At 47.0% G+C, this 57,671-nt stretch carries 57 protein-coding genes and 2 tRNA genes (2 of these 59 only partly in view); 50 read left to right on the top strand and 9 right to left on the bottom strand.

What is annotated here, in order from left to right; all coding sequences use genetic code 11:
• The 18 genes from CEQ75_RS19670 to CEQ75_RS15610 form a co-directional block, all read left to right on the top strand.
• Positions 1 to 5,576, top strand: the 3' portion of a protein-coding gene (locus CEQ75_RS19670; RefSeq protein ID WP_157677504.1) for a helicase-related protein. 1,930 nt of this gene lie to the left of the window's left edge; 5,576 of the gene's 7,506 nt are visible here — the last part of the coding sequence; the start codon falls outside the window, past its left edge; the stop codon is at positions 5,574 to 5,576.
• Positions 5,577 to 5,657: 81 nt separating this feature from the next.
• Positions 5,658 to 5,987 (top strand): DUF6664 family protein, encoded by a 330-nt coding sequence (locus CEQ75_RS15690; RefSeq protein WP_089612031.1) that lies wholly within the window; start codon positions 5,658 to 5,660, stop codon positions 5,985 to 5,987.
• A gap of 74 nt (positions 5,988 to 6,061) precedes the next feature.
• Positions 6,062 to 7,018 carry a DUF3991 and TOPRIM domain-containing protein gene (locus CEQ75_RS15685; protein ID WP_089612030.1) on the top strand — a complete coding sequence of 319 codons (957 nt, stop codon included), beginning with the start codon at positions 6,062 to 6,064 and terminating at the stop codon, positions 7,016 to 7,018.
• An 83-nt stretch (positions 7,019 to 7,101) separates the two neighbouring features.
• A complete protein-coding gene (locus tag CEQ75_RS15680) occupies positions 7,102 to 7,392 on the top strand; it encodes a type II toxin-antitoxin system Phd/YefM family antitoxin (RefSeq protein WP_089612029.1) in 291 nt (96 codons plus the stop codon).
• Positions 7,370 to 7,687 (top strand): type II toxin-antitoxin system RelE/ParE family toxin, encoded by a 318-nt coding sequence (locus CEQ75_RS15675; RefSeq protein ID WP_089612028.1) that lies wholly within the window; start codon positions 7,370 to 7,372, stop codon positions 7,685 to 7,687. The genes CEQ75_RS15680 and CEQ75_RS15675 overlap by 23 nt, the downstream gene beginning before the upstream one ends.
• A 220-nt stretch (positions 7,688 to 7,907) precedes the next feature.
• A complete protein-coding gene (locus CEQ75_RS15670; RefSeq protein WP_089612027.1) occupies positions 7,908 to 10,430 on the top strand; it encodes a toll/interleukin-1 receptor domain-containing protein in 2,523 nt (840 codons plus the stop codon).
• 626 nt (positions 10,431 to 11,056) lie between these two features.
• Positions 11,057 to 11,386, top strand: a complete 330-nt coding sequence (locus CEQ75_RS15665; protein WP_089612026.1) for a plasmid mobilization protein — start codon at positions 11,057 to 11,059, stop codon at positions 11,384 to 11,386.
• Entirely contained in the window at positions 11,386 to 11,730 is a 345-nt protein-coding gene (locus CEQ75_RS15660) for a DUF3848 domain-containing protein (protein WP_089612025.1), read from the top strand. The genes CEQ75_RS15665 and CEQ75_RS15660 overlap by 1 nt, the downstream gene beginning before the upstream one ends.
• Before the next feature lie 3 nt (positions 11,731 to 11,733).
• Positions 11,734 to 13,125 carry a relaxase/mobilization nuclease domain-containing protein gene (locus tag CEQ75_RS15655; protein WP_089612024.1) on the top strand — a complete coding sequence of 464 codons (1,392 nt, stop codon included), beginning with the start codon at positions 11,734 to 11,736 and terminating at the stop codon, positions 13,123 to 13,125.
• Positions 13,076 to 13,888, top strand: coding sequence for a PcfB family protein (locus CEQ75_RS15650; protein ID WP_089612023.1), 813 nt, complete (start codon positions 13,076 to 13,078; stop codon positions 13,886 to 13,888). Before CEQ75_RS15655 ends, CEQ75_RS15650 begins: the two co-directional genes overlap by 50 nt.
• Before the next feature lie 6 nt (positions 13,889 to 13,894).
• A complete protein-coding gene (locus CEQ75_RS15645; protein WP_089612022.1) occupies positions 13,895 to 14,797 on the top strand; it encodes an ArdC-like ssDNA-binding domain-containing protein in 903 nt (300 codons plus the stop codon).
• 12 nt (positions 14,798 to 14,809) lie between these two features.
• Positions 14,810 to 15,001 (top strand): hypothetical protein, encoded by a 192-nt coding sequence (locus CEQ75_RS15640; protein ID WP_089612021.1) that lies wholly within the window; start codon positions 14,810 to 14,812, stop codon positions 14,999 to 15,001.
• On the top strand, positions 14,988 to 16,751 hold the full coding sequence (locus CEQ75_RS15635) for a VirD4-like conjugal transfer protein, CD1115 family (RefSeq protein WP_089612020.1): 1,764 nt from the start codon (positions 14,988 to 14,990) through the stop codon (positions 16,749 to 16,751). Before CEQ75_RS15640 ends, CEQ75_RS15635 begins: the two co-directional genes overlap by 14 nt.
• A gap of 21 nt (positions 16,752 to 16,772) precedes the next feature.
• Positions 16,773 to 17,081 carry a TrbC/VirB2 family protein gene (locus CEQ75_RS15630; protein ID WP_198306565.1) on the top strand — a complete coding sequence of 103 codons (309 nt, stop codon included), beginning with the start codon at positions 16,773 to 16,775 and terminating at the stop codon, positions 17,079 to 17,081.
• Between the two features lie 8 nt (positions 17,082 to 17,089).
• Positions 17,090 to 17,317, top strand: a complete 228-nt coding sequence (locus CEQ75_RS15625) for a hypothetical protein (RefSeq protein ID WP_089612018.1) — start codon at positions 17,090 to 17,092, stop codon at positions 17,315 to 17,317.
• A 64-nt stretch (positions 17,318 to 17,381) separates the two neighbouring features.
• Positions 17,382 to 18,221 carry a VirB6/TrbL-like conjugal transfer protein, CD1112 family gene (locus CEQ75_RS15620; protein ID WP_089612017.1) on the top strand — a complete coding sequence of 280 codons (840 nt, stop codon included), beginning with the start codon at positions 17,382 to 17,384 and terminating at the stop codon, positions 18,219 to 18,221.
• 20 nt (positions 18,222 to 18,241) lie between these two features.
• Entirely contained in the window at positions 18,242 to 18,661 is a 420-nt protein-coding gene (locus tag CEQ75_RS15615; protein ID WP_089612016.1) for a DUF4313 domain-containing protein, read from the top strand.
• A 40-nt stretch (positions 18,662 to 18,701) separates the two neighbouring features.
• Entirely contained in the window at positions 18,702 to 19,277 is a 576-nt protein-coding gene (locus tag CEQ75_RS15610; protein ID WP_089612015.1) for a hypothetical protein, read from the top strand.
• A 48-nt stretch (positions 19,278 to 19,325) separates the two neighbouring features.
• On the opposite strand, the gene CEQ75_RS15605 is transcribed toward CEQ75_RS15610, so the two are convergent.
• Both CEQ75_RS15605 and CEQ75_RS15600 read right to left on the bottom strand, forming a co-directional pair.
• Entirely contained in the window at positions 19,326 to 19,736 is a 411-nt protein-coding gene (locus CEQ75_RS15605) for a hypothetical protein (protein ID WP_198306564.1), read from the bottom strand.
• Positions 19,737 to 19,895: 159 nt separating this feature from the next.
• The gene (locus CEQ75_RS15600) at positions 19,896 to 20,150 is read right to left on the bottom strand and encodes a helix-turn-helix domain-containing protein (RefSeq protein WP_089612014.1); all 255 of its coding nucleotides are present in this window, start codon (positions 20,148 to 20,150) and stop codon (positions 19,896 to 19,898) included.
• 212 nt (positions 20,151 to 20,362) lie between these two features.
• Between CEQ75_RS15600 and CEQ75_RS15595 the strand changes: the two genes are divergently transcribed.
• The 14 genes from CEQ75_RS15595 (at position 20,363) to CEQ75_RS15530 (ending at position 33,252) form a co-directional block, all read left to right on the top strand.
• Positions 20,363 to 20,560 (top strand): hypothetical protein, encoded by a 198-nt coding sequence (locus CEQ75_RS15595; protein WP_089612013.1) that lies wholly within the window; start codon positions 20,363 to 20,365, stop codon positions 20,558 to 20,560.
• Positions 20,561 to 20,621: 61 nt separating this feature from the next.
• The gene (locus CEQ75_RS15590; protein WP_089612012.1) at positions 20,622 to 20,987 is read left to right on the top strand and encodes a PrgI family protein; all 366 of its coding nucleotides are present in this window, start codon (positions 20,622 to 20,624) and stop codon (positions 20,985 to 20,987) included.
• Positions 20,980 to 23,316 carry a VirB4-like conjugal transfer ATPase, CD1110 family gene (locus tag CEQ75_RS15585; protein ID WP_089612011.1) on the top strand — a complete coding sequence of 779 codons (2,337 nt, stop codon included), beginning with the start codon at positions 20,980 to 20,982 and terminating at the stop codon, positions 23,314 to 23,316. Before CEQ75_RS15590 ends, CEQ75_RS15585 begins: the two co-directional genes overlap by 8 nt.
• A gap of 78 nt (positions 23,317 to 23,394) precedes the next feature.
• Complete coding sequence (locus CEQ75_RS15580; protein WP_089612010.1) at positions 23,395 to 23,802, top strand: DUF6075 family protein; 408 nt, start codon at positions 23,395 to 23,397, stop codon at positions 23,800 to 23,802.
• Between the two features lie 30 nt (positions 23,803 to 23,832).
• Positions 23,833 to 25,836 carry a M23 family metallopeptidase gene (locus CEQ75_RS15575; RefSeq protein WP_089612009.1) on the top strand — a complete coding sequence of 668 codons (2,004 nt, stop codon included), beginning with the start codon at positions 23,833 to 23,835 and terminating at the stop codon, positions 25,834 to 25,836.
• 125 nt (positions 25,837 to 25,961) lie between these two features.
• Positions 25,962 to 26,198 (top strand): hypothetical protein, encoded by a 237-nt coding sequence (locus tag CEQ75_RS15570; RefSeq protein ID WP_089612008.1) that lies wholly within the window; start codon positions 25,962 to 25,964, stop codon positions 26,196 to 26,198.
• Position 26,199: 1 nt separating this feature from the next.
• Positions 26,200 to 26,898, top strand: coding sequence for a JAB domain-containing protein (locus CEQ75_RS15565; RefSeq protein WP_089612007.1), 699 nt, complete (start codon positions 26,200 to 26,202; stop codon positions 26,896 to 26,898).
• 239 nt (positions 26,899 to 27,137) lie between these two features.
• Positions 27,138 to 27,719: a TetR/AcrR family transcriptional regulator gene (locus tag CEQ75_RS15560; RefSeq protein WP_089612006.1), complete on the top strand. Its 582-nt coding sequence runs from the start codon at positions 27,138 to 27,140 to the stop codon at positions 27,717 to 27,719.
• Between the two features lie 15 nt (positions 27,720 to 27,734).
• Positions 27,735 to 28,073, top strand: coding sequence for a phasin-related domain-containing protein (locus CEQ75_RS15555; protein ID WP_089612005.1), 339 nt, complete (start codon positions 27,735 to 27,737; stop codon positions 28,071 to 28,073).
• A gap of 150 nt (positions 28,074 to 28,223) precedes the next feature.
• Complete coding sequence (locus tag CEQ75_RS15550; protein ID WP_089612004.1) at positions 28,224 to 29,912, top strand: ABC1 kinase family protein; 1,689 nt, start codon at positions 28,224 to 28,226, stop codon at positions 29,910 to 29,912.
• A gap of 28 nt (positions 29,913 to 29,940) precedes the next feature.
• A complete protein-coding gene (locus CEQ75_RS15545) occupies positions 29,941 to 30,462 on the top strand; it encodes an HD domain-containing protein (protein ID WP_089612003.1) in 522 nt (173 codons plus the stop codon).
• A gap of 29 nt (positions 30,463 to 30,491) precedes the next feature.
• Positions 30,492 to 31,415, top strand: a complete 924-nt coding sequence (locus CEQ75_RS15540; protein ID WP_089612002.1) for a YidC/Oxa1 family membrane protein insertase — start codon at positions 30,492 to 30,494, stop codon at positions 31,413 to 31,415.
• Positions 31,416 to 31,455: 40 nt separating this feature from the next.
• Positions 31,456 to 32,046 carry a dihydroxyacetone kinase transcriptional activator DhaS gene (dhaS, locus tag CEQ75_RS15535; RefSeq protein WP_089612001.1) on the top strand — a complete coding sequence of 197 codons (591 nt, stop codon included), beginning with the start codon at positions 31,456 to 31,458 and terminating at the stop codon, positions 32,044 to 32,046.
• Between the two features lie 105 nt (positions 32,047 to 32,151).
• The gene (locus tag CEQ75_RS15530) at positions 32,152 to 33,252 is read left to right on the top strand and encodes an Mbeg1-like protein (protein WP_089612000.1); all 1,101 of its coding nucleotides are present in this window, start codon (positions 32,152 to 32,154) and stop codon (positions 33,250 to 33,252) included.
• Between the two features lie 40 nt (positions 33,253 to 33,292).
• Here the strand turns inward: CEQ75_RS15530 and CEQ75_RS15525 are convergent, their stop codons facing one another.
• From CEQ75_RS15525 to CEQ75_RS15515, 3 genes are all read right to left on the bottom strand, one after another.
• Complete coding sequence (locus CEQ75_RS15525) at positions 33,293 to 34,048, bottom strand: prolipoprotein diacylglyceryl transferase (protein WP_089611999.1); 756 nt, start codon at positions 34,046 to 34,048, stop codon at positions 33,293 to 33,295.
• Between the two features lie 96 nt (positions 34,049 to 34,144).
• Entirely contained in the window at positions 34,145 to 35,212 is a 1,068-nt protein-coding gene (gene ytvI / locus CEQ75_RS15520) for a sporulation integral membrane protein YtvI (RefSeq protein WP_089612671.1), read from the bottom strand.
• A gap of 23 nt (positions 35,213 to 35,235) precedes the next feature.
• Entirely contained in the window at positions 35,236 to 36,213 is a 978-nt protein-coding gene (locus CEQ75_RS15515; protein ID WP_157677503.1) for a hypothetical protein, read from the bottom strand.
• A 241-nt stretch (positions 36,214 to 36,454) separates the two neighbouring features.
• Here CEQ75_RS15515 and CEQ75_RS15510 point away from each other — a divergent pair, with 241 nt between their 5' ends.
• The 9 genes from CEQ75_RS15510 to CEQ75_RS15470 all read left to right on the top strand — a co-directional run bounded on the left by CEQ75_RS15510 (position 36,455) and on the right by CEQ75_RS15470 (position 45,067).
• A complete protein-coding gene (locus tag CEQ75_RS15510; protein ID WP_089611997.1) occupies positions 36,455 to 37,837 on the top strand; it encodes a radical SAM protein in 1,383 nt (460 codons plus the stop codon).
• Between the two features lie 88 nt (positions 37,838 to 37,925).
• The gene (locus CEQ75_RS15505; RefSeq protein WP_089611996.1) at positions 37,926 to 38,801 is read left to right on the top strand and encodes a DegV family protein; all 876 of its coding nucleotides are present in this window, start codon (positions 37,926 to 37,928) and stop codon (positions 38,799 to 38,801) included.
• 15 nt (positions 38,802 to 38,816) lie between these two features.
• Positions 38,817 to 39,596, top strand: coding sequence for a putative ABC transporter permease (locus tag CEQ75_RS15500; RefSeq protein ID WP_242965260.1), 780 nt, complete (start codon positions 38,817 to 38,819; stop codon positions 39,594 to 39,596).
• Positions 39,597 to 39,813: 217 nt separating this feature from the next.
• Entirely contained in the window at positions 39,814 to 40,455 is a 642-nt protein-coding gene (gene pgsA / locus CEQ75_RS15495; protein WP_338031973.1) for a CDP-diacylglycerol--glycerol-3-phosphate 3-phosphatidyltransferase, read from the top strand.
• Positions 40,456 to 40,627: 172 nt separating this feature from the next.
• Positions 40,628 to 41,620 (top strand): NAD(P)H-dependent glycerol-3-phosphate dehydrogenase, encoded by a 993-nt coding sequence (locus CEQ75_RS15490; RefSeq protein WP_338031971.1) that lies wholly within the window; start codon positions 40,628 to 40,630, stop codon positions 41,618 to 41,620.
• Positions 41,621 to 41,993: 373 nt separating this feature from the next.
• Positions 41,994 to 42,401: a sigma-70 RNA polymerase sigma factor region 4 domain-containing protein gene (locus CEQ75_RS15485; RefSeq protein WP_089611994.1), complete on the top strand. Its 408-nt coding sequence runs from the start codon at positions 41,994 to 41,996 to the stop codon at positions 42,399 to 42,401.
• Positions 42,402 to 42,478: 77 nt separating this feature from the next.
• The gene (locus CEQ75_RS15480; RefSeq protein WP_089611993.1) at positions 42,479 to 42,676 is read left to right on the top strand and encodes a helix-turn-helix domain-containing protein; all 198 of its coding nucleotides are present in this window, start codon (positions 42,479 to 42,481) and stop codon (positions 42,674 to 42,676) included.
• Between the two features lie 590 nt (positions 42,677 to 43,266).
• A complete protein-coding gene (locus tag CEQ75_RS15475; RefSeq protein ID WP_420838518.1) occupies positions 43,267 to 43,488 on the top strand; it encodes a helix-turn-helix domain-containing protein in 222 nt (73 codons plus the stop codon).
• Positions 43,489 to 43,591: 103 nt separating this feature from the next.
• Positions 43,592 to 45,067, top strand: a complete 1,476-nt coding sequence (locus tag CEQ75_RS15470) for a tyrosine-type recombinase/integrase (RefSeq protein WP_089611992.1) — start codon at positions 43,592 to 43,594, stop codon at positions 45,065 to 45,067.
• Positions 45,068 to 45,237: 170 nt separating this feature from the next.
• On the opposite strand, the gene CEQ75_RS15465 is transcribed toward CEQ75_RS15470, so the two are convergent.
• From CEQ75_RS15465 to CEQ75_RS15450, 3 genes are all read right to left on the bottom strand, one after another.
• Positions 45,238 to 45,323, bottom strand: a tRNA-Leu gene (locus CEQ75_RS15465).
• A 546-nt stretch (positions 45,324 to 45,869) separates the two neighbouring features.
• Positions 45,870 to 46,082 (bottom strand): DUF5652 family protein, encoded by a 213-nt coding sequence (locus CEQ75_RS15455; protein WP_089611990.1) that lies wholly within the window; start codon positions 46,080 to 46,082, stop codon positions 45,870 to 45,872.
• A 73-nt stretch (positions 46,083 to 46,155) separates the two neighbouring features.
• Entirely contained in the window at positions 46,156 to 46,632 is a 477-nt protein-coding gene (locus CEQ75_RS15450) for a DUF456 domain-containing protein (RefSeq protein WP_089611989.1), read from the bottom strand.
• 322 nt (positions 46,633 to 46,954) lie between these two features.
• Between CEQ75_RS15450 and CEQ75_RS15445 the strand changes: the two genes are divergently transcribed.
• A complete protein-coding gene (locus CEQ75_RS15445; protein WP_089611988.1) occupies positions 46,955 to 47,449 on the top strand; it encodes a rubrerythrin family protein in 495 nt (164 codons plus the stop codon).
• 107 nt (positions 47,450 to 47,556) lie between these two features.
• The gene (radC, locus tag CEQ75_RS15440) at positions 47,557 to 48,252 is read left to right on the top strand and encodes a RadC family protein (protein ID WP_089611987.1); all 696 of its coding nucleotides are present in this window, start codon (positions 47,557 to 47,559) and stop codon (positions 48,250 to 48,252) included.
• Between the two features lie 795 nt (positions 48,253 to 49,047).
• Here radC and asd read toward each other — a convergent pair.
• Positions 49,048 to 50,136 (bottom strand): aspartate-semialdehyde dehydrogenase, encoded by a 1,089-nt coding sequence (gene asd, locus CEQ75_RS15435; RefSeq protein WP_242965258.1) that lies wholly within the window; start codon positions 50,134 to 50,136, stop codon positions 49,048 to 49,050.
• 583 nt (positions 50,137 to 50,719) lie between these two features.
• Between asd and CEQ75_RS15430 the strand changes: the two genes are divergently transcribed.
• The 7 genes from CEQ75_RS15430 to CEQ75_RS15400 form a co-directional block, all read left to right on the top strand.
• Complete coding sequence (locus CEQ75_RS15430; RefSeq protein ID WP_089611985.1) at positions 50,720 to 52,369, top strand: N-acetylmuramoyl-L-alanine amidase; 1,650 nt, start codon at positions 50,720 to 50,722, stop codon at positions 52,367 to 52,369.
• A 158-nt stretch (positions 52,370 to 52,527) separates the two neighbouring features.
• The gene (locus CEQ75_RS15425; protein ID WP_089611984.1) at positions 52,528 to 53,457 is read left to right on the top strand and encodes a GerMN domain-containing protein; all 930 of its coding nucleotides are present in this window, start codon (positions 52,528 to 52,530) and stop codon (positions 53,455 to 53,457) included.
• 11 nt (positions 53,458 to 53,468) lie between these two features.
• Positions 53,469 to 54,047: a 5'-deoxynucleotidase gene (yfbR, locus tag CEQ75_RS15420; RefSeq protein WP_089611983.1), complete on the top strand. Its 579-nt coding sequence runs from the start codon at positions 53,469 to 53,471 to the stop codon at positions 54,045 to 54,047.
• A gap of 166 nt (positions 54,048 to 54,213) precedes the next feature.
• Positions 54,214 to 54,903 (top strand): methionine synthase family protein, encoded by a 690-nt coding sequence (locus CEQ75_RS15415; RefSeq protein ID WP_089611982.1) that lies wholly within the window; start codon positions 54,214 to 54,216, stop codon positions 54,901 to 54,903.
• Between the two features lie 129 nt (positions 54,904 to 55,032).
• A tRNA-Val gene (locus CEQ75_RS15410) sits at positions 55,033 to 55,109 on the top strand.
• An 80-nt stretch (positions 55,110 to 55,189) separates the two neighbouring features.
• The gene (gene galE, locus CEQ75_RS15405; protein WP_089611981.1) at positions 55,190 to 56,194 is read left to right on the top strand and encodes a UDP-glucose 4-epimerase GalE; all 1,005 of its coding nucleotides are present in this window, start codon (positions 55,190 to 55,192) and stop codon (positions 56,192 to 56,194) included.
• A 392-nt stretch (positions 56,195 to 56,586) separates the two neighbouring features.
• Positions 56,587 to 57,671, top strand: the 5' portion of a protein-coding gene (locus CEQ75_RS15400) for a nucleoside-diphosphate sugar epimerase/dehydratase (protein ID WP_089611980.1). Its footprint extends 787 nt past the window's final position; the window shows 1,085 of its 1,872 coding nt (coding positions 1-1,085); its start codon is at positions 56,587 to 56,589; its stop codon lies beyond the right edge, outside the window.

Raw genomic sequence — 57,671 nt, 5'->3', positions numbered from 1 at the left:
AAAAACCGTTAGCCCGCACGCTGTACCTGGAATATCTGCCCCAGGTTATCGACAGGGTGCGAAAAGATGAGATATATCCCTACCTGCGGGACAGGGACACCGACCCGGACAGCGCCAAACAGGAATTAGATAGAGCCCTTGACAGCATCATTCTTTCCATGCGGGAGGAACACCCGGACTTTTACGAAGCCTACGCCACCCTGCCGCAGTTTCGGGAATGGCTCCAGGAGGACGTGTTCCAGCGGACCTACCAGGATTACCTGACGGAACCCCGCGACCTGGTGACCATCCACGCCGACGACCCCGACGCGCCGGAGTGGGCGCGGCAAACCGACGATATTACCGTCACCCACCAGGGGCATACCGTCACTATCGACAGCAGCCGCGAGGGCGAAAAATCCGATGTGGAATTGGACCCGGAGCTGCCGAAGGCTCAAGCCGGGGAAACGGAAAAGCAACCAGCCGAAAAAGAAATAGCCGTGGGCCTAGAATTGTCCATCGACGGCCGCCGCTTTTCCATTGACACGATTGACGAGGAAGCCGGAACGGTCAGCCTGCGGGACATCACCTTCCAAAACGGCGTGGGCTTCCCCATCTTCCGCCGGGAGAGGGTTGGCTTCGTGCGCGGCATTTTGAAGCAGCAGACGGGACCCGTCTGGCAAAAGGTACAGGGCGGCGAAGTAACCAAAGTCCGCCTTGACCTTGTGCCGGAAAAACCGAAGCAGCCCCGCGTCAATTTCCATATCACCGACGATGAATTGGGGCACGGCGGCCAAAAGACCAAATACGGCTGGAATGTTGCGGCCATCCGTCTGCTCAACCAACTGGAGAAAGAAAACCGGCTGGCCACCCCGGAAGAACAGGAGTTCTTGGCAAAGTATGTCGGATGGGGCGGCCTGCCGCAAGCCTTTGACGAAGCCAACCTCCAGTGGGCAAAGGAATACGGTGAACTGAAGGAATTGCTGGACGAGGACGAATACAATTCCGCGCGGGCTTCCACCTTAAACGCCCACTACACGTCGCCCACTGTTATTAAAGCGATTTACACCTGTTTGGAAAACATGGGCTTTCAGACCGGCAACATTCTGGAGCCTTCCTGCGGCATCGGCAACTTCTTCGGCCTGGTGCCGGAGAGCATGAAAAACTCCAAGCTCTACGGCGTGGAGCTGGACGGCATCACAGGCCGGATCGCCAGGCAGCTCTATCAAAATGCCAACATCGCCGTCCAGGGCTTTGAGGAAACTAATCTGCCCGACAGCTTCTTCGACTTGGCCGTCGGCAACGTGCCTTTCGGCAACTATGGCGTAGCTGACAAAAAATATGACAAGCATCATTTCCTCATCCATGACTATTTCTTCGCCAAGACCTTAGATAAGGTACGTCCGGGCGGCATAGTGGCATTTATTACAAGCAGCGGTACGCTGGATAAGCAAAATCCTGAAATCCGAAAGTACATCGCGCAGCGGGCGGAGTTTTTGGGCGCTGTAAGGCTCCCGAACAACGCATTTTTGAAAAACGCCGGCACAGAGGTCGTGGCGGACATCATCTTCCTGCAAAGGCGCGACCGTGTGATAGACATTGAGCCTGATTGGGTGCATCTCGACAAAACCCCCGAAGGTTTCACCGTCAACAGCTATTTCATCCAAAATCCCGATATGATTTTGGGACAACTCACTGAGGAAAATACACAATACGGACGGCAGGAATGTACGTGCCTGCCCCATGAGGACGCCGATCTTGCCGAGCTTCTCCGCGAGGCGCTGGAAAACATCCATGCGGAAATCACCGAGTATGAAATCGACGACATCAGCGAAGATGCGGATACTTCCATCCCGGCAGACCCCAGCGTCCGTAATTTCAGCTATTGCCTGGTGGACGGCCAAATCTACTTCCGGGAAAACAGCCGGATGAACCGGTTGGAAACCTCCGTCACGGCCCAGGGCCGCATCAAGGGCATGATCGGGCTGCGGGACTGCGTCCGCGGCCTGATTGAATACCAGACCGAGGATTACGGCGACGAGGCCATTTTGCAGCAGCAGCGCAAGCTGAACCGTCTATATGACGCCTTTACCGCCAAATACGGCCTGATCAACAGCCGGGGCAACAGCATGGCTTTTTCGGATGACAGCGCCTATTGCCTGCTCTGTTCTTTGGAGGTGCTGGACGAAAACGGCGAGATGGAGCGTAAGGCGGACATGTTCAGCAAGCGCACCATCCGGCAGCGCGCCACCGTTACCCATGTGGATACCGCCGCGGAAGCCCTGGCCATTTCCATCGCGGAAAAAGCCTGCGTGGACTTAGGTCTCATGCAATCATTGACTGGATTATCCGAAGAACAGCTTGCCAACGACCTGCAGGGCGTGATCTTCCGCGACTTCGGGAAGGCGGAGCCGGAAAACGCCCCCCGCGCCTTTTTCCATGTGGAATCTTTCCCCTATGTCACGGCGGACGCTTACCTGTCCGGCAATGTACGGGAAAAGCTCAAGCAGGTGCAGGAACTGGCCAAAATCCTGCCCCCCGAACAGACGGAAAAGATCGCGGTCAACATCAAGGCGCTGGAAGCGGTGCAGCCGAAAGACCTTTCCGCTTCTGAAATCGACGTGCGTTTGGGTGCGACCTGGCTGCCCCCAGATGTGGTCAAGGAATTTATGTTTGAACTATTGGAAACGCCGTATATGTACCAGCGGTATATCGACGTGCTGTATTCCAATTATACCGCCAACTGGAACGTCAAGGGCAAGAATGACGACCGCAGCGACAACATCAAGGCCAACGTCACCTACGGCACCAAACGCATCAATGCCTACAAGATCATCGAGGAAACATTGAATCTCAAAGACGTGCGCATCTTTGATACGGTCTACGAGGATAACGTTGAAAAGCGGGTTCTGAACAAAAAGGAAACCGCCATCGCCCAGCAGAAGCAGGAGGCCATTAAGGAAGCGTTCCGGGATTGGATATGGAAAGACCCCCAGCGCCGGGAACGGCTGACAAGAATCTACAACGACCGCTTCAACGCCATCCGTCCTCGCGAATACGACGGCAGCCATATCCGCTTTACCGGCATGAACCCGGAAATTACCCTGCGCCAGCATCAGGTGGACGCGGTGGCTCATATCCTTTACGGCGGGAATACCCTTTTGGCCCATTGCGTCGGTGGGGGAAAAACCTACGAGATGGCGGCGGCGGCAATGGAAGGCAAGCATTTGGGGCTGTGCAACAAAAGCATGTTCGTCGTGCCCAACCATCTGACCGAGCAATGGGCCGGAGAGTTTTTGCAGCTTTATCCTTCCGCCAATATCCTTGTGGCCACCAAAAAGGACTTTGAAACCAAGAACCGCAAGAAGTTTTGCGCCCGCATCGCCACCGGCGACTACGACGCGGTGATCATCGGGCATAGCCAGTTCGAGAAAATCCCCATTTCCGCAGAGCGTCAAAAGCGCCAATTGCAGGAGCAAATATGGGAAATCACCGATGGCATACAGGAAATCAAGACGGCTAAAGGGGAACGCTACGCCATCAAGCAGCTTGAAAAGACCAAAAAGACCCTGGAATTAAAGCTGAAAAAGCTCAACGACACCAGCCGCAAAGACGATGTTGTGACCTTCGAGGAATTGGGCGTTGACCGGTTGTTCGTGGATGAAGCGGACTTTTACAAAAACCTGTTTCTCTACACCAAGATGAGGAACGTGGCGGGCCTGGCCCAGACCGAGGCACAGAAATCCAGCGACCTGTTTGCCAAATGCCGCTACCTGGACGAACTGACGGAAGGCCGCGGCATCGTCTTTGCCACGGGGACGCCCATTTCCAACTCCATGACCGAGATGTACACCATGCAGCGGTATCTGCAATATGAAACCCTGCGGCGAAACGGCTTACAGCATTTCGACTGCTGGGCCTCCACCTTCGGGGAAACCGTGACCGCCATCGAACTTGCGCCGGAGGGCACGGGCTACCGGGCCAAAACACGTTTTGCCCGGTTTTACAATCTGCCTGAACTCATGAGCATGTTTAAAGAGGTAGCGGACATCAAAACGGCGGATATGCTGGACCTCCCCGTACCCAAAGCCAATTATCACAACGTGGCTGTCAAGCCCAGCGAGTTTCAGCAGGACATGGTGGCCGAGCTTGGCGAGCGCGCCGAAAGGGTGCGCAACCGGATGGTGGAGCCACACGAAGACAACATGCTGAAAATTACCAACGACGGCCGCAAGCTGGCCCTTGACCAGCGCCTGGCCAACCCCATGCTGCCCGATCATGAAGAAAGCAAGGTGAACGCCTGCGTGGATAATATCTTTCGCTTCTGGCGGGATCACCGCGATAAAAAGCTGACGCAGCTTGTGTTCTGCGACCTGTCCACCCCCAAGAACGACGGGAATTTCAACGTCTACGACGATGTGCGCCAAAAGCTCATAGCGCGCGGCGTTCCCGCCGACGAGGTGGCTTTCATCCATGAGGCCAACACGGAAACCCGCAAAAAGGAGTTGTTTGCCAGGGTGCGCACGGGACAGGTACGCGCCCTGTTGGGCTCCACCTTTAAGATGGGCGCGGGCACCAATGTCCAGGACCGCCTGGTTGCGCTCCACGATCTGGACTGCCCCTGGCGGCCAAGGGATTTGGAGCAGCGCAGCGGCAGGATTGTCCGGCAAGGCAACAAAAACGACGAGGTACACATCTTCCGGTATGTCACGGAAAACACTTTTGACGCTTATTTGTATCAGATATTGGAGAACAAGCAACGGTTTATCAGCCAGATTATGACCAGCAAATCCCCCGTGAGAAGCGCCGAGGACATTGACGAAACGTCGCTTTCCTACGCAGAAGTCAAGGCGCTGGCGACGGGCAACCCGCTCATCAAGGAGAAGATGGATTTAGACATCCAAGTTTCCAAGTTGAAGCTCCTAAAAGCCAACCATCTAAGCCAGCGGTATGCACTGGAGGACAGATTGCTCAAGCATTTACCAAAGCAGATCAAATCCACTGAGGAACGCATTGCGGGCTATGAGAAGGACATTGCCCTGTATGAAAAGTGCAGCACAAAGGAACCCGCCGGGGAGAAGGCCGAGGAAAGCAAATTCGCGGGCATGACGGTCAAAGACATCACCTACACCGAAAAGGCCAAGGCGGGGACGGCCATCCTGGAAGCCTGCAAAGCCATGACTTCGCCGGAGCCGCGGGAGTTGGGCAGCTACATGGGCTTTCCAATGCTGTTTTCCTTCGACAGCTTCAACAAGCAGTATCAGATCACCTTGCGGGGGGCTCTCAGCCATACGGTGTCATTGGGTACGGACGTTCACGGTAACATCACCAGACTCAACAACGTCCTGGCCGATATACCATTGGAACTGGAATATTGCCGGGAACAGCTAAAAACCCTCCGCCAACAGATGGAAACGGCCAAGAAAGAAATTGACGTCCCCTTTGAGAAGGAGCAGGAGCTGCAAAGCAAATCTGCACGGCTGCATGAACTGAACATCCTGCTGAATATGGACAAGGCGGAAAACGAAATCATGGACGACCAACCGGACGAGGACCTGGATATCCCCGAAAAAAAGGCCGTGGGCTATGAACGGTAATGGCTGAATCCGCTTTAGCAGTTTTGACTTTCTATTTTCCCAGGATTACAGTTAAACAAAAAACCAGGAAGGAGGCGCGGGATGAACGAACCTTTTATATTCCAGACCCTGCCGGAACGGATTACGGCGTTATTCCCCGAAATTGACAGCGATACCGTCATTGACCTGCTGCACAACAATGACGAGTATGGACAACTCCATCAAAGAAAAAAGGCACTCATAGAGCAGTCCCCTTTCATTCCGGCTGTCCTAGAGGGTGAAGGGCCAATTGCTCTAAGCGCGGAAGAACATAAAAGCCTTACGGACTATCTGGAGATAGCGACCCGCATGGAGGACATGGAGCGTATGCAGCTTTATTTTCGCGGGCATACGGACGGATTTTCCTATCTTAAAAAAATCGGCGCAATATAGCCGTGCCTGCAAAATTTTCATGAGAAAGCATCGGAGTACCATCCGGTGCTTTTTCACGTTCGGAGGTGATAGATATGCCCTATGTGGCCCCGGAACAGATCGAGCGCGCAAAACAGATGGATCTGCTGACTTATTTACAGCACTACGAACCGCAGGAACTGGTTCCCTTTTCCGGCAACGTCTATACCACCCGCAGCCATGACAGCCTGAAAATTTCCAACGGGAAATGGAACTGGTGGTCCCGCGGCATCGGCGGGCGCTCCGCCCTGGATTATCTTATCAAGGTGCGGGGAATGACGCTCCCCGAAGCAGTGCTTCGGATAGACGGACAGGCGGCCATCGCGCCGCCTATTCCGTCAAAGGCACGAGAACCCGCCGAGCCAAGAAAGCTGCTTTTGCCGGAGAAAAATGAAAACAATGACCGCGTGATTGCCTATCTCACCGGGCGCGGCATACACAGCACCTTGATTGATTACTGCATCCAAACCGGAAGACTGTATGAAAGCCGCTACCGGCACAACGCGGTCTTTGTCGGCTTCGACCGGCAAGGCCTTCCCCGCTACGGTACGCTCCGGGGCACATCCGGCAGCCGGTTTATGGGGGACGTAAGCGGCAGCGACAAGCACTTTTCCTTCTCCATTCCGGCAAGGAATAATTCCACAAAGCTGCATTTGTTTGAAAGCGCCATTGACCTTTTGTCCTACGGCACATTAGAGCTGCTTTCCGGCAGGGATTGGCGGCGAGAAAACTGCCTCTCCCTGGCGGGTATTTACCAGCCGAAAAAAAATATTGAGGAAAGTACCCCGCCCGCCGCTTTGATGCAGTACCTCAAGGATTACCCGCAAATAACTGAAATTGCCCTGCATCTGGACAGCGACGCACCGGGAAGGCTGGCGGCGGAGACCATCAAGGCTCTCCTTCCCTTCACCTACGCCATTACCGACGAGCCGTCCCAACGCGGGAAGGATTACAACGACTATTTGAAAATAACGTTGGGGATAAGAAGGCCGCAGGAAATTGAAAGGCTTTAACCGCTTTAACGAAATTGCTGGTTGATTCCATAGCATGAAGGAATTATAATATGGTTAGAATTTTACTATAAGGAGTTGATGCCATGCAGATTAAACCGTCCGCAAGCATCCGACAGAACTATAATGAGATAGCGGATTTGTGCAGGTCTACAGGTGAGCCGGTGTACCTTACCAAAAACGGCGAAGGTGATCTCGTGGTGATGGATATAAAGGCGTTTACCCGCCGTGAAAAAATGCTGAAGCTGCGAGAAGAACTGCTGGCCGTCGAGGAAGACCGTCTGGCTGGACGCGCCGGAACAACGCCGGATGAACTGGACAGCTATCTGGACAGCATTATTGACGAGGTAGAGCATGGAAAAGAAACCTCAATATAAGGTGCTTGTTTCCGACCGTGCCCGTCAGATGCTGGCGGGGCATGTCCGTTTTCTGGCGCAGAAAAGTCCCTCCGCCGCCCGCAAGATGAAAAACGATCTGATGGACGCCGTCCGCTCCCTTCATCAAATGCCGGAGCGTTGTCCATTTCTGACTGCCGAATTTATACCGCTCAATAAATACCATAAGATGTTCGTTGAAAAATGGTACCTAATTCTGTATCAAATCAAGGATCAGACGGTGTACATTGACTATATTATTGATTGCAGGCAGGATTATGGGTGGTTAGTGAGGTAGATTTCGATATATGGCGCAAATAATTATTGGACCTAAAAATTATGTTGAAGAAAACAGGTAGGAAATTTTTGAAATAAGAAACGGATTTGAGGGATTGATATCAGCAACGATTTTATTAGCAGCTTAGTGAAGGTAGCAATATTAAAACAATCAATGTCTCGTTTCACAGAACATGATGAAGTAGGAGATAGATGGAGTTAAATGTTTTAGGGGGGAAAATATGAAGGTATTTCTTTCACATTCCAGCGTTAATAAAGATTTAGTTAAACTGGTTCATCAAAAGTTGAGTGATAAAAATACTTGGTTTGATGCAGTTGATATATTAAATGGAGAGAAAATTCCAGACAAGATCAATGATGGCATCAATAACGCGACGCATTTTGTTCTTTTTTGGAGCAAACATGCTGCTGATTCCAATTGGGTTAAAGCGGAGTTGAATGCTGCGTTTGTCAAGATGATGTCTGATAAATGTAAGTTCATGATATTTATGTTGGATCGAACAGAATTGCCCGCATTACTGCAACCATATAAATACGATACTATTGATAGTTCTGATTTGGATGGCGCTTCCACAAAAATATGTGAAATTGTATTATCTCAAGAGTCAAACGTTTCGTCGCTTAACAGTTTTGTGAATAGAACTAAAGAGATCGGAGATATTGAAGCAACGACACGAGCAGGATATAAGCTTATCATACTTAACGGCATATTAGGAATCGGGAAATCATCATTAGCCAAAAGAGCTAATGAGTGGATATATGGACAGTATAATAGCAGCATTGTAATAGATTTCGATAGAATTCCCGGAATGGGTGAATTGGTAATTGCGTTGTCTAAACTCACAAACCAATCTATTCCTTATGAGAATATTACTCTTAAGCTTCAAAAAGATAATCTAAGATTTTTTTTGGAATTTATTTCATCAAAGAATATCTTTGTTATTATGAAAGATATTAAAGGATGGCTTACTGAAGATGGTGAACCAAATTCAGACTTATATTTTATAATTGACTTGATTGTTAATACAAAAATGTTTGCAACAATGCCAGTCATAATGACTTCGTCACGTTATGTTGATTTGTCCTATCAATTTAAAGACTCGATCAGACAGCTTCGAATAACGGGTATGGAAGATTCGTTTATTTCATCAATAATTAAAAACAATCTGTCTATCTCTTTTGATGGTTACGATGTTGAAAAAAATTTAGAGTTTGCCAAGTCGATGTGCGGCTATCCATTAGGAGCAAAGTTGGGAGCTTTTCTAGTATCTAATTTTGGCTACAATTACTATTTGAAACAACCAAATAAAGTTAACGAACTGAAAATTGGATTAGCCAAACAACTGATTGCTTATGCAAAAATTTCCGATGAATGCATAAGTTTCATGGAGATTATAGCATTAGTGCAATCAAGGCTTAGAAATGTCGAGTATGTTGAAGTATTTACGGAGTATACGGCTTCTCAAATATCAAATTTTACAAATGAGGCCTTTTTTGCTGGAATATTAAAAATTGATGATGAGGGATGTTACAAATTAGAGCATATAGTCGAAGATTATTATAATGATTTGGCATTTAACAGTAGTAAACGAAATGAACGATGCAATGAATTAGAGAGTTATATTATTGCAAAAATGAGATATTATGAGTCTGATATTAGTAATTATTTCCGCTTGTTGCCAGTAGCCATACGCATATTAGCACTGAATGGAAAAGTAAAGGATGCTGTCAGATTAAGAAGCGAAATGATTTGCACAATTATCCAAGCAATGTGGGATCAATATAATCATCGCGAATATGATGATGCTTTTCGAACAGCGAATGATATCTTAGAAATATCTGATAAATGTTTAGATGCGTTGTATATTAAAGCTTTATGTTATATAAGATTTGAAAAATATCTCGAAGCTACTAAGTTAATTAAAGATTTGATATTATGCGATTCCGAAAACCCGCGTTATTATAATTCTCTTGGTCGAATTGAAAAATATCAGGAGCGTTACGAATCTGCACTTCAATATTTTAGAACTGCATTACAAAAAAAGCAAAGATACATTTCAAGTTATCGTGAAATGGCCGAATGCTATTTATATTTAGGCGATGTGCAACAAGCACGGAACAATATCAATAAAGCCAAAGATATTGATGATACCAACATTTTCGTGATTCTTTTGGAATGTAGAATACTTCAGAAGGAGGGCCGTGGGCAAGAAGCACTTGAATTAATAAGTAGTGAAACCGTTCTTAACGAGGAACCATCGCAAATTATGTTCAGGCGAGGTCGTATACATGATGAAATAGGTGAAACTGATACGGCAATCGAGTGTTATGAGAGTGCTTTGCAATATAATAGTCGACAAATTGATGCTCAGTTATGTCTTCTAAACTACAAAATTTCACATGGAGTAGATTGCACCAAAATAATTGATAAACTTGAGAAAACGCTACGTGGAAAAAGAAAGTTCATTCTTACGAATATAAAAGCTAGATACATTGGATACTATGGCAACGACTTAGATGGTGCGCTTGACTTACTTCAAACAGTTCCCAGTAAATATATTGATAAGCAATGGTATGCTGTGAAAATACAACTTTTAGAAAAATTACATCAAAAGCATATAAGTGCAGATAGGCTGCAATTAGCAGATATGATTTATAAAGAGATGGATTCTGTAAAGAGTGAATTCAAGAAAAAATACAATGAAGATAAGGTGTCTGATGCTTCGCTACTGCCAGATGCATAGTATTTTAATAGTATAATTATCCATAATATAATCAGTTTTTAATTGTTGTTAAAGGTGCTGAAATCAGCGCCTTTTTCTTATGTCCCAAACTCAATAAAAGATGCTTTGTCAATAGATATGAACCTATCAGGGTGTGGAATCAGGGAAACAAGACTCAGCATGTCCGTTAATGTTGATGTGTTGAAGCCAAGAATACGCAACAGGCCGAAGTAATGGTATGCGAAGCAACAGCAACGCAGACTACATTCTCCACGCAGAACACTTTATCGGCGTGGATTTTACCACACAGGAAAAAGAAATGGATGCTCGAAACAAAAATAAAAAGCACCACGGGCAGGAGCGATAACCTCTTGCTTTTTCTCTTTTTCGGCTGGCTGTTTTTGAGAACAATCGTAACCCACACCCAACGAAAGACTGCCGTCTTTCGTTGCAGCAAGCACTGAATTTGGCTAGCCAAATTCGCTTGTTAGGGGCGAAGCCCCTAATACCCCCCCTTCATGTTGTACTCCCCATCAATCAAGAAAAGAGGTGTTATGAATGAACGAGCTTCAACAAAAGTGGCGGGAGGAATTTCGCGGCCTCATCGAGTGCAAGGACATCCATCCTCCGCGAAAGGAGCCGGAACGATGAGAAAACGGAATATCCAAATCATTGTACGGCTAAACGCCAAAGAACAACAGACTCTTGCCAAGCAAGTAAAAAAATCGGGGCTTTCACAGGAAGCATTTATTCGTTCTCTCATCAACGGCTATGTGCCCAAAGAGTTGCCCCCTCCCGACTATTTTTCCATGACGCGAGAGCTTCACGCCATCGGCGGCAACCTGAACCAGATTGCCGCCAAGGCCAATGCCACCGGGCATATTGACAAGACGGTATTTCAATACGAAGCCAACCGGCTCAGAAAGGCGGTCCAGGATATTATAGAGGCGATCACAGCGCCGGAAAGGAGAACCTAATGGATAAGAATACACTACTAATAAACCGTATCCACCGAAACTTTGCGGACTACAAGGCAAAGCTGCTCAAAGTGGACGGCGAAGGCATCTTTGAAAAAGCGGAGGAAATCTCCGCCTATACCCAGGTTCACCGGAATATGACAAAAAATTACAGCTATGAACCGGAGGAACTGGACTACCTCCTGCTGTTTCAAAACCCCCTGGAGGTTGTGACCGACCAATATCAGGAGGAATTCCGGTATGCGGAAAACATGCTTGCGCTTATCGTGGCGAGAATCTGTGATAAGCAAGAGGGCCTTGGGGATTACCCTTTGACGAAAAAACACGGGGAGCCGGAGCGATGACCGATGGCAACCACAGCCATATGGGATGTGACCGACCGCCTTGACCGGGTAATTGACTACGCCGCCAATCCCGAAAAAACCGAGAACCCCGATTTTACCAGTCCCGACTTTCAGGGCTTGCGCAAGGTGCTGAATTATACCCAGCAGGATGTCAAAACCGAAAAGCAGTTCTATGTGACCGGCATCAACTGCGACCCGGCCACCGCCTGCCAGCAGATGGGCCGCACAAAGCGGCAATATCAGAAGCAGGACGGCATCCTGGCCTTTCACGGCTACCAGGCCTTTGCGCCGGGAGAGGCCACCCCCGAAACCGCCCACGCCATCGGCGTGAAGCTGGCAAAAGAGCTTTGGGGCGACCGCTTTGAGGTGGTTGTCTCCACTCATTTGGACAAAAATCATTTGCATAATCATTTCGTCCTGAATTCCGTGTCCTTTAAGGACGGCAAGCGGTACTACGACAACAACGCCACCTACGCCCTCATGCGCAAAACCTCCGACCGGCTGTGCCGGGAACATGCCCTTTCTGTCATTGAAAACCCGCAGCGCGGCAAATCCAAACACTACGCCGAATGGAAGGCCGAGCAGGAAGGCAAACCCACCTGGCGGGGCCTGATCCGGGAGGACGTGGATAAAGCCATTGCCGCAGCCATGACCTTCACGCAATTTATCGCCGCCCTGCGCAAACAGGGATATGAAGTCAAAACCGGTGTGAAACACATGTCGGTGCGTCCTTTAGGCAAGGAGCGGTTTGTCCGCCTGAAAACCCTGGGCGACGATTACACCGAGGAAGCCATCAAACGGCGCATCCTGCAAAACCGCACCCCCAAGCGGCCACCCCCCTTGCCGGAGCCGAAGCGAAAGCAATGTACCTTCAAAGGCTCCCTCAAGACGGCGAAAAAAATAACCGGCCTACAAGCGTTATACTTCCACTACCTCTATAAGATGGGCATCCTGCCCAAGCCCCGCGCGTCCAGCAAACGGACGCATTTTTTATTGCGCGAGGACCTCCGCTATTTGAATGAACTCACCGCCCAGACCAAGCTGCTCTGTAAAAACCATATTTCCAGCAAGGAGCAGCTTGTCGCCTATCGGTCAACCGTAAAGCAGGAAATGATCACCATGTCTGCCGAGCGCAAGTCCCTTTACAACCGCATCCGCCGGTGCGAGGACGAGGAGCAGGCGACAGCCTATAAGGAGCAAATCGCCGGGCTTTCCCAACAAATCAGCCAGCTTCGCAAGGAGGTGAAGCTCTGCACGGGCATCCTGTCCCGTTCCGGGGAGATGCAGGAAAAGCTGTCCCGGATCAAGCAGGAAGAAATCCAGCAACGAAAGGAGGCCAAAGCCTATGAACAGCGAAGCCGCCGCCGCGGACCAAGTCGTCAACATGAGCCTTAAGGGGATCGAGGTAATAGCCAAAATCTCCGGCGAGGGGGCCAAAAACCTCGCCACCTATTTGTATGCCGTTCTCACAGACCAAAAGAAAACCAGGGGCAAAATCCGGCTGGAGGGGCTGTTGCGCAGCGGCAAGGAGCTGAAAGTCTTTGCGGTCAGGAACGAGGACTTGCAGAAATTCACCCAGGAGGCCAAACGCTACGGCATCCTCTATTGCGCCCTCCGTGACAAAAAGGACACGGATGGCATGTGCGACATCATGGTGCGGGCCGAAGACGCCTCCAAGATTAACCGCATCGTGGAACGCTTCAAACTGGCCACCGTGGACACCGCCAGCATCAAGAGCGAAATCCAGAAATCCAAGGCCGCCAGGCAGGAGGAAAAAGCGTCCGCCGAAAAGGAAACGCCCGCCGAAAAAAGCGCGGACGATTTTCTGGACGAACTCCTGGCCAAGCCCGAACAGCCGGAGCCGGACCAGGAGCGGACCGACAACCCAAACCCCACGACGGACCCTACGGCGGCGAAGGCGGAGAAATCCCCTCCGTCCGAGCCTACTTACGAGCGCAGCGGGAAAGCCGCCGGGGGTACGAGTGAGCCGGAACGGAAATCCGTCCGGCAGGAATTGAAGGAAATCCGGGAAGCCCACAGGGAGCAAGCCGAACCCAAACGCGAACGATCCAAAGAGCAATCCAGATCCACAAGCCAGCCCGCCAAATCGGGCCAACCGAAATCCAAAGCCAAAAAATCCAAACCGAAAGAGAGGTAAATCCAGATGAGCAATTTTGACGATCTTTTCCGGCAGGAACAAGGCCAAGCCGCGCCCATAAGCGACCAGCCCTTCGACAAGGAAGCCTGGGCGCAGAAAAAGCAGGAGCAGCGGGAAGTGGTGTACACCATGATCGACGAAACGGCGACAGCCATGGCACGGGACGGGGATACCTTCCAGAAGTATCTGGACGTGCAGAGCCGCTTTGACCGCTACAGCGTTTCCAACGCCCTGCTTATCCTTGTACAGCGGCCAAACGCCACAGTCATTAAAGATTTTGACACCTGGAAGGACCAGGGCGCGTACATCCGCAAAAAGGAATCCGGCTTTTACATCATTGAGCCGGGCGAGGAATATCAACGCCAGGACGGTTCCACCGGCATCAGCTACAACCCTAAAAAGATGTTCGACATTTCCCAAACCGGAAACAGCCGCAAACGGGAAACCCCCATTTATCCCGACGAGCGCACTCGCATCAAGGCGCTGCTGACCCACGCCCCCGTGCCCGTCCGCATCAGCGATACGCTGCCAAGCGGCGTGAACGCCCTGTACCAGCCGGACACGCGGGAAATCCAAATCCGGCGGGGCCTGGACGCCAATCATATTTTCCGCGCTCTCGCCCAGGAACTGGCCCAGGCGGAAATGGACAAAGGCAACGGCAGCTACAACCGCTCCGAGTATGGCTTTCACGCCTATTGTGCGTCGTATATGCTGTGCAAGCAGTACGGCGTGGAAACGAACGGTTTTTATCACTTTGAGGGCGTTCCCCAAAGGCTGGAGACTTTGGAGCCGCAGGAGATCCGTGCCGAGCTTACCACCATCAAGGAAGCGGCGGGCGAAATCTCCGGCCGGATGAACCGGATGCTTAACCAGCAACGGCAGCAAAAACGGCAGGAGCCGGAACGTTAGGAGGGATTGTCCATGAAGGAAGAAGAAAGAGTGCTGACCCTGGACGATTACGAATACGGCGTGGTGGTGAACGCCCTCAATGAACTGCGAAACGACCTGATAAAAGAAGAACGGCCTACCGACGCCGTGGACGAACTTCTTTTGAAAACCATCGACGCCCCGACCAAAAAGCAGAAGCGCAGGAACCACGATGAAACGCGCTGAAACCGCCAAGAGCAATCTCATCCTCTGGGCGGTTTTTTTAATTCCGGTGGTGTGGGCGGCGTTGCTCACCGCCCCTTCCCTTTCCGGCGGGCTGCCTGAAATCCTGGCAAACCTCACGGCGGCGATGAACAATCCGTTTCATATCCAATGGGTGGATAATTCGCTCAAGTGCGTTTTGCTCTTTATCGCCGCCTACGGCATGGGCATTGGGATTTACCTGTCCACCAAGCGCAATTACCGGCCCAGGGAGGAACACGGCAGCGCCCGCTGGGGCGGCGCGGCGGCTGTCGATAAGAAATACCGGGACAAGAACCCGCAGAAGAACAAAATCCTGACCCAGAACGTCCGCATCGGGCTGGACGGCAGGAAGCACCGGCGCAACCTGAATGTCCTGGTGGTGGGCGGCTCCGGCTCCGGCAAGACCAGGTTTTACGCGAAACCCAACGTTATGCAGAACAACACCTCTTTTGTGATCCTCGACCCCAAGGGAGAGATTTTACGGGATACCGGAAACCTGCTCCAAGCCAAGGGCTATGACATCAAGGTGCTGGACCTGATCAACATGCACCTCTCCCACTGCTACAACCCCTTTACCTATTTGCAGGACGACAAGGACGTGCTGAAGCTGGTCACCAACCTGATCCGCAACACCACGCCCAAGGGCAGCAACACCAACGACCCCTTTTGGGAACGCTCCGAAACCGCGCTGCTGGAAGCGCTTATCTTATATCTGCTCTACGAAGCGCCGGAGGATGAGCGAAACTTCCCGATGGTCATGGAGATGATCGCCGCCGCCGAGGTCCGGGAGGAGGACGAAACCTACCAAAGCCCCCTGGACGAGCTGTTTGAGCGGCTGGCCATGCGGGAGCCGGAGCATCTGGCGGTCAAGCAGTACAACATCTTCAAGCTGGCGGCGGGTAAAACCGCCAAGTCCATTTTAATCAGCCTGGGCGTCCGGCTGGAGAAGTTCAACCTGTCCACCATCGCGGGAATCACCACGGTGGATGAAATGAAACTGCCCGCCATGGGGGAGAAAAAGACGGCCCTCTTTGCCGTGATCCCCGACAACGATTCGTCTTTTAATTTCATCGTCGGCATGCTCTACACCCAGCTTTTCCAGCAGCTTTACTACCTGGCCGACCATGTTTACGGCGGCAGGCTGCCCCTGCACGTCCATTTCGTGATGGACGAATTTTCCAATGTCGCCCTGCCGGATGAATTCGACAAGCTCCTTTCCACCATGCGCAGCCGGGAGGTCAGCGTCTCCATCATCCTGCAAAACCTGGCCCAGCTAAAGGCCCTGTTCAAAGATTCTTGGGAGTCCATCGTCGGCAACTGCGATGAGTTCCTCTATCTGGGCGGCAACGAGCAATCCACCCACAAGTATGTGTCCGAGCTTTTGGGCAAGGAAACCATCGACCTGAACACCTACGGCCAGAGTAAGGGCGCCCACGGCAGCTATTCCACCAATTTTCAGTTGTCGGGCCGGGAACTTCTCACCCCCGACGAGGTGCGGATGCTGGACAACCGCTACGCCCTGCTGTTCATCCGGGGCGAACACGCCGTCATGGACGACAAGTACGATATTCTCAAACATCCGAATCTGAAGCTGACGGTTGACGGCGGCGGCCACCTCTACCGGCACGGCACCACGGAACACGCCCTGGACTGGAAAGCCGTGACTTTAAAGGAAGATGGCGATTACGAGCTGCTTTCCGAGGAAGAACTCGCAAGCCTGTCTCCATCATAAAAACGAGGAGGAATGATACGTATGAAAATGCCTGGAAAAACCAAAAGGGTTTTTGCCGTTTGCTGCGCGCTGGCGCTGATGCTGACCCTTTTCGCCGTTCCCGCATACGCGGCCAACGACCCGCTTCAGGTGGTCAACAACCTGTCCGAATTTATCTTCGGCCTGATCCGCGCCATCGGGATGATCCTGCTGGGCTTCGGCATCGTGCAGATCGGCCTGTCGCTGAAATCCCACGACCCAAGCCAGCGGGCCAACGGCTTTCTGACCCTGGCGGGCGGCGTCATCATCACCTTTGCCAAGGAAATTCTTAATCTCATCACAGGAGGTTGATTGCCATCATGTTTAACAAATTCCCGATTGCTGAAAACATGCATATTCATTCCCTGGACGGCGAACTGCGGGAAGCCACCATCCTGGGGAGGCTGGGCGACAACGATTATCTTGCCGAATATAACGGCGTCAGGTGCCATGCCATCTACAACCCCTTTGTCAATCATTTCTATGTGGATGACAAGTCTGGTGTTATCAGGGACAAAAAAACCGGCAGAGACGCACCATGCCGGTAACGATCACGAAAGCAAAGCCCGTGCTTCAGGCACGGGCTTTGCCTTGGAAACGAGGTGAGTTTATTTGGAAAGCAGCAACTGGGTGATTGAGAACCTGAACAGCGCCCTGGGAACCTGGAACGAAAAGCTGGCGGAAATCTGGCAGCTTGTCACCCAGTCCCCCACGGAATTCCGCGGCGGCGGCATCTGGCACGTCATTGCCGATATCCACGGCGCGTTGCAGGCCACCGGCCTGGCCCTGCTGGTATTGTTTTTTGTTATTGGCGTGGTCAAGACCTGCGGCAGCTTTGCGGAGGTAAAAAAGCCCGAACACGCCCTAAAGCTGTTCATCCGCTTTGCTTTGGCGAAAGGCGTTGTGACCTACGGGCTGGAGCTGATGATGGCGCTGTTTGACATTGCCCAGGGGATCATCTCCACCATCATGAGCAGCGCGGGCTTCGGGACCACGACTGAAGCCGTTTTGCCACAGGCCATCGTGCAGGCCGTTGAGGAGTGCGGCTTCTTGATGAGCATCCCCTTGTGGGCGGTGACGATTATCGGCAGCCTGTTCATCACGGTGCTGTCCTTCATCATGATCCTGTCGGTGTACGGCAGATTTTTCAAGCTCTATCTTTATACCGCCATCGCCCCCGTGCCGCTGGCCTCCTTTGCAGGAGAGCCGAGCCAGAGCATCGGCAAATCCTTCCTCAAAGGTTATGCCGCCGTCTGTCTGGAGGGGGCGATCATCGTCCTGGCCTGTGTCATCTTTTCCGTCTTTGCGGCCGCCCCGCCGGTGGTGGACGCCAGCGCCAGCGCCGTGACAATGGTGTGGAGCTATATCGGGGAGCTGGTTTTCAACATGCTGATACTGGTCGGCGCGGTGAAGATGGCCGACCGGGTGGTGCGGGAAATGATGGGACTGTGATAGAAAGAAGGGATTAAAAATTGGATATAAAAACATTGCAATTCCATTGGAAGTATAGGAAGAATCCTATCAAACTGGCAATAGAGGTTCAATCCTATCAAATGAACGGCAATCTCTATATCGGATTGTGGTGGAAAAATAGTGGACAGTTTGAATCATTTACTGACCTGACCGTAAATCTTGGAAACAAGCTAAAACCAAATGAGGCTTATGTTAAGACATTCGGTGAAAACGAAGGCCTGCTGGATTTTATTTTGAAAAACCAGTTGGGAACACTTCTGCCGGAAAAAGGATATTCGGGATTTAACGAGTATTTGAAAATCGCTTTTGACATGGAACGCCTTAAAGAGTTTGACCCGGACGGCGTTAAAAATTATATGGAGTCACACGCCAAAGCGCAAAACAGGTCGGCCAAGAAAAAATCCGACCCGGAGCGGTAAGCCGCAACCACCTCATTATGAATGAACGGAGGAAATCACAATGTCATACGAAAGAACAAAACCGAGCAATGAACCGCTGTCTGCGGAAAAGCTGACCGAAGAATTAAATAAATGTGTGGAATCGCAAACCACTATGAAAGAGGTCAACGCCTATTGGCGCAAGACCGGCACTTGCATGGGAGCGCCCGGTATTACTGAAGCGCAGGCAAAAAAGCTGGACGAGAAAATCGCAGCCACGCGCTATTCGTGGGAAAAGCAGCCCTTTTCCACTTACGACCTTACGAACAACAACAGCAAAATCAAACGGCTGCAACAAAGCCTTGCCGAAGCGTCACGCGGTTTTGAGGGCTGGGAATTTAACGGCGGCCGCGCCGAAGCGAATACTGAAATGAACCGTTTGCAGCTTTTCTTTGATGAAAGGCCGAACGATAACCAACGTGCGCTTCTCAAAGCCAGCGGATTCAAATGGGCCCCGTCACAAGACGCGTGGCAGCGGCAGCTTACCGATAACGCCATCTACGCGGCTGGACGGCTGGACTTTATCAAGCCGTCAGACGGCAGGACGGTACGCGAACACCAGCCGAAAGCTCCGAGCCGGGATACCGGGGCGCGATGATAATGGCAGAATTATAAAAAGGATACCGGACATGAAAATCCGGTATCCTCACATATCCTTGAACGGAACGCCCTCTCCATAAACAACAGGCTCCCCCGTTCTTGGGTCAAGCAAATCCCCCTGTTCGTTAAACTGAACCTTGTCAAGAGGTACGCCCATCTCTCTGGCCCGGCGGATCTGCCACACGACATCATCTTCCATGTATTTCTCGTCCCGTTTGCGCCGTATCGCCTTTATCAGAGACACAATCCAGCTCAACACGGCCAGGCCGAGCAATGAGAACAGGATGATGTACGCCAAAGTCTCATGTTCCACCGCCCACTTGTTCAGCACGGTGCCGAAAAGCAGGAAGCAAAGGACGGGAATCGTCAGCCGGAGCTTTCCTGCCGCTTTGAAGGTGAAAGAAAGAATGAGCAGTCCTACTGTAAGGCAAAGAGAAATGAGGGCCGCGGCTGCCATAATGGTCACTCCTTTCCACATAAACCGTATATTTCCATTATATCACGCGGCACAAATATACAAATAAGACCGAAAAATCGAAGCGACCTCGAACTTGGAAGTTTAACGGGAGCATCAACAGGAAGATGAAGATGGATTATTTTGGCCTATCCTGCGCTTTCAATTATTCCGTTTTTTCCCTAACAATTCTTCAACAGAAATATCCAAGGCTTTCGCAATGGCAACGATCTCATAATCCTGGACCAGACGGTACTGTCCTTCCAGGCGGGAAAGACTCGTCGGGCTGATGTCCAAGCCCACGGTTTGCAATTTCGCCAGAAAATCCTTCTGTTTTATTTTCCTTGCCTTCCGAAGGGCAACAACCTTGGCACCGATCATGTTTTTGTTGCCGGGCGGGTTCTTTCGTGGTTTCATAACCTTCGCACCTCACTGTTCTTCCCATCAATTTTAGGTGAGGATGCAATGGTTTTAATGCGATTATCGCAGTAAAATTGAAAGGAGTATGACATAAAGATGAAACAAAAATTGGTTGTTTCACGGGATACAAGCATATCAAACTGCATTGTGAGTGATAAGGAACATCTTATTTTTATCCGGCTTAAAATCAGGCAAAGAAGACTTCGGCCATGAAAAAGGCGTCTCTCAATGACAGGCTGGAAAAAGAGCAGGAAAAACTGCGCAAACTTGGGGAGGAAGCCTTGAAAAACGGTATCCCCCTCACTCAGGATGAGGAATTTATGGCGCAAAACCGCAAGGTTGACGCTTTGGTAGTCAAGGTAATTAAGGAGAAAGAACGAAACAGGAAAAAACAGCAGGAACGATAAGGCAATTGTTGTACTGGCGCTTCGTGAAAGAGGCGCTATTTTTTTGTGGAGGTGATGATATTTGGAAGTCAAGATCAACCGGGAAATCCGGGACTATACCGAGAGCTTGTTTTTTGGACTGTCCATGCGGCAGTTCATTTTTTCTGTTCTGGCCGTCATCGTGGCCATCGGCATCTACTTCGGCCTGCGCAGCTTCTTCGGCACGGAAACCGTAAGCTGGATGTGCATTTTGGGGGCCGCCCCCTTTGCCGCCCTCGGCTTTATTCAATACCACGGCATGACGGCGGAGCAGTTTTTGTGGGCCTACGTCAAGTCGGAGTTTCTCCTGCCCAAGCGCCTGACTTTTCATCCGACCAACATCTATTACGAAGCCCTGAAGCCCGTCCTGGAAAAACGCGAAAAGGAGGCATGGAAACACCATGATTAAAACCCTGCAAAAAATCATGAAGCAGGACAAGGAAAGGTTTGCCGTCCCCAAAGGTGTGCAGCAGGCCATCCCCATCCGCGCCATCTGGCCGGAGGGGATTTTCCAGGTAGGAAACAAGTTTTCCCGGACCTTTCGCTTTGCGGACATCAATTACGCCGTGGCCTCCAAGGAGGACAAGGAAGCCATGTTTCTCTCCTATTCGGAGCTTTTGAATTCCTTTGACAGCGGGGCAACCACCAAGATCACCATCAACAACCGCCGCCTGAACAAGACGGACTTTGAAAACTCCATTCTGATCCCCCTCCGGGAGGACGGGCTGGACACCTACCGCCGGGAATACAACCGGATGCTTTTAGAGAAGGCCACCGGCGCGAACAGCATCGTGCAGGACAAATACGTCACCGTGTCGGTGGCAAAAAAGAACATTGAGGAAGCGCGGAACTACTTTTCCCGCATTGATACCGACCTCATCACCCATTTTTCCCACCTGGGCTCCAAATGCGTGGAGCTGGACGCCACCGACCGCATGAGAATCCTGCACGACTTTTTCCGGGCCGGTGAGGAAACGTTTTTCCGTTTCGACCTGTCCGAAACCATGCGCAAGGGGCATGATTTCAAAGACTACATCTGCCCCGACACCCTGGAGTTTGAACGCGATTATTTTCGCATGGGCAGCAGGTTCGGGCGCGTCATTTTCCTGCGGGAGTACGCCAGCTTCATCAAGGACAGCATGGTAGCCGAATTATGCGACCTGAACCGCAGCATGATGCTGTCTCTGGACATCATCCCCATCCCCACCGACGAGGCTGTGCGGGAGGTGGAAAACCGGCTGCTGGGCGTGGAGACCAACATCACCAACTGGCAGCGGCGGCAGAACCAAAACAACAACTTTTCCGCCGTGGTGCCCTACGATATGGAACAGCAAAGGAAAGAGAGCAAAGAATTTCTGGACGACCTGACCACCCGCGACCAGCGCATGATGTTCGCCGTCCTTACAATGGTGCATGTGGCGGACAGCAAGGAGCAGCTTGACAGCGACACGGAAACCCTGCTGACCACGGCCAGAAAACACCTGTGCCAATTCTCCCCCCTGACCTGGCAACAGATGGACGGCCTGAACACGGTGCTACCCTACGGCCTGCGCAAAATTCACGCCATCCGGACCCTAACCACCGAAAGCACGGCGGTGTTCATCCCTTTCCGGGCGCAAGAAATCACCCATAACGGCGGCATTTACTACGGGCAGAACGTGATCAGCAAAAATATGATTATCGCCAACCGGAAATTATTGCTGAACGGCAATTCCTTCATATTGGGTGTCTCCGGCTCCGGCAAATCCTTCACGGCCAAGCGGGAAATCGTTAACCAGATGCTGGCCGGTGACGACGACATCATCCTGATCGACCCGGAAAGGGAGTATTCCTCCCTTGTCAAAGCAATGGGCGGCGAGATTATTCATATTTCCGCGACCTCGAAAAACCACATCAACGCAATGGATATGAGCAAGGATTATGGCGACGGCGCAAACCCGGTCATCCTGAAATCGGAGTTCGTCCTGTCCCTGTGCGAGCAGCTCATCGGTGGCCAGAATCTGGGCGCGAAGCAGAAATCCCTGATCGACCGCTGCACCGCCAATATCTACCGAAAATACCTGCAAAGCAATTTCAAGGGAAAAACGCCCACCTTGCAGGACTTCCATGCCGAGTTACTGAAGCAAGCGGAGCCGGAAGCGCAGGAAATCGCTTTGGCCATTGAGCTTTTTACCTCCGGCAGCCTGAACACCTTTGCCAAAGCCACCAACGTGGACGTGACCAGCCGCCTGGTCTGCTACGATATTCTGGATTTGGGCAAGCAGTTGCTGCCCATCGGGATGCTGGTCGTATTGGACAGCATTTTAAACCGCATCACCCAAAACCGGGCCAAAGGCAAAAACACCTTCATTATTATTGATGAAATCTACTTGCTGTTTCAGCATGAGTACAGCGCCAACTTTCTGTTCACCCTCTGGAAGCGGGTCAGGAAGTACGGCGCGTTTTGTACGGGGATCACCCAGAACGTGGACGATCTTTTGCAGAGCCACACGGCCCGGACCATGCTGGCCAACAGCGAATTCATTGTCATGCTCAACCAGGCTTCCACGGACAGAATGGAGCTGGCCAAGCTCTTGAATATCTCCGACCTGCAACTCAGCTATATCACCAACGTTGACGCAGGCAACGGCCTGATCAAGGTGGGTAGTTCCCTGGTGCCCTTCACCGACCAATTCCCGCGCAACACCAAGCTCTACAACCTGATGACCACCAAGCCGGGCGAACAGGCCCAGAGCTGAATTAGGCAGCCAAACACCAACGGCTGGCCGTAATTTTCCGGCCAGCCGTTCATTTTTCGACGTTAGGAGGAAAACACAATGGAAATCAGCCGATTTGCAGAGAAGGAACATAAGACTTTTTATAATCAAATGCTGACCAAAACCCGCAATAACGACGTCTACCACCAGGCGTTTTTTTACGCAACGGGCATCTGCGCGGAAACGAGACGCAATATCCATACCCTCTTTGATTTCGAGGAGGGCGGCATCAAATCGGAGGGCCTTGCGGCTCCGTGGCAGACGGGCGGAACCCGCCGCTTGTGCCGCCTAGCCTTCAACCTGTGGAACGGCTGGACGGAGGAAGGAAAAGAAACCCGTTCCACACCTTACGAGCTGTTTGACTGCGGCTTTGCCCCCTATTTTTTTGAAGCCATCCGGCTGCGCTATCCCGAATATTGCCGGAGCTTGGAACGCACCGCGCCCCATATTTTTGCAAAGGCGCGGTAGTCAGTAAACCCTGGAAGGAGGTTGGGCGCGTTGAAAGACATCAAAACCAAAGCCACCGTCAAGGACATTAAGGCGCTGGACAAAAGCCTTGATGTAACCCGCAGGGCAAAAAATGCTTTTATCCGCACCAGAGATCAGGCCGAGCGGACGCAGCGGCCGGAAGACGACAGCTATGTGGCGCATGCCGAAGACAAGGTAAAGGAAAGCGCGGAAACGGTCGGCAATGAAGCTGTTCACACGATAGGGCGTCAGTGCCAAAAGGCGGTTCAAAAAATCAAGGAACGCCGCAATTCTCCCTCGGACAGCCATCACGCCGATGCTGCCGACGGCCATGCTACGGAGCAGACCTCCTCCCCTTCCGAAACCGGGCGTCCCCCAACGCGCCGAAGCGCCGTTTCCCCTCAAGGAAAGCAAGCTGCCTCGCACAAGGCCGGAAAAGCACCTGCACAGTCCCAATCTCCCCCGCAGGCCAAGCCATCGGCCCGGCGAAAAGCTGTCCCATTCAAAGTGACGGAAAGAGGTAAACGAAAATATACCCTGGCCAAGCCCAACGAATTGGCAAAACGGCGGTTTGTTCAGAGCCGGGCAAAGGCGCGGTTTACCCAAGACAGAGAAATCCAGGCGGCGGAAACCAAAACCACCCCCCAGGCCATTCCAAGTCCCGTGTTCAGATCAGGCGGAAATATGACACGGCATACCGCCCCAACCGGCATCGGCGGCACTGGCCGCACCGTCCGGCAATCTGCCCGGCCCGGCAGTAAAACCGTAAAGCAAACTGCCAAGGGCACCATTAAAACGGCGCCAAAATCGGTCAAGACCGCCGGACAAACCGCCAAGGCCGGTATAAAAACCTCTCAGACAGCGGCGAAAGCCGCCGCCCAAACCGCGCGGACCACCGCTAAAGCGGCGCAACGAGCGACGCAGACGGCAAGGGCCACAGCCAAATTTACGATTCATATGGCAAAACTAACCGTCAAAGCCGCCGCCGTGCTGACTAAAGGACTGATTGCCCTTATAGGCTCAGGCGGGGCTGTTCTTGCCCTGTTCCTGATTATTATCGCTGTGGCCGCCCTGTTCTCGTCTCCCTTTGGCCTGCTCTTTTCCGACGAGAACCAGGACGCGGGGGTAACGCCCGTCTCCGTGGTGATACAGGAAGTGAACGAGGAATACAACCAGCGGATAGAAGACATCAAGAACGACAACACCTGGGACACGCTGGATGTTCAATACGTCGGCACCGGAGGCAGCCGGGGCAATATCTGGATAGACATTCTGGCCGTGTTTGCCGTTAAAACCGCCCTGACCGAAGACGGCATGGATGTCGTCACCATCGACCAGACCCGTGTTGACCTCATCCGGGAAGTGTTTTGGGATATGACGGAAATTGACCACTGGATAGAAACCGTGGCGCACACAGACAGCGACGGGGAAACATGGTACGAGCGCATTTTGCATATCGTCATCACCCAGCGAACCGCAGGGGAGCAGGCGGAAATCTACGGCTTTAACGACGACCAGAGGGAAGTACTGGAGGATCTTCTGGGCGGCGACTATGACCAGTATTTTATAGCCCTGATCACGGGTTTCCGACACCTGGGGGACGGAACGGAGGTTATTGCGGAGGGCTTTTATATCTGGCCCAGCGCCGCCAGCGATTATGTAACTTCCTTTTTTGGCACCAGGTTGCATCCCATCCTGGGCGTCTACAAAACCCACAGCGGCATTGACATCGGGGCGAGATACGAAACGGCAATATTGGCTGCTGCGGACGGCGTGGTCACAACCGCCGCTTACGACGCGGGCGGCTACGGAAACTATCTCATCATCGACCACGGCAACGGCAATATGACCCTTTACGCCCACATGAGCCAAATGAGCGCCGGTGTCGGGCAGACGGTGACGCAAGGCCAGACCATCGGCTTCGTGGGCAGCACGGGATTGTCCACAGGTCCGCATTTGCACTTTGAGGTTTATGTCGGCGGCACCAGGGTTGACCCCCTGCTGTACTTCTCTAATTACACGGCGGCATGGTAAGGATGTGGCTGATTAAAAAGTTGCTGACGGTCACCCAAAAGATAACGGAGACGTGATAGCCGATTACTTGGCTTTCACGTCACCGTGCTTTTTATTAGTGCTAAATTTGAAAGGTGGAAAAAAGAATGAATTTAGAAGCGTTAAGGGAGTTGGAATATAGAAAGTGCGCGGATTTACTGGCTGAATTGCTTGACTTGGACGGGGATGCCAAAGAAAAAATTCAGAAATGCTTTCAGCGCATGGGAATCAGAAATTTTTTTCGGCATCTTGAATCAGCGGACTTAGCCCCTGAGACTTCCGGGAAGCTGCGAAGTATACAAGCCCTGATTGAGATATTGGACAACAAAAGGGGGCGGATATAATATGAGGCCAGACACACGGCATACCGAGAAATTTCTAAAAGGGCTGACAACCTTAACGGGTCTGCCCTACAAAAAGCTTCAGCGGTATGTAAAACAAAACAACCCCTTTAACATCTTGGAGCATCCCCGCATTATGGAACCAAATGAAAAGCAGCTCGAAAAGATCGGACTGCTCAACGAGTTCATTGCCTCCTACAACCTTTTGAAAATCTATGAGAGCAATGAAAAAATTACCTTCAATTCCTCAACCGCGGCAGGCCAGTATTTTTACGCCCTCTTAAGCGGGATGAAGGATAAAGAACGATTTATGGTCGCTTTTTTAGACAGGAGCAATAACGCAATCGAAATAAAAACCATGTCGGAAGGGAGTATTGGCCAGACAGCCGTGTATCCGAGGGAAATCTTAAAATACGCCTTGGCCTGTGATTGCAATGCGGTCATTCTGGCCCATAACCATCCCGGAGGCTCCCGGAACTTTTCCCCGGAAGATAAAGCGTTGACCCAAAGAATTGTAGATATTTTCCATCCTTTGGAGATCAAAGTCTTAGATCACATTATTGTGGGTGCCGGAAACTATTCTTCTATGGCGGAAAAAGAAAGTATACCTGACTTCTGTAAAGATAAAGCAAATTATGATGCGATTGCATTAGGCGCAATACCCATAGCAGAAAAGCGAAATAGATTTCAAAATACCCGCTAAGGGCGGAACTCTAAATATAGTGCGATACCAAAAAGACCGATCGACAATACCTAAAAACGGTATTGCCGGGCGATCTTTTTTTTTAGAGAAACTTTATCAATCATTTGCGTCAGCGTTATGTCAAAGAGGTACGCCTCCTCCCTGTACTACATCTATTATCAATGCCGGATTACTTGACATGGGCAAAAAAATTATGATAAAATAATACGTACGTACGACCAATATTTTGGAGGTGCCACATGCAACAAAAGACTGATAAAACAAATCCCTCTGAGAAAATCCTTATAACGGCCTTTGAATGTCTTTCTACAAGAGGCTATGCCAATGTATCCATGCGTAATATTGCCGAGGAAGCCGGAGTCGCGTTAAGCCAACTGACATACTACTATAAGAATAAAGAAAAATTATTCATTGAAGTTATCAATATGATGACACTCCAATATTTACATGAAATAGAAGGAAATTTAGAATCTGTCACGGGTGAGAAAGAAAAGCTCGCGTCCCTCGTGAGGTTCTTTAAGGAACTGATCAGGGATAAACCAAAACTTTTGAAACTTTTTATTGATTTTATAGCACAGGCTTTATGGATTCCATCTTTTAGAGAACAACTGGACAGCTTATTTACTGAGCTGACGGAGGTTATTGAAAGAAACCTATTGACCCACACGAAAATCAATAAAAAATATCTTGGATATTCTCCCCAAACGGTAGCTAAATTAGTTCTTGGAGCTTTACTCGGAACATCTATTCAAATAATACTCGGTTCCGACCGGGACAGCGCCTTTGAATCCTTAAATTTGGCAGAGAGCCTATTAAATTAAGAGGGAGTGTGTATTATGTCAAACGCATTTGAAAAGACAATCAACTTAGGATTAGGGCTTTTCTTGTATTCACAGGAAAAGGTGGAAGAAGTGGTTGAGGAACTGGTCGGCAGAGGCGAGGTGGCCAAAAAAGACGCCCGGCAGTTTGCGAGCGAGCTTATGCAAAGAAGCGAAGAACAGAGAGAAGAACTGAAAAAGCTGATTCAGGGTGAGGTCACCAAGGCTCTGGATCATGTAAATGTGGCGAGAAAAGAAGACCTTGTTACAAAAGATGAAATCAGAGAAATTGTCAGAGAACAAATGCAGCAAGTACTCCGGGAACAAGGATTTTTCAAAAGCGAGGGCACCAAGTAAAGGGGATAATGTTCAGAGTGCCGGAAAAGTAGCAGGCTCAGGAAAGAGAGCAAATCAATCTGAATATGCTTTTGCTATGTGATGAAACGATAGAAGCGCCTCCTTTCCCCTCTGCTTAAATATAGTGCGGAATCGCGGGATAGAGTTGATATGATGAATTACAGGCGCGTTCGTGCCAGAAGATATAAAGAAATTATTGCTGTTTTTACAAAACATGGTTTTGGATTGCTTGTAAAGCGACTTAGGCTCCCTTATTCTTTAAGGTCCAAAAATAGAATTTTAGACGTCGGAACTGCACCTGACACGGCCGGAGCTTCAGCAGGAAAAAGGCTGAAGATGGCCTTGGAAGAATTGGGTCCGACGTTTGTTAAACTGGGACAAATTTTAAGCATACGACGGGATATTTTACCGGCTGATATTATTGAAGAGCTTAAAAGGCTGCAAGACTCGGTGCAACCGTTTCCTTTTTCTGAGGTCAAGACGCTCATTGAAACGGAATTTAATGACACGCTGGGAAATCTCTTTAAAGAATTTGACGAGGAGCCTGTGGCCGCGGCATCCATATCCCAAGTCCATCGCGCCAGACTGATTTCGGGAAAGCAGGTGGCCGTAAAGGTTCAGAGGCCGGAGATAGAAAAACTCATAGATCTGGACTTAAACATTTTAAAAGATATGGCGCATTTTCTCGACCATCACACAAAATACGGGGAGATTTATGATTTTAGCGGTATGGTGGCGGATTTTGAAAACACGCTTAAAAATGAACTGGATTTTACCAAAGAAGGTGAAAACGCGGATACCTTCAGGCTTAATCTCAGCCGGGACGAAGGCGTAACAGTCCCAAAAGTGAAGTGGATATATACAACAAAGCGGGTTCTCACCATGGAGTATTTTGAAGGTATCAAGATCAGCGATACTGCCGCCTTGGATCTGGCGGGCATTAATCGAAGAAAGATCGCCGAGAGGCTTGCCGCCTCCATATGTAATCAAATACTCAGAGACGGTTTTTTTCATGCGGACCCGCATCCGGGTAATATTCAGGTCATGCCGGACGGCACCATCATATTTCTTGATTTGGGGATGGTAGGTTGCTTCAACGAATCCCGGAAAAGAGCGATTTCAAATTTTTTTATCGGGGTTGCCTTCAAAGACAGTCGAATGGTGGTCAACTCCATTTTTGCTATGGAGGCCGCAACTGCTCGAAGCAATGTCAAAAGCTTTGAAAAAGGCGTTGATGCGCTGATCGAAAAGTACCTTACGATGCCTATGAACGAGATGAAAATTGATAAGCTGATCCAGGAAATCTTCCATATTGCGTTTTTGAACCATGTAAAAACACCCCGTGAATTTGCTTTGCTTTCCAAAACATTGACAACTCTTCAAGGACTGTTGGAAAAATTAGCCCCGGATATTAACTCCCTTGTTATTGCGGAACCTATCGCTAAAAAGCTGCGTTATCAGTCGCTTTCAATCGAGAGAATGGGAAGCGGAATAAAAAAGAACTTATTAGATTATTGGAATCTGTTGAGCGAATTCCCGGCCGCGATGCAAAACCTTCTGCATAAAGCGGCAGATACAGACTTTGCCGTTCAGTTTGAGATGAAAGAGATGGATAAGCTTCAAAGGCGGCTGGAACGAATCTTCAATAGGATATCCTTCAGCCTGATTTTGCTTGCCGTAAGCATTATCATCGCCGGAGTCCTGATAAGCTCCGGCCTTAGTGCGGATAGAAGCAGCGAAATGTATTTTTTCAATATTACCGTCTTAAAAGTAGGTTTGGCATCGGCGGCTATTATTGTTTTGGTACTGGTGATTTCCATGATCAGGTCAAGAAGCTGAAAATAACGCATAAAAGGGGCAATATTAAATGAACGGCTGGATCATTTCAAAATTAAGACTGGAACCGGATTCCTTCGCTGATGCGGAATACCTGGACTGTGTAAGCGGGCTGATCAACCATGAAATGGTCCGGTCGATGGGAAATTATATCCAACACAGCGACATCAATTGTTTAAAGCATAGCCTTTATGTGTCGTACAGCAGCTATCTTGTTTGCAGGCGGATGGGGCTTGATTATCGTTCGGCGGCCAGAGGAGGATTGCTTCACGATTTTTTTCTGTACGACTGGCATCTTGAAAAACCGTACAATGGGCTACATGGCCTTACGCATCCTCAAGTCGCTTTGCAGAATGCGAATAAATATTTCCATTTAAACAAAGCGGAACAGGATATCATCCGAAAACACATGTGGCCTTTGACAGTAACACCGCCCAAATATAAGGAAGCATACATTGTGGCCGCGATAGATAAATATTGTGCATTTATGGAAACTTTCAATTTTGGAGAAAGAAAAAATGTGCGTAGGTTGCAAAGCCTATTGTGCCGTTAATGCACCTTCCTTAGAAAGGATCAAAAAGTATGTTAGATTTTATAGCAATCCCGATGGGAGCCATCTTGAAATATATATATGATAACATTGCGTTTCAGAATTATGGGATCGCAGTCATATTTTTAACGGTAGGAATAAAATCACTTATGCTTCCCCTGACCATAAAGCAGGTGCAATCGACCTCAAAAATTGGTCAGCTTCAGCCACAGATGCAGGAAATTCAAAAGAAATATAAAGACGACAAGGAAAAGCAGAGTACGGAGCTGATGAAACTCTATCAGGAAAATAAGGTGAATCCGACCGGCGGCTGCCTTCCCCTGCTGATCCAGATACCAATTTTGTTTTCTTTATATTACGTTATTTCCCAGCCTTTGAAATACATGACTGGGAAATCTCCTGAAATCATAGCGCGGCTCTATGAACTGATACCGCAGGGTGCCGAAAAGATTGCGAACATGAAAGACCTGAGTATTATTGCTTATTTTAGTGACCACTCAGAAAAGCTTCAGGCGGTATCTCATTTGCTGCAACCGGAAGATTTACTCAATATGAATTTTTTAGGGATCAATCTTGGAGCAGTGCCCGCCTGGAATCCCAGCAATTATATCAACAGCGGTACAAGCATACATAGCTACCTTCTGCTGTTAATTCCGTTGCTGTCGGCCCTCACATCCTATATTTCAGTAAAATATTCCATGAAGGATACGCCGAAAACAAACGCAGATCGGATGCAGGCGTCCATACAAAATAACTTAGCCTTAATTTCACCCATCATGAGTGGCGTAATTACTTTTACAGTTCCTGCCGGGCTGGGCCTGTATTGGATCATTGGGAATATTTATCAAATCGTGCAACAGATGTTTATAAACATCGTTGTTTTAAAAAAGCGTAGTGACAGGAAAAAGCAAACCGAAAACAGCAATAGTGAATTACGTCAGACGGATACAGCATAAGATGAATTCTCGGATTACTTTGGGAGGGGGCTCAGCTTAAATGTCTGATTCGAATATAACGAAACTAGCCCTTGCCAATTCATTGAAAGGGCTAATGGCAAAGACCGCTTTTAATAAGATTTGCGTCAGCGATATTGTGGATAACTGCGGACTAACAAGGCAAGCATTTTATTATCATTTCAAAGATAAGTATGATCTTATGAATTGGATTTATTATACGGAGACCGCCTGTTTTATGAATTCCTATAACAAAGTGGAGCATTGGATGGATGGCCTGACAGATTTGTGCAATTATATGCGGCAAAATAAGACGTTTTATATCAACGCTCTTAACACAACCGGGCAAAATTCTTTTCAGGAATATCTGCATGATTACATCCGCGATATTTCGATATCTGTAATAGAGAGCATCAAAAACACAGAATTTGAAGAAGAAAAATGGGGATTTATTGTCGAATTTATTTCCACTGCTTTTGTCGGTCTGATTGTGCGGTGGGCCGACAATGGCATGAAAGATGATCCGGCAGAGTATGTAATGAAAATGCGCAGCTTATTTGACGGAAGCATTCTTTGTGAACTGGAAAGCCAAAGCGAAGGGATCGCCACGGAAAATCCGACCAAACCGGAATGATTATATGGCAGCCCATTATTTTTTATTTGTCAGTAATCAGATTTTAGCAATGTGAAAGCTGCACTGCCTGTAAAGCATTCCCAAACTGAAATTGGAGCAGGTAGTATGAAAAACATTATTGATTACGCAATAGAAGAAAGTGATACTTTTAAAAATAGAAAATTCAACGCGGCTGACAGCCTGGTTTTATCCCAATTGGCGTATCTGCGTTTTGATAAGTTCGTACCCGGTTTATTTGATACCGCGACGCCGGTAAGCATAAAAGAAATAGCAAGCAAGGAAAACCTGGATATGCTGTTTCGTGATACATGGAACAGTAAAAACAACCGGCATCTATTCTTTGCGCTGGCGAACAGTTCAAGGTTTCGTGACTTGAAAATGGCTTTTTATGTCAATAAAATAGACAACAAGACTGAGAAGCAGTTCTCAGCCATTACGTTTTTGCTGGACGACTGTTCAGCCTATATCGCTTATCGCGGAACCGATTCAACCTTTATTGGATGGAAAGAGGATTTTAACATGGCATTCATCAGCCCTATTCCCTCGCAGGAAGAAGGCGTCGCCTACCTGAATGCCGTTGCCGATAGAATTTCATGCCAATTAAAAATTGGCGGACACTCGAAAGGAGGAAATATTGCGGTCTATTCCTCCATAAAATGCTACCAGCCCATTCAAAATAGGATCACGCATGTCTTTAGCCATGATGGACCCGGATTCAGGGATGAAGTTTTTCAATGCCACGAGTATTTAACTATAAAAGACCGAATCAATAAAACCTTGCCTCAGTCATCCATAATCGGAATGCTATTGCAGAATCAGGAACATTATTCCGTGGTGAAAAGCAATCGCATCTGGTTTATGCAGCATGATTCTTTTTCGTGGCTAATTGACGGCAGTGATTTTCAATATGTTCAATCGGTTAAAAAAAGCGCGCTTTTTATGAACGGGACGCTAAACCAATGGATTAACTCCTTTGACGACCAAAAACGGGAGTTGTTTGTCAATACTCTTTTTCAGATTATCCAAGCAACAAATGCCAAAACATTTTATGATCTGACCGGAGATTGGCCCCAAAAGGCTGTTGCCGTACTTGGCGCAATCAGAGGTATTGACGATGAGACAAGGAAGTTTGTTTTTCAAACCATAAGGGCGCTGTTTGCTTTGGCTGTTAAAAATATACGAGAAATGGGCTCGGAGAATAGTTAATAAGCCTGAAACCCGTAAAGCTGAAAAATGCGCTGAACATTCACTCTTTGTTAGCCCAAGGCAATTCTTTCCTAGAAAACATCACTATGCCAATTGCCAAAATTATTACAGATATCAACTGAGATGTTGACAGAATTCCGACGCTACCCCTGTAATCGTTTCTAAAGAATTCTATTATGAATCTTCCCACACTATAAAGAATGAGGTATAAAGACCCTACCTTCCCCGTTCTCCGGTCTTTTTGAGCATAAAATAACAATACTATCGCGATCAAGAAGTCTCCTGCACTTGAAAACAACTGGGTTGGTATAAGTTTAACTCCATTAGGTGCAAAAGATGAATTGTGAAAAACTATACCAATGACCGAATCTGTTTCACGTCCATAGCAGCATCCGGCAAGAAAACAACCAATTCGACCAAATCCTTGTGCCAGTACTACGGATGGCACTGTTAAATCAAAGTATTGAAAGAAATTAACTCTTTTTGATCTACAATACATCATTGCTGCTAATATGCCGCCAATTATGCCTCCATATACTACGAAACCGCTCCCGGATACAATCCGCATAGGTTCATTGAAAAAGGCATTTATTTCTACTAAACAATAAAGCAGTTTTGCTCCAATAAATCCGAATATAAGGGTTACAACTCCTAAACTATACACAAAATCTGCATCAAGCCCTCTTTTTTTTGCCCGTTTACCCGCTGTTATCAAAGCGCATAAGATGCCGATCCCTATCATTAGCCCGTAGCCGTGTATTGATATGAAACCAATATCAAATATTTCGTTATACATATGATTATAGCCTCACAAAATTGAATGCTATCTGTGTTCGTCCCTTCTCTTCCTTTTAATCCAGACATTATCCAAAACTTATTCTGTTTTTATCAGCTATTGCTTGAAAAAATCATTATCATAAAGATGTTTTATTATGACTACGGCGACAGGCAGAGCGAGTATTCCGATTAATCCGAAGACCTTTAATCCGATATATATGCATATTAACATGACAAGAGGATGCAGCCCTATTTGTTTTCCTACCAACTTGGGTTCCAATATATTACGGACTATAATTATGATAAGGTATAATACCGCAAGCCCAATGGCAAGCGGTATATTGCCTTTTATAAGTTCAATAATGATCCATGGAACGACAACGCCACCCGTGCCAAGCACGGGCAGTATGTCGATAACGGCAATCAGCGCGGCAATGGTAATCGCCCCGACCACCTTCAAGATAGAGAGCCCCACTGCAAGCTCAATAAATGTTACGGCCATTAAAATCGCATAAGCTTTGATATACTTTAAGCCGATGCCGGTGGCAAAAGCTTTTATCTCAGCTAAAAGGTTTTGTTTTTGAGACGGAAACAACTTAGCAATATACCCTGTAATTTTATTGTAATCCATAGCAAAAAACAGGGATGAAATGACCGCAAATATAATAGATAGGAACAGCCCTGGTACAAAAGATGCCGAGGATGCTATCAACCCAATCGTCTTTGAGGAAATACTGGAAATAAACGATCCCACAGATTGAGATAAAGAATCTGCCATATTTTGAATTGCCTGAACCATCATAGGATCAAGTTGGGCTGTTATTCTTTCTGCATTATCAAAGACTTCATTAATTGCAGGCTCAATATCCAGCGCATATATTTCTGGGAGCTTGATGATACCATCTTTTAGCTCGGCAAGAAACCTTATGCCGATCCAGGATACAAAAAAGCCCGCCACACCATAGAACAGCAGAATCAGGGCAACCGCAACAGCCTTTTTGTGAACATGGAATTTTTCCGATGTAAAATTTATTACCGGCTTCAAAAGCAAAGCTACTATAAAACCAATAATAAATGGCATCAATAAGCCAAGTACATACTTTATCACAATAAATACAATAGCGATAATCAAGGCAAAGTAGATGAAATTAATAATAAAGTTTTTTTTCTTTTCTATGGTCATACTTTTATTGTCATAAAACATGATCAGAAGCTTGCACAGGGCCGTGTGTTCTGAAGTATTCCAAGAAGCGATTTTGTAAGCTCATCTTTTGCTTTGATATATTCACAATAGACCCTTTCCGCCAGGTTAATCGCCATGTAACCATCGCCGGAGAGGATTTTTTCACTGATAACCCGCATATCCCGGAACCATTCCAGCGTAATCAAAGGCTGGCCGGTTTCCCCCCTGACATTGCACGCAAAGGTATATACGGCGTCCCTGCACGTATCCGAAACGCCGTTTTCGGCGATATACACACCGAACAGATTTCCGAGGCCGATCGCGGAGTGGATATATTCCAGAGTAGTCAATTGCTTCATAGTATCCTCGTTATAATTTACATGGAAACCATATAAGCAGTTGTTCTGTTTTAATAGCCGGAATGCGGTTTTATCACTTCCACAGCTAAAATCCGTACCCATTATCTGTACGGAAATCATCATATTATGGATTTTGCCGAGAGACTTGGCGGTTTGCTCCGAAATTAAGCCGGGAGATACTTTCAATATGAACAGGCATTCATCAAACCGTTTGGCGATTTCACATATGGTTGGTATATCATTCTTTTCGTGCGGACAAGCGATATAGCTGTGAATGCCCAGTTCCCGCCCTTCCCCTATGAAATGCTCCATCTGATGAAAAAAATCTGAATTGGATTCGTAGATATCAAAAATCAGAAGCCAGGGAATAGGAACCCCCAAATAATCCTGCTTTTTTTTCAGCTTGTTGGCCCCATATACCAGGCTGCTGTATCCCAGATTCAGACCGACTTTTTTTATCGTATCGTTGTTAACATCCGAAATCATTCTTTTAACCAGCGAATTATAAGGATTCTTTGGATTGGCAATGACCTTCTTGGCGGCATTAAAAAACCATTTCTGATTTTCACTTGTTGAAAAAAGCAGGCCCAAATCAATCAGATTCCTTATGCTGCGGTTTGTGTTGCTTTTCATATCTTCCATAGCTTTGCTGACCGCTATATTGATTGTCCGCCTTATCAGCCTATGCTGCAACTCCAACACCGACAACTCCCTTCCATAATCAAGTACATTATTTAATATACCCCAAAGCGGGGGGGTGCTCTATTGACAGACATCTGCATGTGTAAAGAATCTTTACACATGTTTTTTTTGTCTAATTACTCAAAATATGCTCTATGCTACACTTTCCCATAGATAAATTTGATTGGAGGAGTGTGGTATCATGAACAAAATTATCGGTTCTACAGGGATGAAGCTGGCATATGCGTACTTAAATTCAAATCCTGAAAAAAATATTCCCAAACTTATGGATTGGGTAGACCGCCTTGCTATAAATAACGCAATGGAAGGGCAGCGTAAGGCGGTCCGCAAGATCATCGAAGATAAGGACAACAACGGGTATAGGTTGATTCTCAGTATGTGGACGGATGTCGATCCCGGGGTGCGTAAGGCGTTTTTCAATAACTTCATATTGAATGAAAACTTCATCGGATGGCCAATACAGGAGAAAAACCGGGAAAAGTACAGCTGTAACATACCATGGGCCATCCTGATGGACCCCACCTCGGCCTGTAACCTCAAATGCACAGGCTGCTGGGCGGCTGAGTACGGCAATAAGATGTCCATGAGCTATGAAGCACTTGATAGCATCATTCAGCAGGGTAAGGAACTGGGAGTATATTTCTTCATCTATTCCGGCGGAGAGCCTCTTGTCCGCAAAACGGATATTATACGTCTTTGTGAAAAGCACAGTGATTGCCAATTTCTTGCGTTCACGAACGGCACGCTGATTGATGAGACGTTTGCCGACGAAATGCTACGCGTTAGGAATTTCATACCCGCCATCAGCATTGAGGGTTTTGAAGACGCGACGGATTTCCGCCGCGGCCGGGGCACTTATCATGCGGTTATCCGCGCTATGGAGGTCCTTAAACGAAAAAAACTCCTCTTCGGCGCTTCTCTCTGCTATACGCGATATAACACCGAGGCGATCGGCAGCGAAGAATTTTTCGATTTCTTGATCGACAAAGGGGTGAAATTTGCGTGGTTTTTCACCTATATGCCGGTGGGGGCGGGTGCGGCGATCGATCTGATGGTAACCGCCGAGCAGCGCGAGTTCATGTATCGCCAGATCCGCCATTTCCGCCAGACAAAGCCGCTGTTCACCATGGATTTCTGGAACGATGGAGAATATGTGCAGGGCTGCATCGCTGGCGGACGCAGGTATCTGCATATCAACGCCAACGGGGATATCGAGCCATGCGCGTTCATCCATTATTCGGACTCCAATATCCGTGAAAAAACGCTTCTTAAGGCGCTGCAGTCTCCGCTGTTCACACAGTACCACAAGAACCAGCCCTTTAACGACAACCACTTGCGGCCCTGCCCTCTTCTGGACAATCCGGGTAGACTGACGGCGATGGTGGAGGCGTCCGGTGCGGCCTCGACGGATTTCGTCAAACCAGAGGACGTGCACAGATTGAGCGGTAAGTGTGTGGATACGGCTGAAAAATGGGCTGTGACTGCGGAAAGGCTGTGGGGTGAATCACACAACTGCACCGGTTGCGCGCAATGCGGTGATAAGGCTCAAAAAGCCGTCGGTTGAAAGAGACCGACGCTTTCCTCAAGTCTCGGGAACTTATTCTGGCGTGCGCTTGCCATAAAAACGGCTGCCGTGGCGCAGGGGGCTTACTATGATAAATGATTTTATTATTTTCACTGATACCGCATCGGACCTTCCAACAGGGTTGATTGAAACCCATGGAATTTCTGTTTTACCTATGTATTTTGAAATAGACGGTAAAAGCTACCGTCATTATCCTGACGGCAGAGAGCTCGGATATTCCAGATTTTATCAGATGCTTCGTTCCGGCATCATGGCCAAAACATCGCTGGTTAACAGTTTGGAGTACCTGAGCTATTTTGAACCTGTATTAAAACGCGGTCTGGATATCCTCTACATATCGCTTTCTTCAGGGTTGAGTGGTACTTATCAATCCTCGGCAATAGCCGCAAAAGAGTTGATGGAAAGGTATCCTGAACGAAAAATATACTGCGTTGACTCACGTTGCGCCAGCGTAGGACAGGGTATGCTTGTGTACCACGCCGCGCTAAAAAAGCATGAAGGTTTAGATATAGACGAACTGAAGGATTGGGTAGTGCAAAATCGTGATCACCTGTGTCATTGGTTTACGGTGAATGACTTGAATTACTTAAAACGGGGCGGCAGATTAAGTACTTCAGCAGCTATCGTCGGCACCATGCTTTCAGTGAAACCAATTCTTCATGTTGATAAAGATGGTCATCTCATCCTGAGAGGGAAAGTACGAGGACGCCGTAAGTCTCTAGTAGAGCTTGCCGACCATATGGAAAAATTCTGTGTTAGCCCGGAGAAACAGACGATCTTCATCGGCCATGGAGACTGCATTGATGATGCAGGTATCCTTGCATCTATGGTTGAGCAAAGATTTGCACTAAAGAATATAGCTGTCAGCTATGTTGGACCAATTATTGGAGCGCATACCGGACCTGATGTGATGGTTTTGTGCTTCTTGGGCGGTGAAAAATAGTCTGAATAAAAGAGGATGAATCAATTGCTTATTTTATCAAAATCCTTTTTATGGTTTATTGCATACAGCTTTTTGGGATGGGCCTATGAATCCGCAATTTGCTCAATAAGTGAACGAAGCCTTGTAAATCGTGGATTTTTAAATGGCCCGTTATGTCCGGTATATGGCTTTGGAGCGTTAGCTTGCATATTTATTTTGGATATGAGAACAGACAATCTTATTATTCTGTTTTTTGCCGGCATGCTTATAGCTTGTACGATTGAATATATTACCGCGGTTTTGCTTGAAAAGCTGTTTGATGCGAAATGGTGGGATTATTCTAATTACCGGTTCAATATCCAAGGACGTGTCTGTCTTATAGGGGCCGTAGTTTTTGGTGTTCTCGCGGTGCTGCTTATCAAGTATATTCATCCATTTGCCGGAGGTCTGATTGGCCAACTACCTGCCTGGTGGCAGATTGTTTTGTCAATCGTTATTTTTATTTTTCTCATACTGGATTTGTATATAACTGTGCGTCATCTTCTGGTTCTGAACAGCAGACTGAAAAAGATGCAGTTGGCAATAAACCAATTTTTGAAGCAGTACGCACAACAGGCCGGAGAACTTAAAGAGTCTATTATGAACAAATTTGAAGAAAGTGAATTTTATAACGAACGTATTAAAGCTTTAATTAGTCTAAGTCGGTTTCAGAGTATAAGAATTATTAAGGCGTTCCCAGGCTTGCGATCCATCAACTACGATGATGCATGGCAAAAGCTTAAAAGCATTTTGTTAGGCTCTGATAGCAGGAATTAGAAAACTGCGTTTATAGATGTGCTTTAGAACCATGAAAAATTAGGAAGATTGATTGCTTGGAACGTAGTTTTATGCCTTTCTGTTAAAAACACTATCTCGCATACAGGCAGAAGAGGTCTGATTGCCTATTTACGATCGAAGTACCTTTTTTCTGTTTCATTTTGTACAAAAGTCATTCTTAAACGAACGAGGGGCTATACGCCCAAGGGAAGATAGCATGAACTTACCAAACAAATTGACAATATTAAGAGTGATATTAATACCAGTTTTTATTATTTTTTTAACAAAAGAGTACTATTACATATCAGGAATCCTCTTTGTTGTAGCTTCTATTACAGATGCTCTGGATGGATATTTAGCAAGAAAGTACCATCTCATTACGGATTTCGGCAAGATAATCGATCCCCTGGCTGATAAGCTTTTGATTACATCAGCTTTGATTTGTTTAGTGCAACTAGGCAGTATTGCGGGATGGCTTGCCATAGTAATTCTGGCGCGAGAATTGGTTGTTACCAGCTTAAGATCTATTGCGGCTACGAAAGGAATAATCATTGTTGCAGAAAGATCGGGGAAAATCAAAACAGTACTGCAAATGTTGGCCCTGTCGGTTATTTTGTTGCGCAATTGGCCTTTTTCAATTTTTACCGATTTACCTATTGGAGATTATTTGCTTTGGCTTGCTGTAGGCATGACCTTGTATTCAGGAATTGAATATATTCTAAAAAATCAAACATTACTTCAGCAAAAAAGTTCAAGCATGAAAAACAGCCCAATATTCAGTACTAAAGCAAAAGGAAAGCTGAACATAGGGCGTTTATTGATATACAGCTACTGTACAAGAAAAGGCGAAAATTTATAACCTACCTAATATTTTATGTAGAATAATCCATACCCATCTAGTCTGAGCAGAGCCTATTACATCGCCATAGAGATGCTTGATGCGGCCATGTTATCTAGGTGACACGGCCGGCATGCGCCGCAAAGCGAGGAGTGATTCTGGTGACAAAAACAACGATTGTCGGGGCCGGTAGTTGGGGTACGGCTTTATCATATTCATTGGCATCCAACAAAAAAAAGTAACTCTCTGGGGAAGAGTAGAGGATGGAATCAATGAGGTAGCAGAAAGTAGGCAGAATCCCCGTTTCCTTCCCGGCGTTATTTTGCCGCAGGAAGTAGAAGTGTCCAACGATCTGGAGAAAGCCCTTGCCGGAGCAAAAAATGTTGTACTGGCTGTGCCCTCTCATATCGTACGGGAAGTAACGCATAAAATTGCCGGTTTTTTAGAGCCTGGCTGTATCGTTATCAACGTAGCCAAGGGGATTGAAACGGAGACCTTACTGCGCTTGTCTCAGGTGATTGAAGAAGAACTCAGCGGTAAAAACACTCATATTTCTGTCTTATCCGGACCCAGTCATGCCGAAGAAGTCGGACGTGGCGTCCCCACAGCTGTAGTGGTGGGCGCTAAAACTCGCCAAGTAGCTGAAAAAGTACAAGATCTCTTTATGTCTCCGCTTTTTCGGGTCTATACAAACCCTGACCTGGTGGGAATCGAATTGGGTGCAGCTTTGAAAAATATCATCGCCTTGGCTGTCGGAATCACGGAAGGTCTGGGCTATGGTGATAATTCAAAAGCGGCACTGATCACTAGGGGTTTGGCGGAAATCGCCCGTTTAGGTGTGGCGGTCGGAGCGAACCCGCTGACCTTTGCAGGACTGACGGGTGTGGGTGACTTAATCGTAACTTGCACCAGCATGCACAGCCGTAATCATCGTGCCGGTATCCAGATTGGACAAGGGGTTCCCCTGGATGTAGTCCTGGAGCGGATGGGTATGGTTGTGGAAGGTGTGAGGGCTACCCAGGCAGCTTATCGCATGAAGGATGTTTATCAGGTCGCGATGCCTATCTGCGAGGAAACATACAATGTCCTCTTTAATAAAAAAGATACCAAAGAAGCGGTTATGGATCTGATGCTACGTCAACGCACGCATGAGGTCGAAAAAATTGTGATGAATCCACCTTCTTAGCCAAGTGGATCAAGCTTTGACGTGTTTCTCGGATGTGCTGGTGTAAAAACCTCACTGTTGAATTATAAAGTAGCTAATTAATTGGAGGTAAATTCTGTGTCCTTGCAGGACTACAATTAGCTTTTATGCCAGATAACCGAATAATTGCATGATATGGAGTGTTATGTCGAACAGGCGTAGGCTGCAAGGAAAACCTTGCAGCCTACGCCTGTTCATTGTCGCTTTTTGCTGGATACGAAGGAAAAACAACAGCTTTTGTTATTAAAAGGAAGCCGTAATATCGAAAAAAGACAGCATTAAAAAATTATTTTTCCAAAACCCTGTATTTCATCCTTCTCATTTTAATGTATAGAGCGAGAGGAGAGGAAGTTCTATGAAAAGGAGTGCTGAAACCTATAAGGCTGTAGAAAAAGCGTTTTGCGCCTACATTAAAATTGTCATAACTCGTTCGTCACAGGGATATTTCCGCGCCCAATACAAGCATTTCAGCAGAACTATTCCCTTGGAGGAAGTGGAGGAAAGCAACTTATGCGCCGAAGCAGACATAGATATCAATATTTCTGTTTTCGATGGGGACAAGCTGGATGAATACATCGAAAATGAAATCCTTTCTGCGGTTATCAGTACCCTCAATTCAAAGGACAAACAACTGCTCTACATAAAATATTACGAGAATAAAACCGACTATCAGCTTTCCCTCATTTTCGGTGTGACGCAACAGAGCATCACTGAGCGGAAAAACCGGATTCTAAAGAAGCTGAGAAATCGGTTTCAGATATGAACCAGCCATCTTCTTTCTAATCCGTGCCCCCCCCTTTCCGTGAAAGCTTACCACTTTTACGGAAAGGAGGAAAGGGCATGCCGGAAATACTGGATTTAATTGAAGCGGCCCAGAATGGTAACGATCGTGCGATGGAAAGCCTCATCCGACAGTTTGAGCCGTTGATTATCAAAAGATCCTGCCTGTTTGGGAAACTGGACGAGGATTGCAGGCAGCATTTGACGTTGGAATTCATATTGGCGGTACACAACTTTGACCTAAAGCGGTTTGACTAATAAACAACTATAAGGCTTGCAGAAAAAGATTCTGTAAGCCTTGTTTTTTGCCCTGTATTTTTACAAGGCTTTTTCAATGTATAGGGCGAGAGGGCAAGAAAGCTTCCCCCTTGCGGTCTTTGATAAGTGAATAGGTGTCTTTCCGGCACATTCCCCGTATGCCCTGAAAAGGGAAGCCAGATTGCAGGTACGCCAAGACCACCTGTCCGGCATCAGTCGGATCACAACCGAAGTATCCATGCCGTTATGGATTGGATGAAGGTAAGGTGCGAGCGATCAATACCGTGCAATCAATAAATGTCGGTTGCATTTAAGGTGACACATACGGAGGGATAATGATACTTCCGTCCAGCCACAGTCCGAGCGTGATAAAACCGTCGCAGGCAATGGGGATGGCCCGTCAGTATGGGGGGAGGTGAAATTCCTATGAGGATGGTCAGCCGCCGTCCGCCGGATAAGTCCATAACGATAAAACTGAAACAGAAAATGCAGGTCAGGGGTGCGCACCTTGGTGCAAGCTGTATGAATACCCAATCATGGGCGCGCCCCTGTTGCCTGCATTTCTATTTTGAAAGAAAGGGGCTGATACCTTGCTGAAAAACAATGAAGCATATAAGCTGATTTTTCGGGAATACCCGGACGTGGTCAGTGTGGAGCAAATGTGTGAAATGCTTGGCGGTATCAGCACGAAAACCGGATACCGCCTTTTGCGGCAAAATCAGATCAAGCATTTTAAGATAGGCAGGACGTATAAAATCCCCAAGCTTCATATTTTCGAATACCTGGCGGTCGTGCAGGAATCCGATGCGTAAAACATCGTTCGCACCTTTGCAAGATATTTTGCAGCCTGCTACACTAAAGCCGTCAATGGTAGGTGAATATGGACTGTTACTGATTTAAAGGAGGCAAAAATTCATGGTAACAGGACACCTGCGAGAAAAAAACGGCTATTTCCAGATGATCCTCACCTATAAGGATATGGACGGAAAACGCCAAACCAAGTCCGTCAGCACGGGACTTACCGTCAAGGGGAATAAAAAACGCGCCGAAACGCTGCTTTGGAAAACCAGGCAAGAGTTTAATCCCGACACGGCAATGAGTGATAAAAACGCCTTGTTTGCAGACTTCCTGAAAAAATGGCTGCAGGAAGTTATCAACAGAGTAGAGGCCGACACCTACGCCATCTACGCATACGACGCCAAAACCTTCGTTATCCCTTATTTTAAGGATACCGCCGTGACGGTGGCGAAAATAAAGCCGGGGGACATCGAAGGCTACTATCAGTATGAGAGAACAGAAAAAAACGCTATAAAAACCGCCCTGCTCCAATATCACGAGGTCATCAAGGAAGCCTTGGACTATGCCGTGGAGCTTGAGCTGATCCGGGACAATCCGGCCGACCAAGTAAACCCGATCTCCGGCGAAGTGCGAATACTGTTTACCGACTTCCTGCTTGAATGGCTGGAGATGATCAAACACAATGTGGAAATGACCACCTACGCCTCTTACGCTATGTGCATCAAGAGTTGTATTATTCCTTATTTTAAGGACTTCAAGCTTACGCTGAAGGATGTAACGCCCAAGCACATCCAGGACTATTATCAGTACGAGCTGAACGAGAAAGGCGTAAGCGCCTGCACGGTGATCCACCGCCACGCCAACATTCGCAAGGCGTTGCAGTACGCTTACAAGGTGGGCCTGATCGCCTTTAACCCCGCCGACCGGATCGAGCGGCCCAAAACCGCAAAATTCGTGGGTAGCATTTACGATGCCGGGGAACTGGAAGCCTTGTTCGCCGTCGTGAAAAACAAGCCGATAGAGTTGGCCGTTATCCTGGGCGCGTTTTATGGCTTGCGCCGCAGTGAAATCGTCGGGTTGAAATGGGACGCGATTGACTTTGGAAAAAAGACGCTGACTATCAAGCACACTGTAACCGAGGTAAGGGTGGACGGAAAAGCCATCATCGTGGAAAAGGACCGCGCCAAAACCAAGTCCAGCCACCGCACCCTGCCGCTGGTAGAGCCCTTTGAAAAGCTTCTCCGGTGGCTGAAGGAAGAGCAGGAGCGCAATCAACAAATATGCGGGAAAGACTATTGCCGGGAGTATCTTGACTACATCTACGTGAACGAATTGGGAGAGCGGGTCAAGCCTGGATATATCACCCAGAATTTCGCGCTCACGCTGAAAAATCACGGCTTAAAAAAAATTCGTTTTCATGACCTAAGACATAGCTGCGCCAGTTTGTTGTACGCCAACGGTGTCAGCCTGAAGGAGATCCAGGAGTGGTTGGGACACAGCGATATTTCCACCACCTCGAACATTTACACCCACCTGGATTTCAGCTCCAAGGTCGCTTCGGCCAACGCCATCATCGGCGTATATCCCTCCTGACATCCCTCCAAAGCGGGCGGAATGCCAGGTAAATAGGGCGATGAGAGAACTGCAAATATGCGCTAAAATGGTTCATGTGACGGTATGCCGGGCGGCAAACAGAAGGTGTCGCCAGAAAAGAAAAAAGCCCTCAAATCCGCTTGTATCGCGGCTTTAAGAGCGCTTGTTTCTGGTGCCGATGGCCGGAGTCGAACCGGCATGGAGGTTATCCGCCGCATTTTGAGTGCGGTGCGTCTGCCAATTCCGCCACATCGGCAAGTTTATTTCAATTTCCCTCTCCATAATCCGCTTTTGGAATTTGGAGGGATATGGTGGAGGGATATTAAAAACCATAGAGACTATTCAATTATCAAGAACCCAGCAACCATGCGGGTTTGAGAGCCGCCGACCGGTCGAAAAGGGGCTTTCACGCACTGGATTTTGAGTCCAGCACGTCTGCCAATTCCATCACTTCGGCATATGGTGTTGATGAGTTGATGTGTAATCAAGCAAGATTTATTATACCCTTTTAGAAAATATTTTGCAAGGGTTTCCGGAAAATTTTTTAGCGGTAGACATATGCCCGATTTGTAGCAAGCAGGCGTATTGGGCATTAATTGGTTTCTTTGATTGACAAAAACGAAATCATGAGTGGAATCGCATGAATATAATTTCCGTATCATTATAAAGGGCGGCAATCAGCCGCCCAAACAACTCCTCGAAAGAGCTTAGCCTTTCGTAAGAATTCAGGAAATCCAGGAATTTCCCTAATTAAAATATAAAGCTTAGCAATGAAACAAAGAACCGTCCCTGCACTTCCGCACTAGAAGTTCCAATAGTCCTTTTTTCGGAAGAAAATAAGGTAGAGTATTTCCAGAATGCCCACCGTATTGACAACTAAGAGCACAAGATACCAGGGTAGTTGCCGGTTGCGGGCCGCATGCCATAAGGCGATGCCCTTCCATATGAGCGACCAGGTTACTAACACATAGAGCAAAGCAGGGTTGGCTTGGAAAAATTGTACCAATTCATTCATTTAAAAGTCCTCCTTTTCATTGATGATTATGATTATAAAAACAGATCAACTCTTTGCCCAGAGAAGGATTCGTTCAGGAAATGCGCATAAAGAAGTAAACAATCATGATGATTTCGGCGCCGATTTTTATCAAGGTGCCTCCCAGGATGCCCATAATGGTGCCAAATCCGGCACGAACGGCCGGGATCATTTTAATGCCGCGGATCAATTCCACTACTACGGCTCCAACGAAAGGCCCGATGATAATTCCGATCGGCCCCAAAATGATCACACCAAGGATGGTGCCGATCACTGAACCCCAAGCAGCCTGTTTGCTGCCTCCGTATCGTTTGGTACCGGCAGCTGAAGCAATATAATCCACTAAAAAAATGATGATAACAATTAATCCTTGCAGAATAAAGAAAGGGACATCCAAGGCGGCGAACCGGGTCATGAATCCATAAATCAGCATGCCCGCGAAAATAAGGATGGCGCCCGGCAAGACAGGCAAGACGGTTCCCAGGAGACCGGCGACAAAGAAGATCACCGCCACCACTAATGCAACATCCACCTAAAACTCCCCCCTCTTACAACCGGTGCTTACGTCTATTATGGCATATTTCACACAAAAACGGAACAATAAACATGCAGCATTCTTTAATTCAAAAGAAAAAAAGTTGCCAAATTTATGTCTAAAAAGAGTATTTTGTGGTATATTTATAGGTAGAGCTATGTAAGAATGATTCCTGTTTATGTTTGCAATCTTTATTCAATAAATAAAAATATAAAAATATAAAAATAAAAAGTTGAATAAGGTTTGACCAGAACTTGAAATCATGACTTGAAATCAGGAATTGAAATTTTGAATTGAAAAATAAGGGAGGATTTATTTTATGAGCAACGAAAAAACCTTGAAAAATTTAATGGATGCTTTTTCCGGAGAATCCCAGGCGAATCGGAAATACTTGGCCTTTGCCAAAAAAGCCGAAGCAGAAGGAAAAAAGAATGCTGCCAAATTGTTTCGGGCAGCTGCCGATGCGGAAACCCTCCATGCCCTGAAGGAATTTGAGATAGCGGGGAAAATTAATTCCACTGCCGAAAACCTTAAAGACGGCAAGCTTGGTGAAACTTATGAATATGAAAGCATGTATCCCGGCTTTATCAAAGAAGCGGAGGAAGAAGGGCAAAAAGACGCCATCCGAATCTTTACCTATGCCATGAAAGCAGAACAGGTTCATGCCGGACTCTATCAGGATGCATTGGATAACATTGATCAGGAAGAAGAAGTATTCTACTATCTCTGCCCCATTTGCGGCAACATCGAAAAGAGCGTTCCGGAGAAATGCGGGATTTGCGGTGTTCCCGGGTCGAAGTTCATAAAATATTAATAATGTTAATTATATAAAAAATGCAGTGACAAAATAAAGGACTTTTCCCCTGATCAAAGAATAAATAAGATTATTATCTTCGTAAAATTATTTCGCCGAGGTTCCATATGAATGTGCAAAACAGCCATAAGGAAAACAGCCATAAGGAGCATAGGAAAAGAGTAAAGAACAGATTCCTTGTTGAAGGCCTGGATGCTTTTGATGATCATCAAGTGCTGGAGCTTTTGCTCTTTTTCTCCGTTCCCCTAAAAGACACCAATGAGCTTGCTCACCAGCTGATCAAAAGGTATGGTTCCCTGTCCGGAGTTTTCGAAGCAGATCCCAGTGATTTGGCCACTAATGATGGAATAGGGGAGCATAGTGCTGCGTTGCTTTCACTGATTCCCTCTGTTACGAGAAGATATATGAAGGACCGGTGGGGGGAACGTCCTCTTTTAAACAGTACCACAAAAGCAGGGGAATATGTCACTTCTTTATGTGCCGGCAAAAATTATGAGGTATTTTATGTGATCTGTCTGGATGCCCAGTGCCGTGTCATTTTTCCTGCTTTAGCCCATGAGGGCACTATTAATCAAGCTCCTGTCTATCCGAGAATTATCGTGGAAACTGCACTGCGTCATAAAGCCCATAGCGTCATCCTGGCCCATAATCATCCGGGAGGTTCCTCTAATCCTTCCAAACAGGATATTGAGGTAACCCAAAATATTACCGCGGCGCTAAAATCTATCTCCATTCAGGTAGTGGATCATATTATTGCTGCTGGAGAAAATTTCACCAGTTTTGCGGAAAAAGGCATTCTGTAAGTAATTGCAAAAGAAATAGTGAATGTAATCAAAAATCACACAAATCACACAAATCACAAAAAATCATAAGTAAAAAATAAAAGGATAACCATTATTCAATGGTCATCCTTTTTTTCAATACCCGGGGTCTGATTATTTCCCTGCTATTCCAAAAGATGTTTAATCTCGTGGAACCAGGATCGAGGATCATCCGAGAGCATGTTCCAATTCATGAGGTGCACTTCAGTCTCTAAAAATAGAGCACAGAATTTGCCGCCCAGTTATTCCTTTTGTCTTGCCCTACCTGCTTACCTGGATTACTCAAGGTTAGTTTATAGTCAGGAATATTGTCTCCCATGATTTTTCACCCGCCCTTTTTCCCGGGTATCTAAAACATATTATCTCTTTTCTTCAAAAAAATATGTCAGGAAAATGATGGATTTGCACTTTCAGAAAGCACATGAAAGCACATGAAAGAAAATGAAATAACATGAAATAACATGAAATAACATGAAATAACATGAAAGCACATAAAAAAATACCGCACCTCAGTGCGGCTCGAAAGAAAAAAATTATCAAATAGTAAGGGGACTGTTCAATGGAGAACAAAGTTGGTTGTTCAACGCAATTTGATTGTACCATCTGACACTATGGAAAGGCAATAGAACCAGGCATTTGAGTCAAAATTTTCAACTTTGTAACAACAAAATACACTTTGTATCTTATCAGGCTCTTTTCATACTCTTAATCACTTTTAGTTTTGTTTTCATACACACAGGAAGCAAAAGAACCATCCCCTTGCACTTCCTTGTACTTTTAGTTTTTTGCTTTAAGGTAATCCTGGGCCGTTAATAATTCGGCATTTAAAACGGAACCGCCGGCAGCCCCCCGCAAGGTGTTATGGGAGAGGCAGACAAATTTGTAATCAAACAAAGAATCTTCCCTTAACCGGCCGATGGAGACGCCCATACCGTTTCCCAGATCCCGATCTAATTTGGTTTGCGGTCTGTTATCTTCTTCAAAATAGGTTAAAAACGGCTGAGGGGCACTGGGGAGATTTAAAATCTGAGGTAATCCCTGGAAATTTCTCCACAGTTCCAGGATGGTTTCCCGATCCGGCTTTTGCTCAAAAGAAATAAAGACGGTGGCCAAATGACCTTCAGAAACAGGCACCCGGATACACTGTGAGGTGATCACCATCTCCTGGTTATCCTTAATCACATTGCCCTCAATACTGCCCCATATTTTTAAGGGCTCATTCTCACTTTTGCTTTCTTCGCCGCTGATAAAGGGAATCACGTTATCACACATTTCGGGCCAATCGGCAAAGGTTTTTCCCGCTCCGCTGATTGCCTGATAAGTGCTGGCAAGAATTTTCGTCGGTTTAAAAGCCATCAAAGGATGAATGGCCGGAACGTAGCTTTGGATCGAACAATTTGGTTTTACCACAATAAAGCCGTTTTTGGTGCCCAGTCTTTCTTTCTGTTTGGCAATAATCCCCAGGTGCTGAGGGTTAATTTCCGGCATAATCATGGGCACATCCGGTGTATGCCGATGGGCGGAATTATTGGAAACCACCGGGGTTTCTGCTTTCGCATATTGTTCTTCGATTGCTTTAATCTGATCTTTGGGCATATCCACCGCACAAAAGACAAAATCAACTTCCCGGCTGATTTCGTCAACCTGATTGATGTTTTTTACTACCATATCCAGTACAGCTTGAGGAATGTCCTGGGTCATTTTCCACCTTCCGGCTACAGCCTCCCGATAGGTTTTACCTGCCGAATTTTCACTGGCGGCAATGACCGCAATTCTGAAATAAGGATGATCCTTGAGCAATAGGGCCAGCCGCTGCCCAACAAAACCCGTACCGCCTAATATTCCTACCTTCAATCTTTTATCCACAAAAGACACCTCCATACAAAATAATGTCTCCCAATCATTTCAAATCATTTCAAATCATTTCCTAAAAAGATCATTTAATAATGAATATGATAAATTGTGATATTATCATGATATTATCACAATTTATTATATAAAATAAACATTGCAAAACATTATATCTTATGGGATGGAAGATGTAAAGTGCTGATGCTGCCAATTGCTGTCAATTTCTATGTATATGATAAAATATGATAAAATATTTATATGACAAAGGACAAGGATTGATTCCCCGGACAAAATCCGATAAAATAGAATAAGGGAAATAAAATAAAATAAATAAAATAAATAAAATAAATAAAATAAATAAAATAAATAACGAAAAAATATGTAAAAAGCTATTTATCGTCAAGATGACTTATGTCAGAAATTTATTTTTATATTATTGTCGAAGGTTGAAACAAAATGTGCACTTGAAACGTCTAATTAGTAGTTGATGTTAGATGTTTATGTAATTTTATGGTGAAATCAGTTACTGAAAGTGGGTGAAAACTAAGAACAAGCAAACAAGTTGACGAGTGGAGGAAAACAGTGAGGAGTTGATGTCTTGAAATTAAATTGGTTCCCGAAGAAAATTTGCATCATCCTTTTAACGTTCTGTTTGGCAACAGTTATGCTTGGCTTTAACGCTTTTGCCGCAGAAAAAAAGGTCAACATCAAAGTGGACGGTGTGGCCAAACAATCGGATGTATCTCCCTATATTGACGGCCAAAACCGTACTATCGTTCCTTTGCGGTTTATCGGAGAGGAATTGGGCTACAGTTTTTCTTGGAATGAAAATACCAAGCAGGTGGTTTTCACAGGCGGCACTAATTTGATCTCGCTGACCATCGGCAGCAAGGATGCCCTGGTCAACGGTCAGAGAGTGCAGATGGATACCGTTGCAGTGGCGCGAAGCGGCAGAACCATGGTCCCGATTCGTTTTGTACTGGAAAATTTGGGTATCAAGGTGGATTATAACAGCTCAAGCAATACCGTTAATGTGGTCACGAAAGACGTTACCGGAAATTCTTCAGTCAGAACCCAGGTAGCTCTCATTGCGGAAGATAATGTCAATGTCAGGAAGGGTCCAGGCACCGAATATGGTGTGATCAAAAAAGTAAACAAAGGAGATTCCTTTCAGATCCTGGCCGTAAAAAACGATTGGTATCAAATCGCCCTGGACAGTGCCGCTGACGGCTGGGTGGCAGGCTGGCTGCTAACCTTGCGCGGCAGCAGCGATCTGGCTTCCCGAAGTCCGGAGCCGGAAGAGAGCAGGAACCCGGTAAAAGTTGAGCCGGAAAAACCGGTCAATCTTGTTCATATCGACGATGTGGATGTGGATGTGGAGAACGGTGAGGTGTTCATCACAGTTTCCGGTGATGACAAGCTTAAATACACCTCCTTTGCTTTGGACAACCCGAAGCGCCTGGTGATCGACTTCTCCGATGCTGCCCTGGGAAATTTCGGTGAAGAAAATGAGCAGAGATTTGATGTCAGCACCGATCGGGTGCAGGGCGTGCGTTTAGCTCAATTTGCAGCTGACAAAGTGCGCATCGTCGTAGATGTTTCAGGACCTGCGGGACTTACTTTGATTACAAATAAGGACCGCGAGAAGACTTTTCAGATTTCCAAACCTACGATCACGGGTAAGACCGTAGTTCTGGATGCCGGTCATGGCAGTATCCAACCGGGCGGATGGTCAGATTCCGGGGCGGTGGGGCCTTCCAATCTCTATGAACGGGATGTTGTTTTATCCATTACCAAAAAGGTGCGGGATATTTTGGAAAGCAAAGGTGTTAATGTATTGATGACCCGAACCGGAGACACCAGGCTCACCTTGGGCGGACGGGCGGATGTGGCGAATAAGAATGGAGCGGATATCTTTGTTTCCATCCATGCCAACGCCAATACCAAAAGCTCGATTAACGGAACCTCTACATACTATTATGCCGGTGTGGCGGGACAAGCTGAGGTGCGTAAAAAACTGGCTCAATCTGTGCAGCAATCCTTGGTGGATGCAGCTCAAAGAAAGAATATCGGAGTCTTACAGGCTTCCTTTGCCGTATTGAAATATACCGATGTTCCTTCCATTTTAGTGGAAACAGCTTTTATTTCCAATCCCACGGAAGAAAAATTACTGGCTGATGATGATTTCCGGCAAACCCTAGCCGAGGGGATTGCCCAGGGAATCGAGAATTTCTTTTTAAATCAATAATCGAAACAATAATTAAATCGTAATTAATGGGGTATAATAGGTTTGATTGGAATGATTGAGATCAAACTAAAATTGAGATCAAACTAAAAAGGAAGCAAAAGAACCGTACCCTTGCTTCCTTTTTCCATTTAACAAACCATGGGAGGTTCAGAATCAAAATGAAGAAAATAAGCATACTAGGTATGATTTTTTTGCTGCTGCTCCTGGCATTGCCCGGATGCGGCAATAATCCCCCGGCAGATGAAACAACCAAAGAAACGATCCAATTATTTTACGGGGATGCCCAGAATGAAAAGATGGTTTCCGAAGCACGGGAAATCAGTTACACCCCGGAGCAGGACAAATATCAGGTTGCGTTGGAAGCATTGATCCAGGGTCCGGAGAATCAGGCATATATGGTCAATATTGATCAAAATACCAAGGTTCTTGGTACCACCAAAGAGGGATCTGATTTGATTGTGGATCTCAGTAAAGAGTTTAATACCTTTGCCGGGAGTATGGCCGAGATCATGGCCGTCGGTTCGGTGGTCAATACCATGACCCAGTTTGAAGGAATTGAAAGAGTCAAAATCCTGGTGCAAGGGGAAGAGCTGATCGGACCAAGCGGCAATCCCCGGGGCTTTATGACTACTTTCCCCACGGAACCGGACGGACAAACAGGAAATCAGGATGAAACGGAAGTAACCCTTTATTTCGGCAATCAAAATGCTGATAAGGTGGTAGGAGAAAAGAGAATGGTACCCGGCTCACCCCAGAAAGATCAGGTAGAGTTTATTAAAAATGTGTTGAACGCTCTCATTGCCGGTCCCAAAGGCAATAATGTGTTTGCCACTATTCCGGAAGGTGTCAAGGTCCAATCCGTCACCATCGACCAGGGCTTGCTCCATGTTGATTTCTCCGAAGAAATGCACACTAATCACTGGGGCGGCGCAGCCGGAGAATCCATGACCATCAACTCCATTGTCAATACCGTCACTGAGTTTGATTTTATTAACAAAGTAAAAATCACCGTGGATCAAAGCCCCCTGGCCATCGAACACATCGTGCTGGACGAACCGGTGGAACGCAATGAAGAGATGATTGAGTAGGAGAATAGCGTATGCATCATTTTTTTGCCTACCTGTCCAGGATGAAATTCATTCAACGATGGGGACTTATGCGTAACACCCGCTCAGAAAATATTCAGGAGCATAGCCTGGAAGTGGCCATGATTGCCCATGCTTTGGCCATAATTAAAAACCGCTTTTTCCGGGGTCAGGTCGATCCGGAGAGGGTGATGGCTCTGGCGGTATTTCATGAGGTCAGCGAGGTGATTACCGGTGATCTGGCTACTCCCATTAAATACTTCAACCCGGAAATTGAGAACGCCTACCACAAAATTGAAAAGGTGGCCAAAAAAAAGCTGATCAATATGCTGCCCCGGGATTTGCAGGACGATTATGAAAACCTGTTATTTGTGCAGCAGGAGGATTGGCAAAATTGGCGTCTCGTCAAGGCCGCCGATAAGATATCCGCATATCTTAAATGCGTTGAGGAATTAAAGGGCGGCAATCAGGAGTTCTCAAAGGCATTAAAAACTATCAAAGTAGAACTGGATCGATTGGACTTACCGGAAGCAGCCTACTTTATGAAACATTTTCTCCCCAGTTACAGTCTGACATTAGATGAACTGAACTGATTGAACTGAACTGATTGAATTGGAACTGAATCAAATTGGGATTGAGTTGAATTGGAATTGATTTGAATTGAAACAAATATATTCCGGAAAATTTGTTGTTAAAAAGAAACCATTGTGTCATAATACAGTCAAGAGCAAATTAATGATTGGGGGAGTATAACGAACCATGGATACTAAAGTTTATCAAATTCCTTGTGCAATTGACCGGGAAGATCTTTTAGCACGATTGCACATCAAACCTGACAGCTCCTACATCGGAAAGGTGGATCAGCTGATTGACGAGGCCTTGAAGATCGGCAAGCCGAAAATTGCCTATAAACTGGCTTTCGTAGATGACAAGGGAGATGACTTTGTAGTTATCGAAGGCATCCGATTCTCCAGCCGCATCTTACGTGTCAATATGGAGGACACCTTTAAAGCCGTTCCTTTTGTGGTAACCTGCGGCACAGAATTGGCAGATTGGGCCCAAGGTTATCCTGATACCTTTGATAATTATATTGCGGATGGCGTGATGGAAGCCGTTCTCCGTTCCGCCCTGGAGAAAAGTTATGCCCGCATCGATGAAGAATTTAATTTAGGTCATGCGGCTAATATGAATCCCGGTTCCCTTCCGGAATGGCCCCTCACTGAACAGGAACCCTTATTTCAGCTTTTAGGCGATGTCCAAGGATTAATCGGCGTTGAATTAAAGTCAAGTTTCCTGATGAGCCCCATCAAAACCGAGTCCGGCATACGTTTTCCGAAGGAAGGCACCTTTTATAATTGCCAGCTTTGTTCCAGGGAAGACAACTGCCCCGGGCGCAAAGCCCCTTTTGATAAGGATCTCTACAAAGAGAAATACCTGAAAAAAGACTAAAAAACATGCTGAAATGCACCCTGGTCATCTATCAAAGGATGATTAGGGTGCATTCTAAAACATTTCACTTGACAATTTTCGGGTACTGATTTATTATATTTGTTGTATCCCTGATGGATAATTAAATATGGGGCTATAGCTCAGTTGGTTAGAGTGCTTGCTTGACATGCAAGAGGTCACAGGTTCGAATCCCGTTAGCCCCACCAAAGTTTGCAGATGATCCCAAGGGCAACCCTTGGGATTTATTTTTTGATCATTAAAAATTATCATCAAATGGGGGAAATTCATGAAAATACTAGTGACAGGGGGCGCCGGATATATTGGCAGTCATACCTCGGCGGAGCTGCTTCAGGCTGGATATGATCTTGTGGTCATCGACAATTTCTCTAACTCCGCGCCGTCAGCCCTTAGGGGAATTAAAACCATTACCAACCGTGATTTTTCCTTTTATCAGGGAGATGTGACGGATCAATCAATGCTGGATGAGATCTTTCAAGCCCATCATATTGATGGCGTGATTCATTTTGCGGGCTTTAAAGCCGTGGGTGAGTCTGTGCAGGAACCCTTGAAATATTACCATAACAATATTCTGTCCACCTTGGTCTTATGCAAAACCATGGCCCGCTATGGCTGTAAAAGCATCGTTTTCAGTTCTTCGGCTACGGTCTATGGCAATCCATCCCGCCTGCCCATTACCGAGGATTTTCCTTTGTCCGCCACCAATCCTTACGGCAGCTCCAAGCTGATGATTGAAAACATCCTGGGAGATTTATTTATATCAGACCAAACATGGCGGATTGCTCTGCTCCGCTACTTTAATCCCGTGGGCGCCCACAAAAGCGGCCTTATCGGTGAAAACCCTAAAGGGATTCCCAATAACCTGATGCCGTATATCGTAAAGGCGGCAAAGGGAGAGCTGCCCCAGTTGAATGTCTTCGGCGATGATTACGAGACCCGGGACGGTACCGGTATCCGTGATTATATTCATGTGGTGGATCTAAGCATTGGGCACATCAAAGCCTTAGAAAAACTAGCCCTGGGATCGGGGATCTTTACTTATAACCTGGGCACCGGCAAAGGAACCAGTGTTTTGGAAATGATCACCGCCTTCGAGAAAAGCACCGGCCAAAAAGTTCCTTATCGCGTGGGAAAACGGCGCCCGGGTGATATTGCAGCCTGCTACGCCGATCCGGGCAAAGCAGAAAGGGAGCTGGGCTGGAAGGCGGAATTGGATCTGGAAGCCATGTGCCGGGACGCCTGGTATTTTTCTGTAAAGTCTGATCAAATCTAATCAAATCTAATTGAAAACATGAAGTTTGATTAGGTTTGATTAAGTTTATTAGGTTTGATTAAGTTTATTAAATCGGATCAAGTCTGTTATATTTTTAGGACCGGGTTTTTTGGAAACCCGGTCCTTGCTGTTTGTCTAATCAGCGCATCAGATTTTAATGTCGATTATTGTCGAGAAGATTTACTAAAAAAGTGAAAAATTAGCAAGGAATTAGCAGGAAATTAGGAACAAATGAAGAATATATAATCTGGTGTTCTATGTGGAACATTTTAGCATATATTTTTAAGTTGGCCTTTTTTAAATTCCTAAATTCCTAAATTCCTAAATTCCTAAATTCCTGAATTCCTTAAATTTTAAAATCATCAAAATCACTTTTAAAGGAGTCTTTTAAAATGTTCTACAGCTGGCGTTCTCTTGTGCTGATGGCGGTTGATGCCATCCTGCTCCACTTAAGTCTGTTTTTCGCATTATTAATCCGCTTTGACGGACAGATCCCTGGGAATTATATCAATACATATTGGCAAATTGCCCCCTTTTCTACCATTATCATGATGGTTTTATTTTTTGCCTTTGGGCTATACCGCCGTGCCTGGGAATATGCCAGTATCGGAGAACTTATGGCGGTGATTCGGGGCGTGACATTGGGGAGTATATTAACGGTTCTTTTAGCTTATCTTTACAGCGGTTCTACCTTTCCTTTGCCCCGATCAGTATATCTTTTGGACTTCATTCTGCGCATCGTATTTATCGGGGGATCCCGCATTACCTGGAGATTGATTCGTGATAATCATCTGGGCGGCAAGAAAAAAAGTGCCGATAAAAAAGTTATGATCTGCGGCGCCGGGGATGCCGGGGTGCTGGTGGCGAAGGAATTGAAAAGTCATTATAATGGCAGCGTTGAGATTGTTGGTTTTGTGGATGATGATCACTGCAAAAAAAATATGATCATTCAGGAAATCAGCGTTTTGGGAGGAAGAGAGGATATCCCACACTTAGTCAAAAAGCATCAGGTGGATGAAGTGATTATTGCCATGCCCTCCGCAGATATCCAGGTCAAAAAAGAAATTTTAGGTATTTGCAAAAATGCCGGGGTAAAAGTGAAAATCTTGCCCGGCGTCTATGATCTAATCGACGGCAAGGTAAAGGTCAGCCAGATCCGGGATGTGGAAGTAGAAGATTTATTAGGCCGGGAACCGGTGCAGGTTAATATGGATGATATTACCGCTTACCTGAAAGATCAGGTGGTGTTAATCACCGGCGGAGGCGGATCCATCGGTTCCGAGCTGTGCCGCCAGGTGGCTCATTATCAGCCGAAGACTTTATTGATATTTGATTCCTGTGAGAACAACGTCTATGAAATTGACATGGAGCTGAAAAAAAGCTTTCCCCATTTAAAAATCGTGCCCATGGTTAAGAATGTGCGGGATCGCAAAGCCTTAATCAACACCTTTATGAAATATCGTCCCCAGATTGTCTT

Origin of the sequence: Dehalobacterium formicoaceticum, assembly GCF_002224645.1 — a bacterium.
GTDB classification, from domain to species: Bacteria; Bacillota; Dehalobacteriia; order Dehalobacteriales; family Dehalobacteriaceae; genus Dehalobacterium; species Dehalobacterium formicoaceticum.
This window is presented reverse-complemented; position numbering and strand designations above follow the sequence as displayed.

Excerpts from the sequence above, each read along its gene's own strand:
- CEQ75_RS15625 (WP_089612018.1), top strand. The coding sequence starts at position 17,090 with ATGTTTAACAAATTCCCGATTGCTGAAAACATGCATATTCATTCCCTG.
- CEQ75_RS15635 (WP_089612020.1), top strand. The coding sequence starts at position 14,988 with ATGAAACGCGCTGAAACCGCCAAGAGCAATCTCATCCTCTGGGCGGTT.
- galE (WP_089611981.1), top strand. The coding sequence starts at position 55,190 with ATGAAAATACTAGTGACAGGGGGCGCCGGATATATTGGCAGTCATACC.
- yfbR (WP_089611983.1), top strand. The coding sequence starts at position 53,469 with ATGCATCATTTTTTTGCCTACCTGTCCAGGATGAAATTCATTCAACGA.
- CEQ75_RS15595 (WP_089612013.1), top strand. The coding sequence starts at position 20,363 with ATGAAAAAGGCGTCTCTCAATGACAGGCTGGAAAAAGAGCAGGAAAAA.
- CEQ75_RS15545 (WP_089612003.1), top strand. The coding sequence starts at position 29,941 with ATGAACGGCTGGATCATTTCAAAATTAAGACTGGAACCGGATTCCTTC.
- CEQ75_RS15610 (WP_089612015.1), top strand. The coding sequence starts at position 18,702 with ATGTCATACGAAAGAACAAAACCGAGCAATGAACCGCTGTCTGCGGAA.
- CEQ75_RS15605 (WP_198306564.1), bottom strand. The coding sequence starts at position 19,736 with ATGGCAGCCGCGGCCCTCATTTCTCTTTGCCTTACAGTAGGACTGCTC.
- CEQ75_RS15665 (WP_089612026.1), top strand. The coding sequence starts at position 11,057 with ATGAGAAAACGGAATATCCAAATCATTGTACGGCTAAACGCCAAAGAA.
- CEQ75_RS15670 (WP_089612027.1), top strand. The coding sequence starts at position 7,908 with ATGAAGGTATTTCTTTCACATTCCAGCGTTAATAAAGATTTAGTTAAA.
- dhaS (WP_089612001.1), top strand. The coding sequence starts at position 31,456 with ATGTCTGATTCGAATATAACGAAACTAGCCCTTGCCAATTCATTGAAA.
- CEQ75_RS15680 (WP_089612029.1), top strand. The coding sequence starts at position 7,102 with ATGCAGATTAAACCGTCCGCAAGCATCCGACAGAACTATAATGAGATA.
- CEQ75_RS15645 (WP_089612022.1), top strand. The coding sequence starts at position 13,895 with ATGAGCAATTTTGACGATCTTTTCCGGCAGGAACAAGGCCAAGCCGCG.
- pgsA (WP_338031973.1), top strand. The coding sequence starts at position 39,814 with ATGAACTTACCAAACAAATTGACAATATTAAGAGTGATATTAATACCA.
- CEQ75_RS15470 (WP_089611992.1), top strand. The coding sequence starts at position 43,592 with ATGGTAACAGGACACCTGCGAGAAAAAAACGGCTATTTCCAGATGATC.
- CEQ75_RS15570 (WP_089612008.1), top strand. The coding sequence starts at position 25,962 with ATGAATTTAGAAGCGTTAAGGGAGTTGGAATATAGAAAGTGCGCGGAT.
- CEQ75_RS15525 (WP_089611999.1), bottom strand. The coding sequence starts at position 34,048 with ATGTATAACGAAATATTTGATATTGGTTTCATATCAATACACGGCTAC.
- CEQ75_RS15510 (WP_089611997.1), top strand. The coding sequence starts at position 36,455 with ATGAACAAAATTATCGGTTCTACAGGGATGAAGCTGGCATATGCGTAC.
- CEQ75_RS15500 (WP_242965260.1), top strand. The coding sequence starts at position 38,817 with ATGAATCAATTGCTTATTTTATCAAAATCCTTTTTATGGTTTATTGCA.
- ytvI (WP_089612671.1), bottom strand. The coding sequence starts at position 35,212 with ATGACCATAGAAAAGAAAAAAAACTTTATTATTAATTTCATCTACTTT.
- CEQ75_RS15630 (WP_198306565.1), top strand. The coding sequence starts at position 16,773 with ATGAAAATGCCTGGAAAAACCAAAAGGGTTTTTGCCGTTTGCTGCGCG.
- CEQ75_RS15560 (WP_089612006.1), top strand. The coding sequence starts at position 27,138 with ATGCAACAAAAGACTGATAAAACAAATCCCTCTGAGAAAATCCTTATA.
- CEQ75_RS15455 (WP_089611990.1), bottom strand. The coding sequence starts at position 46,082 with ATGAATGAATTGGTACAATTTTTCCAAGCCAACCCTGCTTTGCTCTAT.
- CEQ75_RS15515 (WP_157677503.1), bottom strand. The coding sequence starts at position 36,213 with ATGGAAGATATGAAAAGCAACACAAACCGCAGCATAAGGAATCTGATT.
- CEQ75_RS15650 (WP_089612023.1), top strand. The coding sequence starts at position 13,076 with ATGAACAGCGAAGCCGCCGCCGCGGACCAAGTCGTCAACATGAGCCTT.
- CEQ75_RS15530 (WP_089612000.1), top strand. The coding sequence starts at position 32,152 with ATGAAAAACATTATTGATTACGCAATAGAAGAAAGTGATACTTTTAAA.
- CEQ75_RS15660 (WP_089612025.1), top strand. The coding sequence starts at position 11,386 with ATGGATAAGAATACACTACTAATAAACCGTATCCACCGAAACTTTGCG.
- CEQ75_RS15480 (WP_089611993.1), top strand. The coding sequence starts at position 42,479 with ATGCCGGAAATACTGGATTTAATTGAAGCGGCCCAGAATGGTAACGAT.
- CEQ75_RS15555 (WP_089612005.1), top strand. The coding sequence starts at position 27,735 with ATGTCAAACGCATTTGAAAAGACAATCAACTTAGGATTAGGGCTTTTC.
- CEQ75_RS15485 (WP_089611994.1), top strand. The coding sequence starts at position 41,994 with ATGAAAAGGAGTGCTGAAACCTATAAGGCTGTAGAAAAAGCGTTTTGC.
- CEQ75_RS15640 (WP_089612021.1), top strand. The coding sequence starts at position 14,810 with ATGAAGGAAGAAGAAAGAGTGCTGACCCTGGACGATTACGAATACGGC.
- CEQ75_RS15580 (WP_089612010.1), top strand. The coding sequence starts at position 23,395 with ATGGAAATCAGCCGATTTGCAGAGAAGGAACATAAGACTTTTTATAAT.
- CEQ75_RS15675 (WP_089612028.1), top strand. The coding sequence starts at position 7,370 with ATGGAAAAGAAACCTCAATATAAGGTGCTTGTTTCCGACCGTGCCCGT.
- radC (WP_089611987.1), top strand. The coding sequence starts at position 47,557 with ATGAATGTGCAAAACAGCCATAAGGAAAACAGCCATAAGGAGCATAGG.
- CEQ75_RS15505 (WP_089611996.1), top strand. The coding sequence starts at position 37,926 with ATGATAAATGATTTTATTATTTTCACTGATACCGCATCGGACCTTCCA.
- CEQ75_RS15600 (WP_089612014.1), bottom strand. The coding sequence starts at position 20,150 with ATGAAACCACGAAAGAACCCGCCCGGCAACAAAAACATGATCGGTGCC.
- CEQ75_RS15655 (WP_089612024.1), top strand. The coding sequence starts at position 11,734 with ATGGCAACCACAGCCATATGGGATGTGACCGACCGCCTTGACCGGGTA.
- CEQ75_RS15540 (WP_089612002.1), top strand. The coding sequence starts at position 30,492 with ATGTTAGATTTTATAGCAATCCCGATGGGAGCCATCTTGAAATATATA.
- CEQ75_RS15565 (WP_089612007.1), top strand. The coding sequence starts at position 26,200 with ATGAGGCCAGACACACGGCATACCGAGAAATTTCTAAAAGGGCTGACA.
- CEQ75_RS15585 (WP_089612011.1), top strand. The coding sequence starts at position 20,980 with ATGATTAAAACCCTGCAAAAAATCATGAAGCAGGACAAGGAAAGGTTT.
- CEQ75_RS15690 (WP_089612031.1), top strand. The coding sequence starts at position 5,658 with ATGAACGAACCTTTTATATTCCAGACCCTGCCGGAACGGATTACGGCG.
- CEQ75_RS15550 (WP_089612004.1), top strand. The coding sequence starts at position 28,224 with ATGATGAATTACAGGCGCGTTCGTGCCAGAAGATATAAAGAAATTATT.
- CEQ75_RS15685 (WP_089612030.1), top strand. The coding sequence starts at position 6,062 with ATGCCCTATGTGGCCCCGGAACAGATCGAGCGCGCAAAACAGATGGAT.
- CEQ75_RS15445 (WP_089611988.1), top strand. The coding sequence starts at position 46,955 with ATGAGCAACGAAAAAACCTTGAAAAATTTAATGGATGCTTTTTCCGGA.
- CEQ75_RS15415 (WP_089611982.1), top strand. The coding sequence starts at position 54,214 with ATGGATACTAAAGTTTATCAAATTCCTTGTGCAATTGACCGGGAAGAT.
- CEQ75_RS15425 (WP_089611984.1), top strand. The coding sequence starts at position 52,528 with ATGAAGAAAATAAGCATACTAGGTATGATTTTTTTGCTGCTGCTCCTG.